At 69.7% G+C, this 57,671-nt stretch carries 50 protein-coding genes and 1 other RNA gene (1 of these 51 running past the window's edge); 29 read left to right on the top strand and 22 right to left on the bottom strand.

Features of this window, described 5'->3' with window-relative positions; genetic code table 11:
• The 4 genes from A5673_RS00250 to A5673_RS00235 form a co-directional block, all read left to right on the top strand.
• Window positions 1–1,130 carry the 3' portion of a Nif3-like dinuclear metal center hexameric protein gene (locus A5673_RS00250; RefSeq protein WP_068226498.1) on the top strand. It extends 10 nt beyond the left edge of the window, so the window shows 1,130 of its 1,140 coding nt (coding positions 11–1,140); its start codon lies off the left edge, out of view; its stop codon occupies window positions 1,128–1,130.
• A complete protein-coding gene (locus A5673_RS00245; protein ID WP_068226497.1) occupies window positions 1,127–1,864 on the top strand; it encodes a zinc ribbon domain-containing protein in 738 nt (245 codons plus the stop codon). Before A5673_RS00250 ends, A5673_RS00245 begins: the two co-directional genes overlap by 4 nt.
• Window positions 1,861–2,976, top strand: a complete 1,116-nt coding sequence (locus tag A5673_RS00240; RefSeq protein WP_068226496.1) for a bifunctional RNase H/acid phosphatase — start codon at window positions 1,861–1,863, stop codon at window positions 2,974–2,976. The genes A5673_RS00245 and A5673_RS00240 overlap by 4 nt, the downstream gene beginning before the upstream one ends.
• A 78-nt stretch (window positions 2,977–3,054) precedes the next feature.
• On the top strand, window positions 3,055–3,579 hold the full coding sequence (locus A5673_RS00235; protein WP_231970761.1) for a TetR-like C-terminal domain-containing protein: 525 nt from the start codon (window positions 3,055–3,057) through the stop codon (window positions 3,577–3,579).
• A gap of 6 nt (window positions 3,580–3,585) precedes the next feature.
• Here A5673_RS00235 and A5673_RS00230 read toward each other — a convergent pair whose 3' ends face one another.
• The 4 genes from A5673_RS00230 to A5673_RS00215 all read right to left on the bottom strand — a co-directional run bounded on the left by A5673_RS00230 (window position 3,586) and on the right by A5673_RS00215 (window position 9,251).
• Window positions 3,586–4,848: a cytochrome P450 gene (locus A5673_RS00230; RefSeq protein ID WP_231970760.1), complete on the bottom strand. Its 1,263-nt coding sequence runs from the start codon at window positions 4,846–4,848 to the stop codon at window positions 3,586–3,588.
• Complete coding sequence (locus A5673_RS00225) at window positions 4,845–6,566, bottom strand: amidohydrolase family protein (RefSeq protein ID WP_068226494.1); 1,722 nt, start codon at window positions 6,564–6,566, stop codon at window positions 4,845–4,847. Before A5673_RS00225 ends, A5673_RS00230 begins: the two co-directional genes overlap by 4 nt.
• Window positions 6,567–6,574: 8 nt before the next feature.
• On the bottom strand, window positions 6,575–7,765 hold the full coding sequence (locus A5673_RS00220; protein ID WP_068226493.1) for an amidohydrolase family protein: 1,191 nt from the start codon (window positions 7,763–7,765) through the stop codon (window positions 6,575–6,577).
• A gap of 193 nt (window positions 7,766–7,958) precedes the next feature.
• A complete protein-coding gene (locus A5673_RS00215; RefSeq protein ID WP_082958467.1) occupies window positions 7,959–9,251 on the bottom strand; it encodes a cytochrome P450 in 1,293 nt (430 codons plus the stop codon).
• 227 nt (window positions 9,252–9,478) lie between these two features.
• Here A5673_RS00215 and A5673_RS00210 point away from each other — a divergent pair, with 227 nt between their 5' ends.
• Window positions 9,479–10,105 carry an FHA domain-containing protein gene (locus A5673_RS00210; RefSeq protein WP_068226492.1) on the top strand — a complete coding sequence of 209 codons (627 nt, stop codon included), beginning with the start codon at window positions 9,479–9,481 and terminating at the stop codon, window positions 10,103–10,105.
• 12 nt (window positions 10,106–10,117) lie between these two features.
• On the opposite strand, the gene A5673_RS00205 is transcribed toward A5673_RS00210, so the two are convergent.
• Entirely contained in the window at window positions 10,118–10,879 is a 762-nt protein-coding gene (locus A5673_RS00205; protein ID WP_068226491.1) for an RNA polymerase sigma factor, read from the bottom strand.
• Between the two features lie 226 nt (window positions 10,880–11,105).
• Here A5673_RS00205 and A5673_RS00200 point away from each other — a divergent pair, with 226 nt between their 5' ends.
• The 3 genes from A5673_RS00200 to A5673_RS00190 all read left to right on the top strand — a co-directional run bounded on the left by A5673_RS00200 (window position 11,106) and on the right by A5673_RS00190 (window position 14,283).
• Window positions 11,106–13,712 (top strand): FAD-dependent oxidoreductase, encoded by a 2,607-nt coding sequence (locus A5673_RS00200; protein ID WP_068226639.1) that lies wholly within the window; start codon window positions 11,106–11,108, stop codon window positions 13,710–13,712.
• A 99-nt stretch (window positions 13,713–13,811) separates the two neighbouring features.
• Window positions 13,812–14,060 (top strand): hypothetical protein, encoded by a 249-nt coding sequence (locus A5673_RS00195; protein ID WP_068226490.1) that lies wholly within the window; start codon window positions 13,812–13,814, stop codon window positions 14,058–14,060.
• A 22-nt stretch (window positions 14,061–14,082) separates the two neighbouring features.
• Window positions 14,083–14,283 carry a hypothetical protein gene (locus A5673_RS00190; RefSeq protein WP_068226489.1) on the top strand — a complete coding sequence of 67 codons (201 nt, stop codon included), beginning with the start codon at window positions 14,083–14,085 and terminating at the stop codon, window positions 14,281–14,283.
• Window positions 14,284–14,293: 10 nt separating this feature from the next.
• Here the strand turns inward: A5673_RS00190 and A5673_RS00185 are convergent, their stop codons facing one another.
• Complete coding sequence (locus tag A5673_RS00185) at window positions 14,294–15,820, bottom strand: molybdopterin-dependent oxidoreductase (RefSeq protein WP_068226488.1); 1,527 nt, start codon at window positions 15,818–15,820, stop codon at window positions 14,294–14,296.
• 121 nt (window positions 15,821–15,941) lie between these two features.
• Here A5673_RS00185 and A5673_RS30375 point away from each other — a divergent pair, with 121 nt between their 5' ends.
• Complete coding sequence (locus tag A5673_RS30375) at window positions 15,942–16,715, top strand: PE family protein (RefSeq protein ID WP_082958465.1); 774 nt, start codon at window positions 15,942–15,944, stop codon at window positions 16,713–16,715.
• Window positions 16,716–16,789: 74 nt separating this feature from the next.
• Here A5673_RS30375 and A5673_RS00175 read toward each other — a convergent pair whose 3' ends face one another.
• Entirely contained in the window at window positions 16,790–18,289 is a 1,500-nt protein-coding gene (locus tag A5673_RS00175; RefSeq protein ID WP_068226486.1) for an aldehyde dehydrogenase family protein, read from the bottom strand.
• Window positions 18,290–18,363: 74 nt separating this feature from the next.
• Here A5673_RS00175 and A5673_RS00170 point away from each other — a divergent pair, with 74 nt between their 5' ends.
• On the top strand, window positions 18,364–19,446 hold the full coding sequence (locus A5673_RS00170) for a Zn-dependent alcohol dehydrogenase (RefSeq protein WP_068226638.1): 1,083 nt from the start codon (window positions 18,364–18,366) through the stop codon (window positions 19,444–19,446).
• A 3-nt stretch (window positions 19,447–19,449) separates the two neighbouring features.
• On the opposite strand, the gene A5673_RS00165 is transcribed toward A5673_RS00170, so the two are convergent.
• Window positions 19,450–19,644: a ferredoxin gene (locus tag A5673_RS00165; RefSeq protein ID WP_068226485.1), complete on the bottom strand. Its 195-nt coding sequence runs from the start codon at window positions 19,642–19,644 to the stop codon at window positions 19,450–19,452.
• A complete protein-coding gene (locus A5673_RS00160) occupies window positions 19,641–20,810 on the bottom strand; it encodes a cytochrome P450 (RefSeq protein ID WP_068226484.1) in 1,170 nt (389 codons plus the stop codon). Before A5673_RS00160 ends, A5673_RS00165 begins: the two co-directional genes overlap by 4 nt.
• A gap of 120 nt (window positions 20,811–20,930) precedes the next feature.
• Between A5673_RS00160 and rnpB the strand changes: the two genes are divergently transcribed.
• Window positions 20,931–21,342, top strand: an RNA gene (rnpB, locus tag A5673_RS00155) — RNase P RNA component class A.
• A 64-nt stretch (window positions 21,343–21,406) separates the two neighbouring features.
• Complete coding sequence (locus tag A5673_RS00150) at window positions 21,407–21,973, top strand: dihydrofolate reductase family protein (RefSeq protein WP_068226483.1); 567 nt, start codon at window positions 21,407–21,409, stop codon at window positions 21,971–21,973.
• A 19-nt stretch (window positions 21,974–21,992) separates the two neighbouring features.
• Here A5673_RS00150 and A5673_RS00145 read toward each other — a convergent pair whose 3' ends face one another.
• From A5673_RS00145 to panB, 3 genes are all read right to left on the bottom strand, one after another.
• On the bottom strand, window positions 21,993–23,492 hold the full coding sequence (locus A5673_RS00145; RefSeq protein WP_068226482.1) for a CYTH and CHAD domain-containing protein: 1,500 nt from the start codon (window positions 23,490–23,492) through the stop codon (window positions 21,993–21,995).
• An 83-nt stretch (window positions 23,493–23,575) separates the two neighbouring features.
• Window positions 23,576–24,742 (bottom strand): cellulase family glycosylhydrolase, encoded by a 1,167-nt coding sequence (locus A5673_RS00140; RefSeq protein ID WP_068226481.1) that lies wholly within the window; start codon window positions 24,740–24,742, stop codon window positions 23,576–23,578.
• A 189-nt stretch (window positions 24,743–24,931) separates the two neighbouring features.
• Window positions 24,932–25,777 (bottom strand): 3-methyl-2-oxobutanoate hydroxymethyltransferase, encoded by an 846-nt coding sequence (panB, locus tag A5673_RS00135; RefSeq protein WP_068226637.1) that lies wholly within the window; start codon window positions 25,775–25,777, stop codon window positions 24,932–24,934.
• 133 nt (window positions 25,778–25,910) lie between these two features.
• On the opposite strand from panB, the gene A5673_RS00130 reads away from it, so the two are divergent.
• The 8 genes from A5673_RS00130 to A5673_RS00095 all read left to right on the top strand — a co-directional run bounded on the left by A5673_RS00130 (window position 25,911) and on the right by A5673_RS00095 (window position 36,818).
• Window positions 25,911–27,302 (top strand): wax ester/triacylglycerol synthase family O-acyltransferase, encoded by a 1,392-nt coding sequence (locus A5673_RS00130; RefSeq protein ID WP_068226480.1) that lies wholly within the window; start codon window positions 25,911–25,913, stop codon window positions 27,300–27,302.
• A gap of 52 nt (window positions 27,303–27,354) precedes the next feature.
• The gene (locus tag A5673_RS00125; protein WP_156747736.1) at window positions 27,355–28,917 is read left to right on the top strand and encodes an alpha/beta hydrolase; all 1,563 of its coding nucleotides are present in this window, start codon (window positions 27,355–27,357) and stop codon (window positions 28,915–28,917) included.
• Between the two features lie 152 nt (window positions 28,918–29,069).
• On the top strand, window positions 29,070–30,629 hold the full coding sequence (locus A5673_RS00120; RefSeq protein ID WP_156747735.1) for an alpha/beta hydrolase: 1,560 nt from the start codon (window positions 29,070–29,072) through the stop codon (window positions 30,627–30,629).
• 80 nt (window positions 30,630–30,709) lie between these two features.
• Window positions 30,710–32,050, top strand: a complete 1,341-nt coding sequence (gene glnA, locus A5673_RS00115; protein WP_068226477.1) for a type I glutamate--ammonia ligase — start codon at window positions 30,710–30,712, stop codon at window positions 32,048–32,050.
• A 51-nt stretch (window positions 32,051–32,101) separates the two neighbouring features.
• Window positions 32,102–35,089, top strand: coding sequence for a bifunctional [glutamine synthetase] adenylyltransferase/[glutamine synthetase]-adenylyl-L-tyrosine phosphorylase (locus A5673_RS00110; RefSeq protein ID WP_068226476.1), 2,988 nt, complete (start codon window positions 32,102–32,104; stop codon window positions 35,087–35,089).
• Window positions 35,086–35,733: a PaaI family thioesterase gene (locus A5673_RS00105; protein ID WP_082958464.1), complete on the top strand. Its 648-nt coding sequence runs from the start codon at window positions 35,086–35,088 to the stop codon at window positions 35,731–35,733. Before A5673_RS00110 ends, A5673_RS00105 begins: the two co-directional genes overlap by 4 nt.
• Complete coding sequence (locus tag A5673_RS00100) at window positions 35,730–36,590, top strand: TIGR03619 family F420-dependent LLM class oxidoreductase (protein ID WP_068226475.1); 861 nt, start codon at window positions 35,730–35,732, stop codon at window positions 36,588–36,590. Before A5673_RS00105 ends, A5673_RS00100 begins: the two co-directional genes overlap by 4 nt.
• Window positions 36,591–36,599: 9 nt before the next feature.
• Complete coding sequence (locus A5673_RS00095; protein ID WP_066972535.1) at window positions 36,600–36,818, top strand: hypothetical protein; 219 nt, start codon at window positions 36,600–36,602, stop codon at window positions 36,816–36,818.
• Here A5673_RS00095 and A5673_RS28055 read toward each other — a convergent pair.
• Both A5673_RS28055 and glnA (A5673_RS00090) read right to left on the bottom strand, forming a co-directional pair.
• The gene (locus tag A5673_RS28055) at window positions 36,815–37,042 is read right to left on the bottom strand and encodes a hypothetical protein (protein ID WP_082958463.1); all 228 of its coding nucleotides are present in this window, start codon (window positions 37,040–37,042) and stop codon (window positions 36,815–36,817) included. The genes A5673_RS00095 and A5673_RS28055 overlap by 4 nt on opposite strands.
• Before the next feature lie 187 nt (window positions 37,043–37,229).
• A complete protein-coding gene (gene glnA, locus A5673_RS00090; RefSeq protein WP_068226474.1) occupies window positions 37,230–38,666 on the bottom strand; it encodes a type I glutamate--ammonia ligase in 1,437 nt (478 codons plus the stop codon).
• 202 nt (window positions 38,667–38,868) lie between these two features.
• Here glnA (A5673_RS00090) and A5673_RS00085 point away from each other — a divergent pair, with 202 nt between their 5' ends.
• The gene (locus tag A5673_RS00085; RefSeq protein WP_231970755.1) at window positions 38,869–39,300 is read left to right on the top strand and encodes an RDD family protein; all 432 of its coding nucleotides are present in this window, start codon (window positions 38,869–38,871) and stop codon (window positions 39,298–39,300) included.
• 91 nt (window positions 39,301–39,391) lie between these two features.
• Here A5673_RS00085 and A5673_RS00080 read toward each other — a convergent pair whose 3' ends face one another.
• From A5673_RS00080 to sucB, 5 genes are all read right to left on the bottom strand, one after another.
• Window positions 39,392–40,144, bottom strand: coding sequence for a DUF4191 domain-containing protein (locus tag A5673_RS00080; protein ID WP_068226473.1), 753 nt, complete (start codon window positions 40,142–40,144; stop codon window positions 39,392–39,394).
• 27 nt (window positions 40,145–40,171) lie between these two features.
• Entirely contained in the window at window positions 40,172–41,098 is a 927-nt protein-coding gene (gene lipA, locus A5673_RS00075) for a lipoyl synthase (RefSeq protein ID WP_068226472.1), read from the bottom strand.
• Window positions 41,095–41,793: a lipoyl(octanoyl) transferase LipB gene (gene lipB, locus A5673_RS00070; RefSeq protein ID WP_068226471.1), complete on the bottom strand. Its 699-nt coding sequence runs from the start codon at window positions 41,791–41,793 to the stop codon at window positions 41,095–41,097. Before lipB ends, lipA begins: the two co-directional genes overlap by 4 nt.
• 99 nt (window positions 41,794–41,892) lie before the next feature.
• On the bottom strand, window positions 41,893–42,804 hold the full coding sequence (locus tag A5673_RS00065) for a TIGR01777 family oxidoreductase (RefSeq protein ID WP_068226470.1): 912 nt from the start codon (window positions 42,802–42,804) through the stop codon (window positions 41,893–41,895).
• A gap of 15 nt (window positions 42,805–42,819) precedes the next feature.
• The gene (sucB, locus tag A5673_RS00060; protein ID WP_068226469.1) at window positions 42,820–44,607 is read right to left on the bottom strand and encodes a 2-oxoglutarate dehydrogenase, E2 component, dihydrolipoamide succinyltransferase; all 1,788 of its coding nucleotides are present in this window, start codon (window positions 44,605–44,607) and stop codon (window positions 42,820–42,822) included.
• Window positions 44,608–44,801: 194 nt separating this feature from the next.
• Between sucB and A5673_RS00055 the strand changes: the two genes are divergently transcribed.
• Window positions 44,802–46,574 (top strand): SDR family oxidoreductase, encoded by a 1,773-nt coding sequence (locus tag A5673_RS00055; protein WP_068226468.1) that lies wholly within the window; start codon window positions 44,802–44,804, stop codon window positions 46,572–46,574.
• On the opposite strand, the gene A5673_RS00050 is transcribed toward A5673_RS00055, so the two are convergent.
• Entirely contained in the window at window positions 46,571–46,912 is a 342-nt protein-coding gene (locus tag A5673_RS00050; RefSeq protein ID WP_068226467.1) for an aminopeptidase, read from the bottom strand. The genes A5673_RS00055 and A5673_RS00050 overlap by 4 nt on opposite strands.
• Before the next feature lie 133 nt (window positions 46,913–47,045).
• Here A5673_RS00050 and A5673_RS00045 point away from each other — a divergent pair, with 133 nt between their 5' ends.
• Together A5673_RS00045 and A5673_RS00040 are read left to right on the top strand one after the other, a co-directional pair.
• Window positions 47,046–47,510, top strand: coding sequence for an SRPBCC family protein (locus A5673_RS00045; protein WP_231970753.1), 465 nt, complete (start codon window positions 47,046–47,048; stop codon window positions 47,508–47,510).
• A gap of 3 nt (window positions 47,511–47,513) precedes the next feature.
• Window positions 47,514–49,106 carry an NAD(P)/FAD-dependent oxidoreductase gene (locus A5673_RS00040; RefSeq protein WP_068226465.1) on the top strand — a complete coding sequence of 531 codons (1,593 nt, stop codon included), beginning with the start codon at window positions 47,514–47,516 and terminating at the stop codon, window positions 49,104–49,106.
• Window positions 49,107–49,195: 89 nt separating this feature from the next.
• On the opposite strand, the gene A5673_RS00035 is transcribed toward A5673_RS00040, so the two are convergent.
• On the bottom strand, window positions 49,196–50,746 hold the full coding sequence (locus A5673_RS00035; protein WP_068226464.1) for a leucyl aminopeptidase: 1,551 nt from the start codon (window positions 50,744–50,746) through the stop codon (window positions 49,196–49,198).
• A gap of 11 nt (window positions 50,747–50,757) precedes the next feature.
• Window positions 50,758–51,882, bottom strand: a complete 1,125-nt coding sequence (locus tag A5673_RS00030; protein WP_068226463.1) for an adenylate/guanylate cyclase domain-containing protein — start codon at window positions 51,880–51,882, stop codon at window positions 50,758–50,760.
• A 44-nt stretch (window positions 51,883–51,926) separates the two neighbouring features.
• Between A5673_RS00030 and gcvT the strand changes: the two genes are divergently transcribed.
• The 5 genes from gcvT (at window position 51,927) to A5673_RS00005 (ending at window position 57,548) form a co-directional block, all read left to right on the top strand.
• Window positions 51,927–53,021, top strand: coding sequence for a glycine cleavage system aminomethyltransferase GcvT (gene gcvT / locus A5673_RS00025; protein ID WP_068226462.1), 1,095 nt, complete (start codon window positions 51,927–51,929; stop codon window positions 53,019–53,021).
• A 56-nt stretch (window positions 53,022–53,077) separates the two neighbouring features.
• Window positions 53,078–54,184: a branched-chain amino acid aminotransferase gene (locus A5673_RS00020; RefSeq protein WP_068226461.1), complete on the top strand. Its 1,107-nt coding sequence runs from the start codon at window positions 53,078–53,080 to the stop codon at window positions 54,182–54,184.
• Between the two features lie 59 nt (window positions 54,185–54,243).
• Window positions 54,244–55,383: a YncE family protein gene (locus A5673_RS00015; protein WP_068226460.1), complete on the top strand. Its 1,140-nt coding sequence runs from the start codon at window positions 54,244–54,246 to the stop codon at window positions 55,381–55,383.
• Between the two features lie 105 nt (window positions 55,384–55,488).
• Window positions 55,489–55,986, top strand: a complete 498-nt coding sequence (locus A5673_RS00010; protein ID WP_156747733.1) for a hypothetical protein — start codon at window positions 55,489–55,491, stop codon at window positions 55,984–55,986.
• Window positions 55,987–56,255: 269 nt separating this feature from the next.
• Window positions 56,256–57,548: a neutral zinc metallopeptidase gene (locus A5673_RS00005; protein WP_369806444.1), complete on the top strand. Its 1,293-nt coding sequence runs from the start codon at window positions 56,256–56,258 to the stop codon at window positions 57,546–57,548.
• Window positions 57,549–57,671 lie beyond the last annotated feature (123 nt).

Below are 57,671 nucleotides of genomic sequence, written 5' to 3'. Positions count from 1 at the left end.
GCCTGGCCGACGTGATCGAGGCGCTGGACGAGGCGTATCCGCCGCGGCTTGCCCAGGCGTGGGATTCGGTCGGCCTGGTGTGCGGCGACCCCGACGACGCGCTGGACTCGGTGACCGTCGCCGTGGACGCGACGCCCGCTGTCGTCGACGAAGTTCCCGACGGCGGCCTGCTGCTGGCCCATCACCCGCTGCTGCTGCGCGGCGCGGACACGGTGGCGGCCAGCACCCCGAAGGGCGCGCTGGTGCACCGCCTGATCCGAACGGGGCGTTCGCTGTTCACCGCGCACACCAACGCCGACTCCGCGGCGCCGGGCGTGTCCGACGCGCTCGCCGACGCCCTCGGGCTGACCGTCGACGGGGTGCTCGAACCGCTCGCGGCGGCCGGCGATCTCGACAAGTGGGTCGTCTACGTGCCGCGCGAGAACGCGGAAGCGGTGCAGGAGGCCGTTTTCGGGGCCGGCGCCGGGCACATCGGCGACTACTCGCACTGCAGCTGGAGCGTCGAGGGCGTCGGGCAGTTCCTGCCGCACGAGGGGGCTTCGCCCGCGATCGGCAGCGTCGGCAGCGTCGAGCGGGTGGCCGAGGACCGGTTCGAGGTCGTCGCGCCCGCACGCGCCCGGGGCGCGGTGCTGGCGGCGATGCGCGCCGCCCATCCCTACGAGGAGCCCGCTTTCGACATCTTTGCGCTGGTGCCCCCGCCGAGCGGCGCCGGGCTGGGCCGCATCGGCCGGCTGGCGCGGCCGGAACCGCTGCGCGACTTCGTCTCCCGCGTCGGGGCCGCGTTGCCGCGGACTTCCTGGGGCGTGCGCGCGGCGGGCGACCCGGAGCTGCCGGTATCGCGGGTCGCGGTGTGCGGCGGCGCCGGGGACTCGCTGCTGGCGGCCGCGGCCGCCGCCGACGTGCAGGCCTACGTCACGGCCGACCTGCGGCACCACCCGGCCGACGAACACCGCCGGGCCTCGGGCGTGGCCCTGGTCGACGTCGCGCACTGGGCAAGCGAATTCCCCTGGTGCGAGCAGGCCGCCGGCGTGCTGCGGTCGCGCTTCGGGGCGGCGCTGGCCGTGCGGGTGTGCCCCATCCGCACCGACCCATGGGATCTGGGTTACGACGACGGGGGAGGACGGTCATGAAAGCCGAGGTGGCACAGCAGGTTTCGCTACTCGAATTGTCGAAGCTGGACGCGGAGCTGTCGCGCATCGCGCACCGGGCCGCGCACCTCCCGCAACGAGAGGCGCTGGAGCGGGTCCAGGCCGAGCACAACGCCGCCGGCGACCGGCTGGGCGCGGCGCGAATTGCCCTCGAGGACTTGGACGCCCAGGTGTCGCGATTCGAGGCGGAGATCGAGGCGGTGCGGCAGCGCGAGGACCGGGACCGCGCGATGCTCACATCGGGTGCCACGGATGCCAAGCAACTGTCGGACCTGCAGCACGAGCTGGAGACCCTGCTGCGGCGTCAAACCAGTCTCGAGGATTCCCTGCTCGAGGTGATGGAGCACCGTGAGGAGCTGCAGGCGCAGGTCACCTCCGACGAGGGTGCGGTCGAGGCGCTGCGGTCCGAGTTGGCCGCCGCGCAACAGGCTCTCGACGCCGCGCTCACCGAGATCGACGAGGCCCGCCAGGCGCATTCGTCGCGGCGCGACGCGCTCGCCGCGGCGCTGGATCCCGCCCTGTCCGCCCTCTACGAGCGCCAGCGGGCCGGCGGCGGCCCGGGTGCCGGGCCGTTGCTGGGGCATCGGTGCGGGGCCTGCCGGATCGAGATCGGCCGCGGTGAACTGTCCCGCATTTCGGCCGCCCCCGAGGACGAGCTCGTGCGTTGCCCGGAATGCGGTGCGATTCTGCTGCGGGTCAAGGGGTTCGAGAAATGAAAGTCGTCATCGAGGCCGACGGCGGATCGCGCGGCAACCCCGGCCCGGCCGGGTATGGCGCGGTGGTGCGCAGCGCGGACCGCTCCACCGTGCTGGCCGAGGCCAAGCAGGCCATCGGCGTCGCGACCAACAACGTCGCCGAATACCGTGGGCTGATCGCCGGTTTGGACGACGCGCTCAAAGTGGGCGCCACCGAAGCCGAGGTCTTCCTGGATTCGAAGCTGTTGGTGGAGCAGATGTCCGGCCGGTGGAAGGTCAAACACCCCGACCTCATCGAACTCCATTCCCAGGCGCGCAAGCTGGCTTCGCGTTTCGACCGGATCGGCTACACGTGGATTCCGCGGGACCGCAACTCGCACGCGGACCGGTTGGCCAACGAGGCGATGGATGCCGCGGCGGTCGCCGACGGCGGCGTCGAAAGCGCCGACCCGCCAGCCGCAGAGTCCGCGAAAAGCGCGGCGGTGCAGGCCAAGACGTCGCCCGGCTGGACGGGGGCGCGCGGCACCCCGACGCGGCTGCTGCTGCTGCGGCACGGGCAGACCGAATTGTCGGCGCAGCGCCGCTACTCGGGGCGCGGCAACCCGGCGCTCACCGACGCCGGGCGTCAGCAGGCCGAGGCGGCGGCGCAATACATGGCGCAGCGGGGCGGGATCGCCGCGGTGGTCTCCTCGCCGCTGCAGCGGGCCTACGACACCGCGGCCGCGGCCGCGAAGGCTTTGGGTTTGGACGTGGCCGTCGACGAGGACTTGATCGAGACCGATTTCGGGGCGTGGGAGGGACTGACGTTCGCCGAAGCGGCAGAGCGTGATCCGGAGTTGCATCGCCGCTGGCTGCGTGACACCAGGACGAAGCCGCCGGGCGGTGAAAGCTTCGACGCGGTGCTCGATCGGGTGCTGCGGGTGCGCGAGAGGATCGTCGCCGCGCATCAGGGCGCCACGGTGCTGGTCGTGTCGCACGTGACCCCGATCAAGATGCTGCTGCGGCTGGCGCTGGACGCCGGTCCGGGCATTCTGTACCGGCTGCATCTTGACCTGGCCTCGTTGAGCATCGCAGAGTTCTATTCGGATGGAGCGTCTTCGGTGCGGCTGGTGAACCAGACAGGCTATCTTTAGGCGGGCAAAAGGGGGCCATCGATGCAGCCGTCTCAACCACCCGACGAATCTGTTCCCGCCGACGTACGTGCGCGGGTGATGGCGGCGGCGCTCGACGAGCTGTCCCGCTGGGGTGTCGAGCGGTTCAGCATCGAGGCCTTGGCGGAGCGCCATCACCTCGATCCCGCGATGATCCACCGTTTTTGGGGCACCCGGCAGCGACTCATCGTTGCCGCGGCCCTGGCCGATGCGGAGGCCTACAGTTCGATAGCCGACACCGGCTCGCTGCGCGGGGACCTGCTGGCGCTCGCCCGCAAGCTGGCCGATCGGATCAACAGCCCGGCGGGCCGCGCGTTCATGCGGGCGCTGGTCATGGACCGTCGTGGCCCGCACGACGAAGAGACGCGAATGATGGTGTGGGAGGCCCGCTTTGCCGTGGTGCGCGAGGTCGTCGACCGCGCCAGGAGCCGTGGCGATCTGCGTGACGACGTCAACACCCTGGCCGCCGTGCAGATTGTCCTGGCGCCGTTGAACGTTCGCGCCCTCTACTCCGACGCCACGATCGACGATCGCTATTGCCAGGCGGTCGCCGACATGGCCTGGCACGCGCTCGCCCGGAAATAACCGAGCTCACACCGCGGTGAACTCGACCGGCAGCGCCGCCGGCGAGCGGAACGCCACGCCGACGACGTGCGGCGCCGGGGCGCTCGGGTCGAGCCTCAGGTCCGGCAGCCGGTCGAGCAGCGCGTTGATGGCCACCGTGCCCTCCATCCGCGCCAGGTGCATGCCCAGGCACAGGTGCGGGCCGCCCCCGAACGTCAGGTGCGCGATGTTCTTGCGGGTCGGGTCGAAACGATCCGGCTCCGGGTAGCGCGCCGGGTCCCGGTTCGCGGCCGCCACGCTGACGCTGACGGTGGTGCCGGCCGGGATCGCGACCCCGCCGAGCTCGCAATCGCGGGCCGCCCGTCGCACCACCGTGGTGATCGGCGGCTCCCAGCGCAGCGCCTCCTCGAAGGCGCCGCGCAGCATGCCGCGGTCCGCGCGCAGCTGGCCCAACAGCGGTGCAGTTGCGCCGCTCCTCCTCATCGCTTCGCTCTGCATCGTCGCCGGCGGCGCGGGCTCGGTGAGCAGGGCGACCAGGAGGTTGCCCGACGCGCGGTAGGTCGTCTCGACGCCGGCGGGCAGGATCAACAGCAGGAACGCGAAGATCTCGTCGTCGGTCAGGCGGGTGCCGTCGATCTCCGACTCGGCCAACATGCTGATCAGGTCGTCCTGCGGGCGGCGCCGCCGCTCGGCGAGGATCTCCGCCAGGTAGGCCTTCAGCTCCACCGACGCGGCGAGTCCCCGATCCCAGTCGTAGACCACGTTGAGCAGCTCGATCGACAGCCGCTGGAAGCGCGGATAGTCCTGCCGCGGCAGGCCCATGATCCGCGCGATGACCTGGACCGGAAATGCGAAGGTGAACTCGCGGGCCAGCTCGGCCCGCCCGCGCGGCGCGAACCGGTCGATGAGCTCGTGAACCACCACCTCGACCAGCTCGGCGCGCCAGCGCTCCAGCAGCGCGGTGCGGAACGACGGCGACACCAGCGCCCGGCCGGCCCGATGCTCGGCTCCTTCGAGCTCGAGCAGGGTGCGGCCCATGACCGGCCCCATGATCTGGTCGTAGATCGACGACGAGAACGTGTCCGGGTGGGTGAGCACGGTCTGGCACTCCTCGTAGCCGAGAACCGTGACGCCCAGCTCGCCGACCTGCGCGGCGCTGACCTCGGCGAAGGGATTGCCCACCATCACCCGGTGGCGGGCCTGCGCCTCGCGCAGCCGCTCGTGCACGTTCTCGACCTGCATGAGCAGGCCGCCCTGCAATTCGGCGGGGTCGAATTCGTCGATCGTCACGAGGCCGTGACCGTCTCGGTGTCGCGCCCGGACCGCAGCAGGGTGCCGGGCAGGGCGCCGGTGGCGGCGCCGTCGCGGCACACCTCGACACCGCCGACCCACACCGAGGCGATGCCGCGGGCGTCGGCGACCAACCGGGGCGCGCCGGACGGCAGGTCGTAGCGCGTGCGTTCCGGTCCGTGGTCGACGGTCGCCGGGTCGAACAGCACGAGGTCGGCATGCCAGCCCGGCTGGATGCGGCCGCGTTCGGTCAGGCCGTAGAAACGGGCCGGCGCGTCGGTGATCAGCCGGACGGCCTCCTCGAGCGGCACCACCCGGTGCTCGCGCACCCCCTTGCCCAGCAGCGACGTGGTGTAGATCGCGCCGCACATCATGTCGAGGTGCGCGCCCGCGTCGGAGCCGCCGATCACGGCACCCGGATGCCGCCACACCTCGGCGCGCATTTTCCAGTCGGCGGCGTCGTCGCCGGTCAGCGGCGGCGACAGGCCGGTGCGCAGCTCGTCGGCGATCACGACGTCCAGCAGCGTGTCGAAGGGCTCGCGGCCCCGGGCGGCGGCCACCTCGCCGACGCTGAGCCCGGTGGCGTCGGCGTTTTCGGGCGCGAAGGTCTCGACGAGGACCAGCCGGTCCCATTGCGCCAGACCGCGCAGCATGCCCGCCTCCCTCGAGGCGGCGCCCTCTGCCAGGCGCTGGCGCACCTGCGGATCGGCAAGGGCGACAAGCCGTTCCGGCACCGGCAGGTGCATCGTGTCGCGCCAGCCGGGCAGCCCGTCGAGCACGAAGCCGGAGAGGAACGACAGCCGGATCTTCATGGCCTGCGGCAGCGTGAGCGCCACCACCCGGCCACCGCGCCGCGCCGAGGCTTCGTATGCGCGCAGCTGCTTTTCGTGCCCGGCCGGGTTGGCCGCCGAGACGCCCAGCAGGTTCCAGTTCAGCGGGCGGTTGGCGGCCACCGACATGTCGGTGAGCAGCGCGATGTCGGCGTCGGTGAAGCCGGACAGGCAACCGGGAATGATCGCCTCGAGGGTGGTGCCCGGATGGTCGCGGAGAGCCCCCGCCAGCGCGACGAGTTCGTGCGTTGATGCGCTGCGCGACGGCACCGGCTGGCCGGACCCGTCGTTGTGGGTGGGCGACTGGCTCGTCGACAGCCCGAGCCCGCCGGCGGCCAGCGCGTCGTGCAGCACCGCGACCATCGTGTCGATTTGTTCCGGGGTGGCCTCGGCGCCGACGGCATCTCCGCCCATGGCGGCCAGCCGCAGCGCCGAATGGCCCACCAGGAAGCCGGCATTGACGGCGATGCGGCCCTCGAGGCGGCCCAGCCAGTCACCGAACGACGCCCAGCCCCAGTCGAGGCCGGCCTTGAGTGCGTCGAGCGGCATCCCCTCCACCCGCGCCAGCATCCGGGTGAGGTAGTCGTGTTGCTCGGCGTCCGCCGGTGCCAGCGTGAAACCGCAGTTGCCGCCGAACACGGTGGTGACGCCGTGCTGCACCGACGGACTCGCCGTCGGGTCCCAGAACAGCTGCGCGTCGTAGTGGGTGTGCAGGTCGACGAAGCCCGGCGCGAGCGTCTGGCCCTGGGCGTCAATGGTTTTCGTCGCCGTGTCGTCGACGTCACCGACGGCGACGATGCGGCCGTTGCTGACGCCGACGTCGCCGTGGCGGGCGGGCGCGCCGGTGCCGTCGACGATCTGGGCGTCACGGATGAGCAGGTCGAGCATGAGGACTCCTAGGCCGAGGCGAGCCACCCCTCGTCCGGCAGGGGGTGGCGGAACAGTTGAGCGGCGTTGCGGTGGGTGATGCGGGCCGCGTCCTCGGCCGGCAGGCCGGCGACGTTGCGCGCCACCACCTCTTGGGTGTCGGGCCAGGTCGAATCGGCGTGCGGGTAGTCGCTTTCGACGAGGATGCGCTCGGGCCCGATCGCGTCGAGCGCGCCGAACGCGTGCGGATCGTCGATCGAGCAGAACCAGAAGTTGCGCCGCAGCACCTCGCTGGGCAGCAGGTCGCCTTTCCACGCGCCGCCCTCGTGGCCCGAAGCCGAGTGCGCCAGCACGTAATCGGCGCGGTCGCCCAGCATGGCCGCCCAGCCCAGCCCGCCCTCGGCCAGCGTGATGTTGAGATTCGGGTGCCGGACCGGGATGCCCGACCACAGCATGTCGGCGCAGGCGACCAGGCCGTTGACCGGGAACAGGGTGGTGATGGTCTCAAAGGGTGTGTCCGGGGCGGGGATTGGCGCCCACTGCGCGGATCCGGTGTGCAGACACACCACCGTGCCGGTCTCCTCGCAGGCCGCGAAGAACGGCTCCCACGCGCCGCTGTGCAGGCTCGGCAGCCCGCATTGGGCGGGCAGCTCGGGAAAGCTCACCGCCTTGAAGCCACGCGCGGCGTTGCGCCGCACCTCGTCGGGCGCGAGCCGCGGGTCGGCGAGCCAGGGCAGCTGCAGCGGGATGATCCGCTCCGGGTAGCTGCCGGCCCACACTTCGAGGTGCCAGTCGTTCCAGGCCCGCAGGGTGGCCAAGCCCAGCTCCAGGTCGTCGCTCTTCCAGAAGACGGTCCCGGCGAACCCGGCGATCAGCGACGGGAAGTTGACCGAGGCCCAGATCCCGGCGAGGTCCATGTCGACGATGCGGGCGTCGATATCCCAACAGCCCGGTCGCATTTCGTCGAACCGGGCCGCCTCCATGCTCCATTCCTCGCGCGGCCGGCCGATCACCGCGTTGAGGCCGATGTTGGGGTATTCGCGGCCCTCGTAGCGCCACACCTGCCGTCCGTCGTCGGTCTCGACCACCTTCGGGGCGCGTTCGGCCAGCGCGGCGGGGAGCCGCCCCACGAACATGTCGGGCGGCTCGATGACGTGGTCGTCGACCGAGATCACGATGTGCTGTCGCCGCCGGGGATCGGGGTCTGGCAGCAGCGCCATACCTGACGACTATGGTCGCCGGTTTCCGGCCGTGTCAATGCTATCTATGCAATCAATATAAGGTTGGCCGCGATTGAGTGTGCAGCCTGGGCTTTCCGTGTGAGTCCAGGGCGCGGATCTCGCGGATCTTCCGCCCCCAGCGCACACGCGAAGCCGTCAATGCACATCCATCGAGACCGCTACCGCGAGATCGCTACCAGGCGAGGATTTCGTCGGCACATGAAGTCTGCTGAGTCGATGCCATGACCCGAGGCTCGGTGTCGAATTCGATTGGCAGCGTGATCGGTCCGGCGATTCCGGTCAGCGGCTTCCACGGGGCGGGGCCGGTGCGGCGGGCGTTGGGCATGCGCCGCGTCATGACCGCCAGGGCTTCGGCGAGCTCGAGTCGGGCCAGGTTCGCGCCGAGGCAGTAGTGCATGCCGGCGCCGAACGTCTGCATCGGCGGCGCGTCCTGTCGGGTGATGTCGAGGCGGTCGGGGTCGTCGAAAACGGCGGGGTCGCGGTTCGCGGACCCGGTGTGGGCGACGACCAGCGTGCCGGCCGGAATCATGACCCCGGCGATCTCGACGTCCTCGCGGGCGGTCCGCAGGGTCGCGGCGGCGATCGGCGAATGCCGCATCGTCTCCTCGACCGCGTTGGTCGCCAGCTCGGGGTGCTCGGCCAGCAGGGCCCACTGGTCGGGGTGGTCGACCAGCACGTGCACCGAGGCGGCCAGCTGATTGCGGGTGGTGTCGGTGCCCGCCATCAGCAGGCCCGCGGCCAGCATCCGCAGGTCGTCGGCGCTGAGGCGGTCGCCGTCGTCCTCGGCGCGGATCAGCTCGGAGATCAGGTCGTCGGTCAGCGTGTGCCGCCGCTGGGCCACCATCTCGTCGATATAAGCGTCGAGTTCATCCCACGCCGCCAGGATCGCCGGCTGGTGGGCCGCAACGTCCCAGCTGAAGGCCTTGAAGATGTCGTCGGTCCAGTTCGAGAACAGCTCCCAATCCCCGGCCGGGGCTCCCAACAGCGCGCAGATGATCGGGACGGGGAATTGGCGGGCGATGTCGGTGACCACCTCGCAGCGCCCCGTCGCGGCGTGGCGATCCACCAGCTCGGTGATCACCTCGACGATCGTCGTGCGCAGCCGCGCGGTGGCGCGCGGGGTGAAGGCTTGGGACACCAATCGGCGCAGCCGGTGGTGCTCGGGCCCGTCGAGGCTGATCAGGTTCGTCGCGACCCGCTCCCACAACGGGCCGCTCGTGATGCCTTGGGACGCAAGGAACATGCCTTGCGGCACGCGGAAGCGCGGGTCGCGCAGCACGGTCCGCACCAGTTCGTAGGTCAGCAACTCCGGCCCGTGCGGGCCGATGGCGATCGGCGCCTCGAGTCGCGCCGCGCTGATGATCTCGTGGGCCTCGTCAAGGCTCTGGCAGTGCTCATAGTCATACGTGGGCAGCCCGGCCGCGAAGACGTTCGGGCAGATCGGCGCGTCAACCGTGATGGTCATGGTGGCCCCCAGGCGTCGTCGGGCAACTACTTTCCTCACGAAGTCTTGGCGGTGCCAGGCCCGATCACACGCGTAGTCGACTACCTCATCTCGCGGGGCGGCGGCGCCGTCGACGCAGGTCGGTGGGGTGATGGTCAGGCGACGAGCGGTTCGGCGCCGGCCGACTTGCGATACTGGGGTGAGCTCTGAGCGGCAGGGTCAGAATTGGCCTGATAGGAGGGGTCAATATGTCTTCCCACTTGGAGGTGTGGAGACCGTCAGGGCGGGAGCTGATCGCGCTGAGTGGTGAACGAGTGACTCTCGGCAAGGCCTCGACCAATGCGGTGTCGCTCGAGCACGACACGACCGTGTCACGGGTACACGCCGTCTTGGAGAACTTCGGGCAAGCCTGGTCCGTACGGGATCTGGGTAGCCGCAATGGCACCTACGTCAACGGTGAAAAGATCGCCGCCGAACGGATCCTGCGGTCTGGGGACGAATTGCGGCTCGGCGGTTCGCGGTTGGTTTTCTGGATGACGAGGGCCGCTGACGAAGCACCGGCCGATCAAGAAACCGAAACTGGCAAGTCCATCTTGCGACCGCCCCGCATGACCCCGCGCGAACTCGACGTCCTCAAGGTCTTGTGCCGCCCCTTCGTCTCCGATGACCCGTTCCCCGAGCCCGCATCGGTTCGTCGGATGGCCCAGGAGCTATTCGTTACGGAGGCAGCCGTCAAGCAACATTTGCAACACCTGTATGACAAGTTCGGCATCAACACGGAGGGAGATCGCCGAGTCCGGCTGGCCAACGCGGCCATCCGGCTCGGGGCGGTCAACCGCTCCATGTTGCGTGACCGCCGCACGCAGCAAAAGTGAGCGCTCGTGTGACTATGACACCTTGTCGAGCACCCCGCCACCGAGCAGGGCTACGGCGTTGAGGACGTTGTGGCGGTATTCGTCGCATACGGTGCACGATTCGATATGGCGCGCAACGCGTTTACGCGTCAGGACAGTGAATTGCTCGTCCCAGCCGGACAGCTCCCCGGCGAGCCGGGGACATCCGTTGTCGCGAGCATGTCTGGCGACCAACAGCGCACCCAGCGAGCGTTCGACGGTGTCGCGCAGCCGCTGCAGCAGCTTATTGGTGGAGTCGTAGCTGATGCCCAGCCGTTGCGCGAGCTCGGTTCCGGTCACGCCGCGTCGGTAGGCAAGATCCAGCACGTGGCGGTCGCGCTCGGACAATCCGCCGGCCGCCTGGGCGATCAGTTGACGGAGTTCCTTTTGGGCCGTCAGCGTAAACGGCCCCGGACCGGTCGCCACGTGATCGGGCAGCTCGGCAAACGCGGCCTCACGGCGACGTTCGGACAGGGCCCGTAGCGCGCTGCGACGGGCAATGGCGTAGAGCCACGGCCTGAGCTTGTCCGCGTTGCGCAGCTTCGGCAACTCTGTCGTCGCGATGCAGAAGACCTCCTGCACGCAATCTGAGGCCGCGTGGCGATCGCGCATCAGGCCCAGACAATAGGCGTTCAACGGGGAGGCGTAGCGGTTGTAGATCGCGGCCAGCGCGGCGCGATCGCCGGCCGCCGCGGCGCGGGCGAGGTCCGTGTCGCTGACGATGCGGCTCTTCGGCAGTGTGGTCATGAAAGTCATGACTGAAATGCTCGGGGCGGGACGTTGACTGCGTAATTGCCGCGGAAGCCAGATTTCGCTCCCGTGAGGAAAGGGTTTCCTATCCGTTTGGTAAGTGACCGGGCGAGCCGGCCCGGGGTGGGGACCCCACATCGCCAGCGCGAGACGGTGACGGTTTTCGAGAATTTGCGTGATCGGGTAGTGCGGTACCCATGACAGCGGGCCGGCGCGGCGTGATCATCAGATGATGACCGACACAGCCAGCACGGATCCGTCGACGCCGGACGTCGACGTCATCGTCGTGGGCGCGGGAATCGCGGGCCTCTACCTTGCCTACCGCCTGAGCCGCGCCGGATACCGATTCCGCGTGTTCGAAGCGGGCGACGACCTCGGCGGCACCTGGTACTGGAACCGGTATCCGGGTGCCCGGGTTGACGTGCCCAGCGTCGACTACATGTACAGCTTCGACCCCGACTGGCAGCGGGACTGGCAATGGTCGGAGAAGTACGCCACCCAGCCGGAGATTTTGAGTTACCTGAACCATGTGGCCGACAAGCACGACCTGCGGCGCCACATCAGCTTCTCCACCCGCGTCGAGCGGGCACGCTGGGACGCCGACGCGTCGCGCTGGCACGTCACCACCGAACCCGGCGACGAGATCACCTGCCGTTTCGTCGTGATGGCCACCGGCTGCCTGTCCATGCCCAAGCCGGCCGAGGTGGACGGGCTCGAGCGGTTCGCCGGTGACGTCTACTTCACCAGCGCCTGGCCGCACGAGCCCGTCGATTTCACCGGCAAGCGGGTGGCCGTGATCGGCACGGGTTCCTCCGGGGTGCAATCGATTCCGATGATCGCCCGGGACGCGCGACAGCTGGTGGTGTTTCAGCGGACGCCGAATTTCTCGATCCCGGCGCGCAATGGCCCGCTACCGGCCGGGAAGCTCGCACAAGTGGTGAATGACGCCGAATACCGTGCGGCGGCAAAGGTTTCGCCCGCCGGCATTCCGATGGAGCGCGACATCACCCCGACGTTCGGCGTCTCGGAAACCGAACGCCAACGGCGTTATGAGCGCGCCTGGGAGGACGGCTTGCTGTTCGAGGCGATCAACGTCTTCGCCGATGTGCTGAGCAATCCCGCGGCCAACGAAGAATACGCCGAGTTCGTCCGGAACAAGATTCGCTCGATCGTCGACGATCCACAGACCGCCGACGAGCTGTGCCCCACCGATCACCCGCTGGCGGCGAAACGGCCGTGCCTCGACACCGACTACTACGCCACCTACAACCTGCCGCACGTGCGCCTGGTCAACGTCCGGAGGCATCCGATCCGCCAGGTGACCGAAACGGGCATCGACACCGCCGACGAGTCGTTCGCTTTTGACGCGATCGTCTTCGCCACCGGATTCGACGCCGTGACGGGCGCGATCACGGCCGTCGACATCAGGGGCCGTAATGGCCTGGCGCTCAAGGACAAATGGGCCGACGGACCGCAGACTTACCTCGGCCTAACCACGGTCGGCTTCCCGAACTTGTTTTTCATCACCGGTCCCGGCAGCCCGTCGGTGTTGACGAACATGGTCGTTTCGATCGAACAGCACGCCGACTGGGTGCTCGACTGCCTCGCCCACCTGAGCGCGGGCGGCTTCGAGGTCATCGAGCCCACCGAACTGGCCGAAGCCGGGTGGACGCAACACGTCAACGACTGCGCCGACATCACCCTCTACCCACAGGCGAACTCGTGGTACATGGGCGCCAACGTGCCGGGCAAGCCACGAGTCTTCCTGCCGTACTGCGCGGGCTTCGACTTCTACCGCGCCGGCTGCGACGAGGTGGTCGCCCGCGGTTATCTGGGCTTCACCTTGTCCGGTCCCCACGGCTCGCAGTGCAACGACGGGGTGGTGCGCCGGCTGCAGCCCGACGTCGAGATGGTCCTCGAGGCGATGGCGGCGCTGCAACTGCCGCCGATGGAATCGATGGCCGTGGCCGACGCCCGCGCCTTCTACGATCAGATGGCTGTGACCCGACAGCCGGGGCCGGACGTCGGCGAGATCGTCGACGGTGTGTTGCCCGGCGCCGCAGGCGATCTGGCGTACCGGCTCTACCGGCCGTCGAGCCCGGGCCCGCATCCGATCGTCGTGTACTTCCACGGCGGCGGCTACGTGCTGGGCGACGCGATCTCGGATGATCCGCTGTGCCGCGACCTTTGCGTGCGCAGCGACGCGATCGTCATCTCGGCGGACTACCGCCACGCGCCGGAGCACCGATTCCCGGCGGCGGTCGATGACGCCATGGCCGCGGTGCGGTGGGTCGCCGACAACGCCGAGGGGCTGGGTGGCAGACCGGGGCAACTCGCCGTGTGCGGCTGGAGCGCGGGCGGCGGGCTCGCGGCGGTGACATGCCGGCTGGCGCGGGACTCGGGCGGACCCACCATCGCCGGGCAGGTGTTGTTGGCGCCGTGCACGGCGGGTGACACCACGCGCGCATCCTTCATCGAGAATGCGGACGGCTTCGGCCTGACGACAGCGCTGCTCGAGTGGTTCTACGACCACTACATCGACGCGGTGGACCGCGGCGACCCACGCTTCGCGCCGTTGCGTGCCGACGATCTGTCCGGGCTCCCGCCGGCGATCGTGGTGACGGCCGAGTTCGATCCCCTGCGCGACGACGGCGCGGCCTACGCCGCTGCGCTGCAGGCGGCGGGAGTCCCGACGGAGTACATCTGCGCCCGCGGCCACACCCACCAGTCGCCGGCGATGGTCGACGTAGTCATCTCGGGTGCACCGATACGCGCACGGATGGCGGACGCGCTGCGGCGGATGTTTGTCGCGACGCGCACGCCCGAGCCGGCCTCCTGAGCAGTTTCACGAGAGTGCCTGGCGCAGGCCCGCTTCCCGAGGGTCGCCCGATCTCGGAGATACTGCGCTGCAAGGAAAGCATTGGAAAGGAACCCAGCGATGGCCATCACACGCGCGGAAGCGGCGCAATACGTCAAGCAAGCCGGAGGCCTGAAACTGGTCGTCTTCGGCGCCGACGGGCACGAGGTCGCGGCGATGTTCGTCCAGGGCTCGGTGACCTACGACCAGGAGGAGGCGCGGTTCATCGCGGTTGCCGGGGATGGCCGCGCGGTGGGGGAGCTGTTCGTCGACGAAACGGTCGGCTACGACGAGAGCACCGACGCCTTCGTCATCCGTACCGCGCGATAGCCGGTTCGCCTAGCATCGCCCTATGCGAAGGACTTTCGTCGTGACGCTGGCGTTGGGTCTGCTCGTCGCGCTGTTCGGCCTGATCTGGGCGCTCCAGGGATTCGGGGTGCTGCTCGGTAGCCCGATGAGCAACACCACCACCTGGTCGATCATCGGCCCGATCACCGTGCTGATCGGCCTGGCGATCGCGGTATTCAGCTGGCGCAAACTCTCGTCGAAGTAGCGCTGCAGGCCTACGCCACGGTGAAGTCCACCGTGTGCCAGCCGGTGGCGCCGTCCGGGACGCTACCCACCTGATCCGCGGTTTGGACGGCGCCGGTGTTGTCGGTGGCGCGCACGGTGATGGTGTGTTTTCCGGGGGCTGTCGCCTGCCAGGGAAAGCTCCACAGGCGCCACGTGTCGTTGGAATAGCTCGCGCCCTGTTGCGCGGGCTGCCAGCCGCCGTCGTCGACGCGGACCTCCACCGCGCGCACGCCACGGTTCTGTGCCCACGCCACGCCCCCGAACACCACGGGTCCGATCGGAATCTGCTGACCGTTCTTCGGCACGTCAATCCGCGACTCCGTCTTGATGGGTGCGCGCGCCGCCCAACCCTGCCGAGTCCAGTACGCCTTCGCTTTGTCGAAGCGGGTCAGCTCCAGCTCGACGACCCATTTGGTGGCCGACACGTACCCGTACAGCCCGGGCACCACCAGCCGGGCCGGGTAGCCGTGCTCGATCGGCAGCGGCTGGCCGTTGAGGCCGACGGCCAGGAGCGCGGCGCGGCCGTCGGTGAGCGCCTGTACCGGTGTGCCGGCGGTGAACCCGTCGGTCGACGTCGACAGCACCATGTCGGCATCCCCGTGCACACCGGCCGTGGCCAGCAGATCGGCCACCCGGTAGCCCGTCCAGACGCCGGTCGAAATCAGGTTTCCCCCAACGGGATTCGATACGCAGGTTAGGGTGGTCACCGTTTCGACGACGTCGAAGTGGGCGAGATCGTCGAAGCTGTAGGTGGCTTCGTGGTCCACCATCCCGTGGATGCGCAGCCGCCAGTCGCCGCGGCTGAGTTGGGGAACGACCAGCGCGGTGTCCACCCGGTAAAAGTCGCCGCTGGGCGTGACGAACCTCGGTAGCGCAACGCCGTTGGGTTGCACATCGGCGGGGATCGGCGGAGCCGGCGTGCGCGGCCGCGGCAGCGCGAAGGTGGTGCGGTCGGCGGCCACCGAGTGGACCAAGCGTGTGATGACCGCACCCGCCACGCCGCTGATCACGCCGAAGCCGAGCAGTCCGTAGCCGAGCAACCGGCGCCTGCCGGCGTCCGGCTCGTCATCCGAGGCCGCCGCGCCGGGTCGGACGCGACGGGTCAGCACGCGCAGGGCCGCAACGCCGCAGGCCGCGCCCGCGAGGGTGGGGACGGTGTCGAGCGCGGCCGCGCCCGGCCGCGACAGCACTGCGAGGCAGCCGAGGACGCCCGCCGCGGCGATCACGGCGCTGCCCAGCGGGCGGCGCGGGGTTTCCAGGGTCCCGGCGATGGCGGCGATGCTGGCGATGACCACGAGCACCACGACCGCGAGGAAGGGTTTGTCCAGGGAGCCCAGTGTCTGAATCGCCCATTCTTTGACGGGCCCCGGCGTCAGGTCGACGACCACGGTGGAGACGGCGGTACGCGCGTTGGCGCGCGCCCCGAACGGGATACCCACGAGCTCGGCCACGCCGAGGGAGACGGACGCCGCGGCGACGCCGGCGATCATCCGCTCATTCGACGGGGCAGCGGCCATCGGGCTTACTGTACTCGCGTTGCGCGCGTTCCCTTCTGCGGAAGTCGGGACCGAAAGGCCGCCCGGCGGTACGCTTTTGCTTTGGATCACCGGGTGATCGCTGTCGGGCTAGGAGGCGGCCATGTCCTTTATGGCGGTGGTGCCGGAGGTTGTCGGCCAGGCGGCCGGTCAGCTGGAGAACATCGGCTCGGCGCTGAGTGCGGCCCATGCCTCGGCGGCGGGCCCGACGACCAGCGTGGTGGCCGCCGCGGGTGACGAGGTGTCGGTGGCGATCGCCGCATTCTTTTCCAGCCACGCCGAGCAGTATCAGGCGCTCAATGCGCAGGCGGCGGCCTTTCATTCCCAGTTCATGACCTTGCTGAACGCCGGCGCGGCTTCCTATCTGGGCACCGAGCTCGCCAATGCGCAGGCCGCCGCCGCGCCCCCCGGCTTCCAGGCCATCGGCGCCGAAATCCTGTCCGTGCTGCAGGGCAGCAGCGCGCAGCAAATCGAGCTCCCCCTTGACTTGGTAGGTCCGTTGGTGGTCGCGACGGGCCCGTTGGCACAGGGCGGGACCGCGTTTGTCAGCGCCTTGCAGGCCGGGAACCCGGCCGGCGCCATGGCAGCACTCTCCAGTGCCGGCCCGAGCGTCGGGACCGCGTTGCTCTACGGCCAGGACACGGTGTCCATCCCGCTGCCCGGGTCGGTACCGAGTGTGCAGACCGTAGCGCTCAACATTCCCTTCGGCGGGCTCCTGGCACCCCTGCAGCCGGTCACGGTGGCCGTGACGACCACCGGGAACCCGCCGATCATCGCCCCGACGGGGTTCGAGGTGGGCGGCTTCGTGACCAACCTGCAGGAGAACGGACCCGAAGTGGCTCTCGCACTGCTCCTGTTGGGTGTCTCGTTCGTATAGCGCGTGTGCGGCCAGGGCTTTCGGTGTGAGCCCGCACGGCACACGCGAAGTCGTCAGCCACACTCGACGACGGGCTAGCCCGGGACGGGATGCCGCACGAACGTCCGCGGCTGGGTGAACGCGCGGATCCCGTCCACGCCGAGCTCGCGGCCGAGGCCGGACTGGCCGCAGCCACCGAAGGGCAGCCGCGGATCCTGGGCGGCCAGGCCGTGGCAGTTGACGCTGACCGTGCCCGCGACGAGCTGGCCGGTGACCCGATCGGCCAGCTCGTCGTCGCCGGTCCAGACCGATGCGGTGAGGCCGAATTCCGTTGCGTTGGCGGCGGTTACGGCGTCCTGGACGGCGTCGTACCCGAACAGGGGCAGCACCGGGCCGAACTGCTCCTCGGTGGCCAGCCGCGAGTCCGGCGCCACGCCGGTGACCACGGTCGGCAGCACGAAATACCCACCCGAGGCGGCGTCCTCCTCGCGGATCCGCCCGCCGGTGCGCACCTTTGCGCCCCTGGCCTCGGCGTCACCGACGAGCGCGGCGATCCGGTCACGGCCGGCGGCCGTGTGCAGGGGGCCGAGCGTGGTCTCGTCGGCGAGGCCGTCGCCGATCACCTCGCGTTCGCAGCGGGCGAGGACCGCCTCGGCCAGCTCGCCGACCCGCTCCGCGGGCGCATACAGCCGCTTGATCGCCATGCAGACCTGGCCGCCGGTGGTGTAGGTCGCCGTCACCAGCCGCTCGACCAGCTCTTCGGTGACCTCGATGTCGGGGGCGATGATCGCGGCGTCGTTGCCGCCGAGTTCGAGCAGCACCGGGGTGAGGCGCGCGGCCGCCGCCGCCATGACGGCGCGTCCGGTGGCCACCCCGCCCGTCAGCGAGATGAGGTCGATGCCCGGGTGTGTGACCAGCGCCTGGGCGAGCTCGCTGCCGGGGCCGGCCAGCACGTTGACCACGCCCGGCGGCAGCGCCGCGGCCAGCGCCCCGGCCAGCCGCAGCGCCGCCAGCGGGCAACTGGGCGGCACCTTGACGACGACGGTATTACCCGCGCTCAGCGCCGACGCCAGCTTCGTCATCGCCAGCGCGAGTGGCCAGTTGAACGGCAGCACCAGCGCGGCCACGCCGTACGGCTCCCGGTGCAGGCGCGGGAAGGGGGCGTTCGGGTCGATGAGTTCGGGCGCGACCGCGGCCTCGGCCATCGACCCGATCAGCGCCGCCAGGCTGGGTCCGGTGCTGATCTCGAAGTTGGCCTCGCTCAGCACCTTTCCGTGCTCGCGGGTGTACAGCGTCGCGCCGTCGCCGGCGATTAGCTGTTCGGCGGCGGTGGCCGCCGCGGCCGTCAGGGCGGCGACCCGCTCGGCGACGCCCAGCGCCCGCCACCCGGACGCCGCCCGCCGTGCCGCGGCCACCGCGGCGTCGAGTTGGGCGCGGTCGGCGGCGGGGGCGTGGCCGACGACCTCGGCCGGCCGCGCGGGGTTGCGCACCGCGTAGCTTCCGGCGGCTCCGGCCTGTCCCTGGCCGCCGATCGTCAAAAACGGCTCGTCACCTGCCGTTTGGCTGTCGCGCGTGATCGTCGTTGATCCCGTCATGCCCGTCTCCCTTGACCCGGTGCGGTTGTCCAGCCATCGTAGGTCGCTATGACCTGCATCACAGTGTGGACCCCGTGAAAGCCATCGTGCTGCGCGAGGTCGGGCAGCCCACCGCGGTGGAGGAGCTCGCGCTACGGCCCCTCGCGCCGACCGAGGTACGGGTGCAACTGCGCGCCAGCGGCGTGTGCCACAGCGACCTGTCGCTGCGCGACGGCGCGATACCGACGCTGCTGCCGTCGACGCTCGGGCATGAGGGCGCGGGTGTCGTCGCCGAGGTCGGCGCCGGCGTCACCACGGTCAGCCCGGGTGACCACGTCGTGCTGACCTGGAATGTGCCGTGCCGCTCCTGCCCGCACTGTCTGCGCGGCGAGGCCCAGCTGTGCGCGCACGGCTACGACCACGCCTACGGCGGTCCGTACGCGGAAAGCGCCGGCGGCCCGGTGTGGCCCGGCATGGGCGTCGGGTCGCTGGCCGAGGAGACGCTGCTGCCGGCCGCGGCGGTGGTGCCGGTCGACGAGTCGCTGCCGTTCGACCACGCCGCCCTGCTGGGTTGCGGCGTCACCACCGGGGTCGGCGCGGTGATGCGCACGGCGGCCGTCCGGCCGGGCGATAGTGTGCTCGTGATCGGCTGCGGCGGCGTGGGTTTGGCCGCCATCCAGGGGGCGCGGCTGGCCGGCGCCGGGCGGATCATCGCCGCCGACCGGGTGGCCGGCCAGCTTCCCGCCGCGGTGGCCAACGGGGCGACCGACACCATCGACGCGGGCGAGGTCGACCTCGTCGCCGCGGTGCGCGATCTCACCGGGGGCGCCGGCGTCGATCACGGGATCGAGGTGGTGGGCAAGCCCGCCACCATGCGCCTGGCCTACGAGGCCACCCGCCGCGGCGGCAAGGTCACCTTGGTCGGCGCCGCCGGGATCGCCGAGGAGGTGACGTTTCCAGCGTTGTCGTTGATGGCCGACGGCAAGACGGTGCAGGGCAGCGTCTACGGGGCCAGCGATCCGGCGCGCGACATCCCGGTGCTCGCCGAGCTCGCCCAGCGCGGCCGGCTGGACCTCGAGGCGTTGGTGACCCGGCGGATCGGCATCGACGACGTCGAGACCGCGTTCACCGACATGACCGCGGGCCGGGGCGCGCGCAGCGTGGTCTGTTTCGCCTAAAACCTACCGGGACAGCGTGATCGCCTGCTCCGGGCAGTTCTGCTCGCCGGCGACGGCCTGCGCCTCGAGGTCCCCCGAGACGTCGGCCACGAGCACGACGCAGTGACCGACCTCGTCGGCGTCGAACACGTCGGGCGCCAGCGTGTAGCAGCGCCCGTGCCCGGTGCAGCGGTCGGGATCGACGCTAACGTGGGTCATGCCGCCGGGAAGACCAGCGGCAGCGACTCCACCGAGCGCAGCGCCGCGGTGTACATCAACTGCGTGCCCGGCTTGATCTCGTAATCCGGTATGCGGCGGTGGAATTCGCGCAGCGCCACCCGCAGTTCCATGCGCGCCAGGTGGGACCCGAGGCAGCGGTGCGGCCCACCGCCGAACGCGCGGTGCCGGTTCGGGTTGCGGCTGAAATCCACCAGGTCGGGATCTGCGAACTCCGCGGGATCGGTGTTGGCCGCGCCGAGCAACGGGCTGACCCGCTCGCCCTTGCTGATCGGGCAGCCGCCCACCTCGGTGTCCTGCATGGCCACCCGGGCCACCCCGGGAACCGGTGTCTCCCAACGCAACAGCTCCTCGATGGCGCTCGGCAGGATGTCGGGCTGCTCGACGAGCTGGTGGCGGTGGTCGGGATGGCGGGCCAGGTACACGAAGAAGCAGTCGAGCGAGTCGGTGACCGTGTCCAGCCCCGCGATGAGGAAGAGGAAGCAGATGTCGAGCAGCTCCTCGCGAGACAGTGGCTGGCCCTCGATGGTGGCCGCGATCATCGCGGACAGCACGTCGTCGCGGGGGTTGGCGATGTGGTCGTCGATCGCGCGGTCGAAGTAGTCGTAGATTTGTTGCGCTGTGGGGGCGCCGGTCTCGTGGCGGCGGTCGAAGCCCGAGTCGCCCTCCGGCCGGATGATGTGGTCCTTCCACACCAGGAATTGGTCGAGATCCCCCAGCGGCAGGCCGAGCAACTGCAAAAAGACGGTGCAGGGCAGGGGGACCGCGAACTCCTCGTGGAAGTCGCACTCGCCGCGGCCGGCGAAGCGGTCGATCATCTGGTTCACCAGCTCGGTGACGCCGGGCTCGCGCCGGGCCATCTCGCGCGGGGTGAACAGCGGGTCGAGGATGCGGCGGTACTTGGCGTGCTCGGGCGGGTCGATCTGCAACGGGATCATCGGCCGGATGTTGCCGAGGTCGACGGCGTCCATGTTCGACGAAAACAGTTCGGTGTGCTTGAGCGCCATCTCGATATCGGCGAGGCGGCTGAGGACCACCGCCTGCGGGGAGCGGAACACCGGGGTCGTTTCGCGCAGCGCCTTGTACATCGGTTGTGGCTCAGCCAGACCCGTCACCGACTGATCGACGAATCCTTCGGTATCTGTCATGCGGTCAGCGTGGCACCAATACACTTATTTAGCAATGATTGATAAATTGCTCAATCGTCAAAGCCGCTCGTGAGATGCTGGTCAGCAGGTTGCGCAGCGGGTACCGTGGAGCGTCGCGGACGAGTTGGCCGGGCGACCGCGGCTCGCGTCGGTGAAAGCCGGTGTCGAGTCGAGGAAAGTCCGGACTTCACAGAGCAGGGTGATTGCTAACGGCAATCCGAGGCGACTCGCGGGAAAGTGCCACAGAAATCAAACCGCCACCCTCGCGGTGGTAAGGGTGAAACGGTGCGGTAAGAGCGCACCAGCATTCCGGGTGACCGGAGTGGCTAGGCAAACCCCACCCGAAGCAAGGCCAAGAAGGCCGCACCTGGTGCGGCCTCGCAGGCGTTCGAGGGTTGCTCGCCCGAGCCTGCGGGTAGGCCGCTCGAGGCACCCGGCGACGGTGTGTCCAGATGGATGGTCGCCGCCGCGCCGCCGTTGCTTATGCCGCGGCGGCGGGGAACAGAATCCGGCTTACAGGCCAACTCGTCCGCCCCGCCTCTACGACCGGGTGTGGCGTCGCGATGAGTTTTGCCCTCCGGTGCAGTCTGATCTGCATGGGCAAACTCATCTATGGCTTCAACGTGTCCGTGGACGGATACATCGCCGACGCACGAGGCAACATCGACTGGGCCGACCCGAGCGAAGAACTGCATCAGTACTGGAACGACTTCGAGCGGGAGACCGCCCTGTCGTGCTACGGGCGGCGCCTCTACGAACTGATGTCCGCGTATTGGCCGACCGCCGACACGGCCCCGGACGCCACCCCTCTGATCGTCGAGTTCGCCCGCACCTGGCGCGACATGCCGAAGGTCGTGTTCTCGCGCACCCTGGACTCCGTCGACTGGAACTCCCGCCTGGAACGCGGCGACCCGGTCGAGGTGGTAACGAAGCTGAAGGCCGAAACCGACGGCAGGCTGGAGGTGGCCGGCGCGACGCTGGCCGCACCGATCGTGCGGGCCGGGCTGGTGGACGAGTACCGGATCGTGGTCACACCCACCGCCGTGGGTGGCGGCACTCCGTTCTTCCCGACGCTGCCGTCATGGATCTCGCTGCGACTGTTGGAGAACCGCACCTTCCCGGGCGGCACGGTCCTGCTGCGCTACGAGGCCGAGCACGACTGATCGGGGCGCCCCACCAGACTCAGCGCACCGCCTTCGAGAGCCTGCGCAGCGCCTCGTCGAGCTGTTGGCGGCACCGCTCGGCCAGGTCGGCCTCCTGCTGATACAGCAGACCGTAGGTGAAGGTGTCCTCGCCGGCGGTGTGTGCGGCCTCGGCCTGGTGACCCAGGTGTTCGCGGCTGACCACGCTGTCCTGATGGTCGCCCAGCAGCGTCTGGATGACCTTCGCCTGCTCGGACACCCGCGCGGCGCCGGTGGCCGCCGCGGTGTAGCGAAGCCGCTTGGCGCGCTTGCGGATTCGGTGCAGCGCCAGGTCGAGTTCGGCTTCGGCGCCCGGTTCCACCGCCGCCGCGGCCTTGGCGGCCTTGCGGACCTTCTGGTAGGCCGCCTCGAGGGTCACAGGGGCCCCCTCGTCGCCCGGCGCGGCGGCGGGGATTTCCGCGACCCACGCGTCGAGGGCGTCGAGCAGGCGGAAGTATCGCTGCGAGCGCATCGCGATCAGCGACCGCCGCAGCCCGGTCTGGTAGCGGCGACGGGCACCCTCCACGAGGCGTTCGCGGATGCGGCCCCGCACCAGCTCCGGCGGCAGCTTGTCCAGCGCCCGTTGGTAGCGCTCGGCGAGCACCTCGGCGTCGCGGGCCACGCCCAGCACGTTGGCGAGTTCGCGCAATTCGTCCTGAATCCAGGCGATTCCGGACGATTCGGCCGCGCCCTGGGAGTCGGCCAGCAGGCTGCGGATCTTGCGGATGGTCACCCGCATCTGGTGCACGGCGTCGTAGGCGTCGGCACGCACCGCACGATCCCACACGAGCAGCTCGGCGACCTGCTCGGCCACCGCCCGGTGCACCGGGTCGGCAGGCTGCTGCGTCTCGTCGGGCCGCGCCGTTTCGCCGAGCACGCGGGCCAGCTTGGACCCGTGACCGGCGGGCGCGGCTCCGGCGTCGAGCAGCCGGTTGCTCAGCCGAGCCAACAGCTCGGTGTCGGCCGCCCCGTTGTTTTCGACCAACTCGAGTTCCCACTCGCGCCATTCCTGTTCGGCGGGGGGAGCCTCGGAGTTGCCGGCCGCCCACGCGGTGACGTGGTCGTTGCTGAATTCCGCCAGCGCCGCCCCGTCCGAGCCGTACAGCACCTGGGTTTCGCGTTCGGTGCTGATGCGTGCGACGGGTTCGAGCGGCCGTTCGCGGACGATCGCGAGCACGATGTCCCGCAACTCGCCGGGCACCTCCTGCTCCGACGCGTCCAGCGGCGCGCGAACCTCGGTGCGGGCTTCCGGGCCGGCCGGCAACTTCAAATGCCAGCCCGCGTCGTGACCGCCGGTGCGACGCCGCAGCGTGATCTTGTTGCGCGCCAGATCATGCGTCGGGGTGTCGAAATACGTCGCGTCCAGCGACTCGATCGGCGACTTGTCGACGTGATCGACGGCGGCGATGCCTTCGAACGACGGCGACACCGTGGACTCCACGACGTCGAACTTGCGCTCCACCTCCAGATGGCGCGAGGTGTTGGGCGCTTTGGCGGGCATTCTCGACTCCGATTGAGGCGGGAGGACGGGCACCCATAGGGTGCCATACCGCGGGGCGCGCGTGAGCGGCCGTTCCCCATCCGCTACGGGCTGAGGTGCATCGCCAGGCCCGCCAGGTGACGGATCGTTTGGCTTTCGCTGTTCCGGTAGGCCCGCCCGTCGGCGCCGAGGAGGTCGTGGAACCAGACGTCGGGGGGCTCCGAATAGGGGTGCTCCCACGAGTCCCAGGGGAAGTAGGTCTGGGTCTTGCCGGCGACCAGTCCCCAGTTGATCGCACCGACGTTATGCCCCTTGGCAATTGGCAGGATGCCCTCTACGGTGCTGCCGAGCGACCGGGCCAGGTACTCGGTGCACAGGATCGGCCTTCCGTGCGGTTCGAGCTCCGCGATGCGCGCCTCGAAGTCGGCCGGCTCGTCGTAGCTGTGGAACGTGACGACGTCGGAGTTGTCGAGCTGAATGCCGCGGATGGTGTCGCGCAGGTCCGCGTCCTCTTCGGGTTCGCCGTGCCACACGCCGCTCGTCAACGGTTGGCAGGGATCGGCCGAGCGTGCCCACGCGAACACCTGCGGAAGCAGGTCGGCGACGAGGTTCAGCTTGTCGTCCCGCTCGACCGCGCGGTAGTAGCGGGAGGGATTGTCGGGCTCGTTCCACAGGTCCCAGCCCAAAACCCGGTCGTCATTGCGGAATTGGGTCAGCACCGACGTGACGTAGCCGCGCAGGACGCGGGCGTAGCCGCGATCGCCCAGGCGGTCGGCGCCGGGACTCTGCACCCAGCCGGAGTTGTGCACGCCCGGCCTCGGTTCGGGTTGCCTGCCCGCATGCGGGAAGGGATCCCAGCAGGAGTCGAACAGCACGAACAGCGGTTTGATGCCGTGCCGCGCGGCGAGGTCGACGAACTGGGCGAGGCGGCCTTGGAATCCGCGGGCATCCTGGGTCCAGAGCTGATCGTGCAGGAAGACCCGGACGGTGTTGAACCCGTGGAGCTGGGCCCAGCCCAGCTCGGTGTCGATGCGTCCCGGGTCGTAGGTGTCGGCCTGAAACATCTCGAGTTGATTGATGGCGTTCGACGTCACGAAATTCGCGCCGACGAGCCAGCCCTGCGCCTGGTACCAGCGGTTGGCGCGGTCGGTGGACCAGCGGCTTGCATCCGGGGCGCCGCGGGGAGGTTGCGCGGTGGCGCGAGGTGCTCGGGCCAGGGCGGCGCCTCCTGCCAATAGCAGCGGCAACTTCAGGACCGTTCGGCGGTGCACGAAGCCACCACGAGTGCCGGTTATGTGGTCAACCCCCCGCCCGCGGAGTCGTGAATGTGTACATAAGAAATCGTACGCTCGCTGTCAGACAAGGGATTTCAGCAAATCCTTGTCTGGACAGGATCGACTTAACGAGCGGTCACAAGCCCGTCACGGCGAGCTCGTGGCAACTTCGAGCGGGGGTGAGGGTCAGAAGCAGTGCTCGTCGGCGGGGAACACGCCGCCGGCCACTTCCTCCGCGTATTGCGCTGCGGCGCCGCGCAACTCGCCGCCGATGTCGGCGAACCGCTTGACGAACCGGGCGGGCTTGCCGGTGCTCAGGCCCGCCATGTCCTGCCACACCAGGACCTGGGCGTCGCAGTTGGGCCCGGCGCCGATCCCGATGGTCGGGATGGTGAGCTTGCCGGTGATCTGGGTGGCCAATTCCGCCGGCACCATCTCCATCACGACCGAGAACGCCCCGGCCTCGGCGACGGCGATCGCGTCGTGCACGGTCTGTTCGGCGGCGTCGCCGCGGCCCTGCACCCGGAACCCGCCGAGGCTGTTCACGCTTTGCGGCGTGAAGCCGATGTGCGCCATGACCGGGATGCCCGCCGCGGTCAGGCAGGCGATCTGGTCGGCCACCCGCTCACCGCCCTCGAGCTTGACGGCGTGCGCGCCGCCCTCCTTCAAGAACCGGGTGGCGGCGGCCAGCGCGGCGGCCGGGCCCGCTTCGTAGCTGCCGAACGGTAGGTCGGCGACGACCATCGCGTGCTGGGCCCCGCGAGCCACGCCGCGAACCAGCGGGATGAGTTCGTCGACCGACACGGGCACCGTGGTGTCGTAGCCGTAGACGACGTTGGCGGCCGAATCGCCGACCAGCAACACCGGGATGCCGGCGTCGTCGAAGATCCTGGCGGTCGAATAGTCGTAGGCCGTGAGCATCGCCCACTTGTGGCCCTCGGCCTTCATTTTCTGCAGGTGGTGCGTGCGAATCTTGGTCGGCATCTTGGCGGGCGCGGACGAGTTTGCGCCGTAAACGTTCTGCTCAGACATCATTGTCCCTGGTAGTGGTCTGGTCGATCCTCGTGGCCCTTCAGGTCCCCGGGTTCGTCGGACTCGCACCATTCTGCCATTTGTTCAGGTCAATTGCACCGCCCGAGTGGTGTGAGACATACCATTGGCGGCCATGCAGCGGCTCAGCGGACTCGACGCCAGTTTCCTCTACCTGGAGACCCCCTCGCAGCCCATGCACGTTTGCTCGATCGTGGAGGTGGACACCTCCACGATGCCGGGCGGCTACACCTTCGAGCGGCTGCGCGACGCGTTGACCCTGCGCCTGCGGGCGATGCCGCAGTTCCGGGAGAAGCTCGCCGACAGCCCGCTGAACCTCGACCACCCGGTGTGGGTGGACGACGAGGACTTCGACGTCGACCGCCACCTGCACCGCATCGGGTTGCCGCCGCCGGGCGGCCGCAGCGAGTTGTCGGAGATCTGCGGCCACATCGCGTCGCTGCCGCTGGATCGGGGGCGGCCACTGTGGGAGATGTGGGTCATCGAAGGGGTGGCGGGCACCGATTGCCACGCCGACGGACGCGTGGCGGTGATGACCAAGGTGCACCACTCCGGGGTGGACGGTGTCACCGGCGCCAACCTGATGTCGCAGCTGTGCGCGACCGAGGCCGACGCGCCCGCGCCGGAGCCGGTGGAGGGCGTCGGCGGCGGCACCGGCTGGCAGATCGCGGCGGGCGGGCTGGTCCGGTTCGCCCGCCGCCCACTGCACCTGGCCAACGTCGTGCCCCAGACCGTGTCCTCGGTTGTCGCCACGGTGCGCAAGGCCGTCGAGGGCCAGGCGATGGCGCGTCCGTTCGCCGCGCCGCGGACGGCCTTCAACGCCAGCATCACCGGGCGCCGCAACATCGCCTACGCCCAGCTGGACCTCGAGGACGTCAAGAAGGTGAAGAACCACTTCGGCGTCAAGGTCAACGACGTGGTGATGGCCCTGGTGTCCGGGGTGCTGCGCCAGTACCTGGCCGAGCGCAATACCCTGCCCGAGGCGCCGCTGGTGGCGTCGGTGCCGGTTTCGGTCCACGGCAAGACCGATCGCCCCGGCCGCAACCAGGTTTCGGCGATGTTCTCCAGCCTGCACACCGACATCGCCGACCCGGTCGAGCGCCTGAGGGCCATCGCCGAAGCGAATTCTGTTGCCAAGCAGCATAGTTCGGCCATCGGGGCGTCACTGCTGCAGGACTGGTCGCAGTTCGCCGCGCCCGCGGTGTACGGGATCGCGATGCGGCTGTATGCGAGCTCGCGGTTGACCCAGAGCGCGCCGGTGCACAATCTGGTGGTCTCCAACGTCCCGGGCCCTCAGGTTCCGCTGTATCTGCTGGGGTGTGAGGTCAAGGCGATGTATCCGCTCGGGCCGATCTTTCACGGTTCGGGCCTCAACATCACGGTGATGTCGCTGTGCGGCACCCTGGACGTCGGGCTGATCTCGTGCCCGGAGTTGCTGCCGGACCTGTGGGAGATGGCCGACGACTTCGCGGTCGCGATGGAAGAACTGCTCACGGCGGCCGGGTAGTCAGGCGCACCGAACCGCTCATCAGAATCTCAGGTTGGCTCTGGCAGCATAGGTGAGCATGAGAGTGTCTCGCCGCGACAGGATCGCGCGCACGCTGCTGATCTGGACGGCGATCGCTGCCGTGGCGCTGACGGTCGCGGGCTGCCTGCGCGTGGTCAACGGACGCGCCCTCATGAAGTCACCGAAGCTGGGCCAGGCGGTGGAATGGACCCCGTGCCGCTCGTCCAACCCGAAAGCCAAGATCCCCAGCGGCGCGATGTGCGGCCGGCTCGCCGTGCCCGTCGACTACGACCACCTCGACGGCGACGTCGCGACCCTGGCAATGATTCGGTTTCCGGCGACGGGGGACAAGATCGGCTCGCTGGTGATCAATCCCGGCGGCCCCGGCGAGTCCGGCATCGAGGCCGCGTTGAGCGTCGTCCAGTCGCTCCCCAAACGGATCCGGGAACGGTTCGACCTGGTCGGCTTCGACCCGCGCGGGGTGGGCAACTCGCGGCCGGCGATCTGGTGCAACTCCGACGCCGACAACGACCGGCTGCGCACCGAGCCGAACGTCGACTACAGCCCCGCCGGGGTGGCCCACATCGAGGACGAGACCAAGCAGTTCGTCGCCCGTTGCGTCGACAAGATGGGCAAGAACTTCCTGGCCAACGCGGGCACCGTCAACGTCGCCCGCGACCTGGACGCCATCCGCGCGGCCCTGGGGGATGACAAGCTGACCTACCTCGGCTACTCGTACGGCACCCGGATCGGCTCCGCCTACGCCGAGGCGTACCCCACCAAGGTGCGGGCCATGATCCTCGACGGTGCCGTCGACCCCAACGCCGACCAGGTCGAGGCAGACCTGCGTCAGGCCAAGGGATTTCAGGACGCGTTCAACGACTACGCGGCGGACTGCGCCAAGCAGCCGACCTGCCCGCTGGGCACCGACCCGGCCAAGGCCGTCGCCGTCTATCACAGCCTGGTCGACCCGATGGTCGACCCGAACAACCCGATGGTGGGCAGGCCGATCCCGACGAAGGACCCCCGCGGGCTGAGCTACGCTGACGCCATCGTGGGCACCATCATGGCGCTGTACTCGCCGTCGCTGTGGCACCACCTGACCGACGGCCTGTCCGAGCTGGTGGACCACCGCGGCGACACCATGCTGGCGCTGGCGGACATGTACATGCGCCGCGACCCGAAGGGGCATTACACGAACGCCACCGACGCGCGGGTGGCGATCAATTGCGTTGACCAGCCGCCGATTACGGACCGCGCCAAGGTCATCGACGAAGACCGCCGGTCGCGGGAGATCGCCCCCTTCATGAGCTACGGCCAGTTCACCGGCGACGCCCCGCTGGGCACCTGCGCGTTCTGGCCGGTGCCGCCCACCAGCAAGCCGCACGAGATCTCGGCGCCCGGCCTGGCGCCGACGGTGGTTGTGTCGACGACGCACGACCCGGCGACCCCGTACAAGGCCGGGGTCGACCTGGCGAACGAGCTGCGTGGGTCGCTGCTGACCTTCAACGGAACCCAGCACACGGTGGTCTTCCAGGGAGACAGCTGCATCGACGACTACGTGACGGAGTATCTGCTCGGCGGCGGTACGCCACCCAGCGGCGCCAAGTGCTAGAAGCGGTGAGACTTCGCCGAGACTGCGCCCAGCGCGTGAATCCGGCGAATTTCTAGCGCTGAGTGCAGTCTCGATGCACTGGTGGCGACGCGCCGACGCGAGACCAAGCCGTGACCTTTTCGCGCTGTGACGGGTATTCGCGGCTGCAAATATTGACAGCCATGTCGCGCCGCAGACCGTTGAGCTCGGCGCTGCTGTCGTTTGGATTGTTGGTTGCGGGATCGCAGTTGCCGGTGGCGGCCGCGACTCCCGAGCCCGGTGCCGGCCAGACGCCGAGCCCGGCCCCGGCCGCCGCGGTGCGCCCACAGAACTGGGGCAGCTGCAACCAATTCCTGACCGACACCAGCGACCTTCCGACCGCCCAGTGCACCACCGTGTCCGTCCCGATCGACTACGCGAATCCGGGTGGCGCGCAAGCCAAGCTGGCCGTGATCAGGGTTCCCGCGACGGGCCGGCGGGCCGGAGCGCTGTTCATCAACCCGGGCGGACCGGGCGCGTCCGCGGTGGACATGGTCGCCGGCATGGCGTCGGACCTGGAGAACAGCGACATCACCCGCAATTTCGACCTGGTGGGGTTCGACCCGCGCGGGGTGGGCCACTCGACGCCACAGTTGCGCTGCCGCAGCGACGCCGACTTCGACGCGTTCCGGCGCGACCCGATGGTCGACTACAGCCCGGCCGGCGTGGCGCACATCGAGCAGGTCTACCGCCAGCTGGCCCAGCAGTGCGCGAACCGGATGGGCAATGCCTTCCTCGCCAACGCCGGCACCGCCTCCGTCGCGCGCGACATGGACGCGGTCCGCCAGGCGCTGGGCGACGACCAGATCAACTACCTCGGGTTCAGCTACGGCACCGAGATCGGCACCGCCTACCTCGAGGGCTTCGGCGGCCACGTCCGATCGATGGTGCTCGACGGCGCCATCGACCCGACGGTGGACCCGGTGACCGAAAACATCAACCAAATGGCCGGATTCCAAACGGCTTTCAACGACTACGCCACCGACTGCGCCCGCGCCGCGGGCTGCCCGCTGGGCACCGATCCGGCCCAGTTCGTCAGCCGCTACCACGCCCTGGTCGACCCCTTGGTCGCCCGGCCGGGCCGAACGTCGGATCCGCGTGGGCTGAGCTATGCCGACGCGACCACCGGCACCATCAACGCGCTGTATACCCCGCAGCACTGGAAGTACCTGACCAGCGGCCTGCTGGGGCTGGCTCGCGGCACCGACGCCGGTGACTTGCTGTTGCTGGCCGACGATTACGAGGGCCGGGACAAAAGCGGGCACTACACCAACGACCAGGACGCGTTCAACGGCGTGCGGTGCGTCGACGCGCCGACGCCGACGGACTCGGCGACGTGGGTGGCCGCCGACCAGAAGATGCGCCAGGTCGCCCCGTTCCTGAGCTATGGGCAGTTCACCGGCAGCGCCCCCCGCGACCTGTGCGCGTTGTGGCCGGTGCCCGCCACCTCACGGCCGCACGCCGCGCCGCCCGCCGCGCCGGGCAAGGTCGTCGTCGTCTCCACGACGCACGACCCGGCCACCCCGTATCAGGCCGGCGTGAACCTGGCCCGCCAATTGGGCGCCCCGCTGATCACCTACGACGGAACCCAGCACACCGCGGTGTTCAACGGTGACCAGTGCGTGGACACCGCGGTGGTGCGCTACTTCGTCGCCGGGGTGCTGCCGCCCGCGTCGCTGCACTGCCGGTCCTGAGCCGCCGCCGCGACGGTCCGCAACGGTTCTGAGCGGCCGTCGGTAACACGGATTTAACAGGCGTTGCCTACTGTCGGGTCATGGATCGACAGAAGGAATTCGTCCTCCGCACGCTAGAAGAACGGGACATCCGCTTCGTTCGGCTCTGGTTCACCGATGTGCTCGGCACGCTCAAGTCCGTTGCCATCGCGCCCGCCGAACTCGAAGGGGCCTTCGAGGAGGGCATCGGCTTCGACGGTTCCTCCATCGAGGGCTTCGCGCGCGTCTCGGAATCCGACACCGTGGCGAATCCGGACCCGTCGACGTTCCAGGTGCTGCCGTGGGCCACGTCGTCCGGCCACCACCACTCCGCGCGGATGTTCTGCGACATCACCATGCCCGACGGCTCCCCGTCGTGGGCGGACCCGCGCCACGTGCTGCGCCGCCAGCTGCAGAAGGCCAACGACCTGGGCTTTTCCTGCTACGTGCACCCCGAGATCGAGTTCTTCCTGCTCAAGCCCGGCCCCGACGACGGGTCGCGGCCCCTCCCGGTCGACACCGCCGGCTACTTCGACCAGGCCGTGCACGACTCCGCGTCCAACTTCCGCCGGCACGCCATCGAGGCACTGGAATTCATGGGCATCTCGGTCGAGTTCAGCCACCACGAGGGCGCGCCGGGCCAGCAGGAGATCGACCTGCGCTTCGCCGATGCGTTGTCGATGGCCGACAACGTGATGACGTTCCGCTACGTCATCAAGGAGGTCGCGATCGAGAACGGCGCGCGGGCGTCGTTCATGCCCAAGCCGTTCGCCGAGCACCCGGGCTCGGCCATGCACACCCACATGAGCCTGTTCGAGGGTGACGTCAACGCATTCCACAGCACCGACGACCCGCTGCAGCTGTCGGACGTCGGCAAGTCGTTCATCGCCGGGATCCTCGAGCACGCCTCGGAGATCAGCGCGGTTACCAACCAATGGGTCAACTCCTACAAGCGGCTGGTGCAGGGCGGCGAGGCGCCCACCGCGGCGTCGTGGGGGGCGGCCAACCGATCGGCGTTGGTGCGGGTGCCGATGTACACGCCGCACAAGACGTCCTCGCGGCGGGTCGAGGTCCGCAGCCCCGACTCGGCGTGCAACCCCTACCTGGCGTTCGCGGTGCTGCTGGCCGCCGGGCTCCGCGGGGTGGAGAAGGGCTACGTGCTGGGACCGCAGGCCGAGGACAACGTCTGGGACCTGACGCCCGAGGAACGGCTCACGATGGGCTACCGCGAGCTGCCCACCAGCCTCGACGCCGCGCTCAAGGCGATGGAGGCCTCCGAGCTCGTCGCGGAAACGTTGGGGGAGCACGTGTTTGACTTCTTCCTGCGCAACAAGCGCACGGAGTGGGCGAACTACCGCAGCCACGTCACGCCCTACGAGCTGAGCACCTACCTATCGCTGTAGCTCGCCGGCGGCGCCGATCCGGCTGAGAGAGCGGTCGGTTGCGCTACGGTCGTGGTCGTGACCAAACCCGCGACCGAGCGCCCCAGGCTGCCCAGCGTGGGCCGGCTCGGGTTGGTCGACCCGCCGGCGGGGGACCGCCTGGCGCAGCTGGGTTGGTACCAGCGCGACGACCAGGACTACGTCGACCGGTTGTGGTCGTTGTCGCGCGCCCCGGATCCCGACGCCGTCCTGCGGGTCCTGATCCGGCTGGCGGAGAACCCCGACAGCGACTGGGACGAGCTCAGCGCGGCGTTGCTCACCGAGCGCGGGCTGCGCGGGCGGCTGTTCGCGGTGCTCGGCTCGTCGCTCGCGCTGGGCGATCACCTCGCCGCCAATCCGCAGTCCTGGAAGCTGTTGCGCGGCAAGGCCCACCTGCCGACGCGCGATGAGTTGCTCGCGACGTTCACCACGCGCGTCGAGGAGGCGTTGGCCGGCCCCGGCTCCGCGCTGGCGCGCCTGCGGGTGGAGTACCGCGACCAATTGCTGGTGCTGGCGGCGCTGGACCTGGCCCCGACCGTCGAGGACGAGCCGGTGCTGCCGTTCAAGGTGGTGGCCGCGCAGTTGTCGGACCTGGCCGACGCCGCGCTGGCGGCCGCGCTGCGGGTGGCCGAGGTCGGCGTGTGCGGCGACCGCACGCCGCCACGGCTGGCCGTCATCGCCATGGGCAAATGCGGTGCCCGCGAACTGAACTACGTCAGCGACGTCGACGTCATCTTCGTCGCCGAACGGGCCGACGCGCAGAGCGCGCGGGTGGCCGGCGAGATGATGAAAGTGGCCTCGGAGGCCTTCTTCCAGGTGGACGCGGGCCTGCGCCCCGAGGGCCGCAGCGGTGAGCTGGTGCGCACCATCGAGTCGCACGTCGCCTACTACCAGCGCTGGGCCAAGACGTGGGAGTTCCAGGCGCTGCTGAAGGCCCGGCCGGCCGCCGGCGACGCCGAGCTCGGCGAGCGCTACCTCGCCGCACTGATGCCCATGGTCTGGATCGCCTGCGAGCGTGAGGATTTCGTCGTCGAGGTGCAGGCGATGCGGCGCCGGGTGGAGCAGCTGGTGCCCGCGGAGGTTCGCGGTCGGGAACTCAAACTCGGCAGCGGCGGGCTGCGGGACGTCGAGTTCGCGGTGCAGCTGCTGCAGCTGGTGCACGGCCGCAGCGACGACTCGCTGCACGTCGCCTCCACGGTCGACGCGCTGGACGCGCTGGGCCAGGGCGGCTACATCGGGCGCGAGGACGCGGCGAACCTGACCGCCTCCTACGAGTTCCTCCGGTTGCTCGAGCACCGACTGCAGCTGCAGCGGCTCAAGCGCACCCACCTGTTGCCCGAGGCGGACGACGAGGAGGCGGTCCGCTGGCTGGCGCGCGCGGCGCACATCCGCCCCGACGGCCGGCACGACGCGGCGGGCGTGCTGCGCGAAGAGCTGCGCCACCAGAACGTGCGGGTCTCCGAGCTGCACGCCAAGCTCTTCTATCAGCCGCTGCTGGAGTCCATCGGGCCGGCCGGGCTGGAGATCGCGCACGGCATGACCTCCGAGGGGGCGGAGCGCCAGCTGGCCGCGCTCGGCTACGAGGGCCCGCAGACCGCGTTGAAGCACATGTCGGCGCTGGTCAACCAGAGCGGCCGCCGCGGCCGGGTGCAGTCGGTGCTGCTGCCGCGGCTGCTCAACTGGATGTCGTACGCGCCCGACCCCGACGGCGGCCTGCTGGCCTACCGGCGGCTGTCCGAGGCGCTGGCGGGGGAGACCTGGTACCTGTCCACGCTGCGGGACAAGCCCGCGGTGGCCAGGCGGCTCATGCACGTGCTGGGGACCTCCGCCTACGTGCCGGACCTGTTGATGCGCGCGCCCCGCGTGATCCAGGACTACAGCGACGGCGCGGCCGGCCCGAAACTGCTCGAGACCCAACCCGCCGCCGTGGCTCGCGCGCTGGTCGCCTCGGCGTGCCGCCACGCCGACCCGGTGCGCGCCATCGCCGCGGCGCGCACGCTGCGGCGCCGCGAGCTGGCCCGCATCGGCTCCGCCGATCTGCTCGGGTTTCTCGAGGTCACCGACGTGTGCCGGGCCCTCACCTCGGTGTGGGTGGCCGTGCTGCAGGCCGCGCTGGACGTGCTGGTCCGGGCCAACCTGCCCGACGACGGCCGCGCCGCGCCCGCGCGTATCGCAGTCATCGGCATGGGCCGGCTGGGTGGGGCGGAGCTGGGCTACGGGTCCGACGCCGACGTGATGTTCGTCTGCGAGCCGGCCGTCGGCGTCGAGGATTCGCAGGCGGTGCGGTGGGCGACGTCGATCGCCGAGCAGATCCGGGCGCTGCTGGGCACCCCGAGCGTCGACCCGCCGCTGGAGGTCGACGCCAACCTGCGGCCCGAGGGCCGCAGCGGCCCGCTGGTGCGCACGCTGAGCTCCTACACCGCCTACTACGAACAGTGGGCGCAGCCGTGGGAGGTTCAGGCGCTGCTGCGCGCGCACGCGGTCGCCGGCGACGCCGAGCTGGGCCAGCGGTTCCTGCTGATGGCCGACCAGACGCGCTACCCGCCCGACGGCGTCTCGGCCGAGGCCGTGCAGGAAATCCGCCGCATCAAGGCCCGCGTCGAGGCCGAGCGGTTGCCGCGGGGCGCCGACCCCAACACCCACACCAAGCTGGGTCGCGGGGGGCTGGCCGACATCGAATGGACCGTGCAGCTCATGCAGCTGCGGCACGCGCACGAGATCCCGGCTCTGCACAACACCTCGACGCTGCAATCCCTGGACGCTATCGCCGCGGCCAACCTGGTGCCGGCCGACGACGTGGACCTGCTGCGCCAAGCCTGGCTGACGGCGACGCGGGCGCGCAACGCGCTGGTGCTGGTCCGCGGCAAGCCCACTGACCAGCTGCCGGGGCCCGGGCGGCAGCTCAATGCGGTCGCCGTGGCCGCCGGCTGGCCGACCGACGACGGCGGCGAATTCCTGGACAACTATCTTCGGGTGACGCGGCGCGCGAAGGCGTTCGTGCGGAAGGTGTTTGGGAGTTGAGTCAGGAGGCCGGCGCGTTGGATGCCATTTTCGAGGTGCTCAGCGCGGAGGAGGCGCAACGGGTGACGGCCCGGTACACGCCGCTGGCCGACGCCGTCCGGGAGCTCATCGACGCCACCATCCACACCGCGGCCGACGACGACGTCGTCGCCGACGCGCGCTCCACGATCGAGGCCGTCACCAAGTCGTTGCGGCAACGGACCCGGCCGATCGGGGTGAGCTACCGCGTCGACGGCGCGCGACCGCTGACGCTCGGAAACGCCGCGATCGGCCTGGGCAATCCGATCGCGCCGCCCCTGATCATCCACCACGACGGCGGTGGCCGGTGCTGGAGCGAGTTCGTCCTCGGGGCGGCCTACGAGGGCCCGCCCGCGTTGGTGCACGGCGGGGTGAGCGCCCTGGTGCTCGACCACATGCTGGGCGAGGTGGCCAGCGAGGGCCTGTCCAAACCGCGGTTCACCGGCACCATCACCGTGAAGTACCTGCGCGGCACCCCGCTGGGCCCGCTCCGGTCCGAGGCCTGGATCGAGGGCAAGGAGGGCGTGAAAGTCTTTGCGCGCGGCACCATTTCGGACGCCGCCGGGGTGACCGTCGAGGCCGACGGCGTGTTCATCGAGCCGTCCTGGGTGCGGGCAGCGCAATGAAGTTCTACGTCAGCAGCGCCTTCCTGAACACCCGCGAGATCATCGAGATCGCCAAGGCCGCCGACGAACTCGGCTACGACGGCGTCGGCATCCCGGACCACGTCGTCAACCTGGAGACGCTGGACACCCCGTACCCGTACACCAAGGACGGCCAGCGGCGCTGGCAGCCGTTCACCGACTGGCCCGACCCGTGGGTCCTCGTCGGCGCGCTGGCGCAGGTCACCACGCGGCTGCGCTTCGTCACCACCGTCTACATCCCGGCGATGCGCAACCCCTACTCGGCGGCGAAAGCCATTGGCACCGCCGCCGTTTTGGCGTCGGGACGGGTGGAGCTCGGCATCGGCGTCGGCTGGTGCCGCGAGGAATTCGCGCTGATGGGCGAGCAGTTCGCCGCGCGCGGCAAACGCACCGACGAGATCATCGATTTGATGCGGGCGCTGTGGCGGCCGGGCTGGACGGAATTCGAGGGGGAGTTCTACCGGGCGCCACGGCTGGAGATGGAGCCGACGCCGCCGCCGGTCCCGGTGTACGTCGGTGGACTCAGCGACGTGGCGCTGCGCCGCGCGGCCCGCAACGACGGCTGGATCGGTGACCTGATCAAGACCGACCGGGCCATCGAGGCGGTGGGCCGGCTGCGCGAACTGCGGGCCGAAAACGGGCTTTCAATGGACGATTTCACCATCCTGACGCCCCTGACCGACGCCTTCACCACCGCCGACTACCAGCGCGCCGCCGACGCCGGAATCACCGGCATCATCACCATGCCGTGGATGTTCTACTCGGGACCCGACGCCACCCTGGCCGACAAGATCGACGGCATGCAGCGCTTTCGCAAGGACCTGGCGCTCGACGGTTAAACTTTGCTCGTGGCCTTCACGGTGGTGTTCAGCAACGGCGAACCGCGAGACTACGGTGCCTTCGACAGCTATGAGGTCACCGATGCGGGTGTGCTGATCATCAACATGCACCGCGAGGACGTCGAGCGGCACTACATCGCCCCCGGGGGCTGGCTGGAGGTCGTCGAGATGGCCGAGGGGCAACCCGTCAGGATGACCCGCGGGATCATGGGCCGACGACCCAATTAGCGTGGTCGCGCGAAGCTACGCAGAGGGCCAAGCGGGTCAATAACTCTCAGCGCCAGGACGCGCCGTGCGGCCATCAACATGACCAGGTTGACCGCCAGCCGGCCCAGCGCGATCCGGCTGGTTCGCCTCTTCCAGGTCTTCGGCGGGGAGCCCGCGCGCCGCCCGAGCCAGTAGCCGAGGCACAGGGCTGTTCCGAGCGCGGCGACAAGGGCGAGCGCAGTCATGAGATGAGCGTGCTCGGTCGCTGTCGCGGACAGGTCACATCCGAGTCGAGATCGCGACACATAACCAGTTTGCGAAGACTCGCCGGGAAGCCTCGCAAGGGATGATGTTTCGGCGCGGGAGCCGACATAGAACCGCCCGCGCGGCAAGCGAACCCGCGCGGGCGGCGTCGTCTAACGCCGAGACGGCCTAGACGTCGTAGTACAGCGCGAACTCGTAGGGGTGCGGCCGGATCTGGACCGGCATGATCTCGTTCTCCCGCTTGAAGCTGATCCACGTCTCGATGAGGTCGGGCGTGAAAACGCCTCCCTCGGTGAGGTATTCGTGGTCGGCTTCCAGCCGGTCGATCACCGCGGACAGCTGGGTGGGCGCCTGCGGGATGTTCGCGGCCTCCTCGGGCGGCAGCTCGTAGAGGTCCTTGTCGACCGGCGCCTGCGGCTCGATCTTGTTCTTGATGCCGTCCAGCCCGGCCATCAGCATGGCCGAGAACGCCAGGTACGGGTTGCCCGACGAGTCGGGGCAACGGAACTCCAGCCGCTTGGCCTTCGGGTTGCTGCCGGTGATCGGGATGCGCACGCACGCCGAGCGGTTGCGCTGGCTGTACACCAGGTTGATCGGCGCCTCGAAGCCGGGAACCAGGCGCTTGTAGGAGTTCACCGTCGGGTTGGTGAAGGCCAGCAGCGACGGCGCGTGGTGCAGCAGGCCGCCGATGTAGTGGCGCGCGGTGTCCGACAGGCCGGCGTAGCCGGTCTCGTCGTACATCAGTGGGCTGCCGTCCTTCCACAGCGACTGGTGGGTGTGCATGCCGGAACCGTTGTCGCCGAACAGCGGCTTGGGCATAAAGGTGACGGTCTTGCCCGCCTGCCACGCGGTGTTCTTGACGATGTACTTGTACAGTTGCATGTCGTCGGCCGCGTGCAGCAGCGTGTTGAACTTGTAGTTGATCTCGGCCTGCCCGCCGCTGCCCACCTCGTGGTGGCCCTTCTCCAGGCTGAAGCCCGACGTGATCAGGTTGTGCAGCATCCTGCTGCGCAGGTCGACGTAGTGGTCGACGGGGGCGACGGGGAAGTACCCGCCCTTGGGGCGGACCTTGTAGCCGCGGTTGGGGCTGCCGTCGTTCTCGTTGGGCTCGCCGGTGTTCCACCAGCCGGAGATCGCGTCCACCTCATAGAAGGAGCCGTTGGTCCGCGAGTCGAAGCTGACCGAGTCGAAGATGTAGAACTCGGCCTCGGCGCCGAAGTATGCGGTGTCGGCGACCCCGGTGCTGATCAGGTAGTTCTCCGCCTTGCGAGCGATGTTGCGCGGGTCGCGCGAGTACGGCTCGAGGGTGAAGGGGTCGTGCACGAAGAAGTTCATGTTCAGCGTCTTGGCTTCGGTGAACAGGTCGATGCGCGCGGTCTGGGGGTCGGGCAGGAGCAGCATGTCGGACTCGTGGATGGACTGGAACCCGCGAATCGACGAGCCGTCGAAGGCCAGGCCGTCCTCAAAAACGCTCTCGTCGAAGAACGAAATCGGAATCGTGAAGTGCTGCATGATGCCTGGCAGGTCACAGAACCGGACGTCGACAAATTCGACGTTCTCGTCCTTGGCGAGTTTGAAGACGTCGTCGGGCGTCATTTCCGTCACAGATTGCTCCTTTACTTGGTGATCCGCGGCCTGACGCTATGGAGCGCATGTTGCCCGTCAGTCAACTCGATGTTGCGCAGAGGTTACGTGACCATGCTCCCCGCAGCAGAATCCGGGTCGCCGGCGGGTTCTATTGTGGGGCCATGACCCGCAAGATCGTATCTGGTCGGCTGCACGGGCGCACTAGTTCCCGGAGGCCCCGGTGACCGAGGGTTTGCCGGGGGCGCGATCGGCCTATCCCGGGGAGCGGCTCGGCCTGCCGGAGCGCGGGCCGGGATCGCTGGCGCCGATGGGCCGCCGGCTCGCCGCGCTGATGATCGACTGGCTGATCGCCTACGGTTTGGCGGCGCTGGCGATGGCCCTCGGCCTGCTCAGCCAACGGGCGCTGTCGACGGCGGTGCTGGTCGTGTGGCTCGTGCTCGGCCTGGCGGCGGTGCGCCTGTTCAGTTTCACGCCGGGGCAGTTGGTGCTGGGCCTGCAGGTGGCGTCGGTGGACGGGCGGGTGCCGGTCGGGCTCGGCCGGTTGGCGGTGCGCGGGGTGCTCGTCGCGATGGTCATCCCGGCGCTGTTCACCGACGTCGACGGCCGCGGGCTGCACGATCGCCTGAGCGGCACCGCGGTGGTTCGCCGCTGACGTAGAAGGTGGCGGCGACCCGCAGCGCCCGGTCCCCCAGCTTCGCGGGGGTACCCCCAGCGCCGCGCTTGCGATCGCCGCTGACCGGCGGCTACCGGCGGCGCACGGTGCGCTGCACGCCGCGCATCTTGCCGGCGTTGGGCAGCGGGCCCTTGGGCATGACTGCGGCGCCGGCCCGCGATCCCAGGGCGGCCAACCGCGACTCGAGCGAGTCGATCTGTTTGGCGTTGATGTTGTTCGGCAGGCGCGTGAGGTGGCGCTCCAGCTTGCCCAACGGAACCTCGCCCTCGCCGTTGCCGACGACGATGTCGTAGATCGGCACCTCGCCGACCAGCCGGGCGGTGCGCTTCTTCTCCTGGGCCAGCAGCGGTTTGACCCGGGCTGCGGATCCCTCGCCGACCAGGATGACGCCGGGCCGGCCGAGCACCCGGTGCACAGCGTCGAAGTGACCGGTCGCGGCGACGCCGGGGGTCACCCGCCACTTGCCGCGCAGGTTGTCGAGCACCCACGCCGCGGCGCCGGTTTGACCTTCGGCCTTGCTGTAGATCGAGCGCTGGGCCCGGCGGCTGAAGATGATGAACATCACCAGGGCGCCCAGCAGCACGCCGAGCGGGATGAGCGTGATCATGGTCAACCCGCCGGCCCACACGCCGGCGGCCACCGAGACGCCGACGATCAGCACGAAGGCGCCGATCATGTACGGCAGCAGCCGCTTGTCCTCCTTGCGCTGCATGTTGAACGCCTGCCACAGCTGGCCGCGGCGCTCCTTGGCGGCGGCCTTGCGGGCGGCGGCCGCCTGAGCCCTGGCGGCCTTGTTCTCGGCGGCAGTGCGGGGTTTAGCCATAGTCACCAAGGATACGTAGGTGGCTGATCAGGAGGCGCGGCTGGCGACGGCTTGCGCGTAGAGCCGCCCGGCCCGGTACGACGACCGCACCAGCGGGCCGGCCAGCACCCCCGAAAAGCCCAGCGCCTCGGCGTCGCGGCCGAATTCGGCGAACTCCTCGGGCGTCACCCAGCGCTCGACCGGGTGGTGGCGCGCTGTCGGGCGCAGGTATTGGGTGATCGTCACGATGTCGCAGCCGGCGTCGCGCAGGTCGGCCAGCGCGCCGCGCACCTCCTCGGCGGTTTCGCCCAGCCCCAGGATCAGGTTGCTCTTGGTGACCAGGCCGGCGTCGCGGGCCGCGTTGATCACGTCCAGGCTGCGCCGGTAGGTGAACGCGGGCCGGATCCGCTTGAAGATCCGTGGCACGGTTTCGACGTTGTGCGCCAACACTTCCGGGCGCGACGCGAACACCTCCGCCAGGCGCGCGGGCTCGCCGTTGAAGTCGGGGATCAGCACCTCGACGCCGGTGGACGGGTTGAACTCCTTGATGGCGCGGACCGTCTCCGCGTACAGCCAGGCCCCGCCGTCGGGCAGGTCGTCGCGGGCGACCCCCGTGACCGTCGCATAGCGCAGCCCCATCGCCCGCACGCTGTCGGCGACCCGCCGGGGTTCGTCGCGATCCAGCTCGGCGGGCTTGCCGGTGTCGATCTGGCAGAAGTCGCAGCGGCGGGTGCACTGGTCGCCGCCGATCAGGAAGGTGGCTTCCCGGTCCTCCCAGCATTCGAAGATGTTGGGGCAGCCGGCCTCCTCGCAGACCGTGTGCAGGCCCTCGCGGCGGACCAGGCCCTTGAGCTGGGTGTATTCCGGTCCCATCCGGGCCCGGACCTTGATCCACGGCGGCTTGCGCTCGATCGGCGTCTGGGCGTTGCGCACCTCCAGGCGCAGCAGTTTGCGTCCTTCGGGAGCGACAGTCACATGCCTGATGCTACGCGGGCGACGGGGTGTTCCCGCGCGGGAAGGACGCCGTCCAGTGCGTCGCAGACCGCGGCGGCGACCGCCGCCCGCACCTCGTCGACCGCGACGGTCCGCCCCAATTCGGCGGTCAGGGACGTCACCCCGGCGTCGCTGATGCCGCACGGAACGATCGCGGCGAACGCGCCCAGATCGCAGTCGCAGTTGAGCGCGAACCCGTGCAACGTGGTGGCGCGGGCCACCCGCACGCCGATGGCGGCGACCTTGCGCGCGGGCCGGCCGCCGCCGGCCGGCACCCATACCCCCGACCGCCCGTCCACCCGCACGGTGTCCAGGCCCAGGTCGGCGCACACCTTCATCAGCGAATCCTCAAGGCGCCGAACGTATTTGACCACGTCGAGCGGTTCGGCCAACCCGATGACCGGGTAGCCGACCAGCTGCCCGGGACCGTGCCAGGTGATCTTGCCGCCGCGATCGGTGTCTACCACCGGGGTGCCATCCACCGGCCGCTCGTGCGGTTCGGTGCGCCGGCCGGCCGTGTAGACCGGCGGGTGCTGCAAGAGCAGCAGCGTGTCGGGCCCGCCGGCGACCCTAGTGTCGGCCAGGTCGCGCTGCAGCTGCCAGGCGGTGCGGTAGTCGACCGTCCCCAGCTGGCGGACGTCGATCGCGGCCGCGCTCGACCGCAGGGAAGGACTCACGTTGGTGACGGTACTCCCCCCGCGAGGGTGCGTGTTTGTACGGCGACACGCCGCATTGGGCGTACAACTGCGCACCCTCGCGGCAAAAAGGGCAAAAAGCTAGTCGTGATCCCGCCGGGCGGTGGCGTAGGCGAGCGCCTCCCCAATGGTGTTGTGGTGGAACTGGAAACCGGCGCGCTCCAGCGCCGACGGTATCGCGCGCTGGCCGATGAGCAGTCCCTCGTCGGCGAACTCGCCGAGCGCGGCCCGCACCGCGAAACCGGGCAGCATCAGCGGGGTGGGCCGGTTGACGGCCCGGCCGAAGGCGGTGGTGAACTCGGCGTTGGTCACCGGCGCCGGTCCGGTCATGTTCACCGGACCCGACAGCGACGGGTGTGAGATCGCGAACAGCAGCGCGCGGACCTCGTCTTCGAGGGTGATCCACGACATGTATTGGCGGCCGCTGCCCAGCCTGGCGCCGAGGCCCGTCGCAAACAGCGGCCGCAACCGGCGCAGCGCGCCGCCCGACCGGGTCAGCACCAGGCCGGTGCGGGCCAGCACCACCCGGGTGCCCGCGTATTGGGCCGGCAGCGTGGCGGCCTCCCAGTCCTGGCACAGCTGGGCCAGGAAGCCCGTTCCCGCCCTTGCAGTTTCGTCGACGACGCGGTCTTTGGTGTTGCCGTAGTAGCCCACGGCGCTGGCGTTGATCAGGGTTTCGACGCCCGCGTCGGCGACGGCGTTGGCCAGCACCTCGGTGGGAGCGATGCGGCTGTCGCGCAGGCTCTGCTTGAAGGCGCCCGACCAGCGGCGCTGGCCGATGTTGACGCCGCACAGGTTGACGACGGCGTCGATGTCGACCAGCGCGTCCGCGTCGAAATCGCCGCTCTCGGGGTTCCAGTGCAGTTCGTCGGAGTTCGCCGGCGTCCGGCGCACGATGCGCAGCACCGGGTGGTCGGCGGCGCGCAACGCCGCAGCCAGAGCCGAGCCGATCAGACCGGACGAACCCGCTATCGCGATGACGGGCTTGGCCACAGTTCCCCAAGCCTCCTAAAGACCCAGATCGGCCTCGAACGCGCCCTCTTCGAGCCGGTGCTTGATCGTGGTGAGGAAACGCCCGGCATCGGCCCCGTCGATCAGCCGATGGTCGTAGGTCAGCGGGAGGTAGCACACGGAGCGGACACCGATCGACTCGTTGCCGAACTCGTCGACGATCACCCGCGGCCGCTTGACGATCGCGCCGGTGCCCAGCATGGCGGCCTGCGGCGGAACCAGGATCGGGGTGTCGAACAGGGCCCCCTGGCTGCCGATGTTGGTGATCGTGAACGTGCCCCCCGACAGCTCGTCCGGCTTCAGGTTGCCCGAGCGGGCGCGCTCGGCGATGTCGGCGATCGCCCGGGCCAGCCCCGCCAGCGACAGGTCGCCGGCGTTGTGGACGACGGGGGAGAGCAGCCCCTGCTCGGTGTCGACGGCGAAGCCGAGGTGTTCGGCGTCGTAGTAGGTGATCTCCTTGGTGTCCTCGTTGTAGCTGGCGTTGATGTTCGGGTGGATCTTGAGGGCGTCGATCACGGCCCGGGCGATGAACGGCAGGAACGTCAGGTTCACGCCCTCACGCTCGGCGAACGCGGACTTGGCCTTGGCGCGCAGCCCCACGATCTTGGTCATGTCGACCTCGTGGGTCTGGGTCAGCTGGGCCGTGGCCTGCAGCGATTCCCGGGTTTTGGCCGCGGTGATCTGCCGGATGCGGCTGGCCTTCTGCGTGGTGCCGCGCAGGTGCGCCAGCGCGGGCGCCGGGGTGGCCGCGGCGGCCGGAGCCGCCTTCGCGGGCTGCGCGGCCGGCGCGGCGGCGGGTGCCGGAGCCGGCGGGGGCGCCTTCTTCTTCTCCGCGGCGGCAAGCACGTCCTGCTTGCGGATGCGACCGCCCACCCCGGTGCCCGTGACCTCGGACAGGTCGATGTTGTTCTCGTTGGCCAACTTTCGCACCAGCGGGGTCACGTACGGCGACCCGTCGCTACTCGGGCCGCCGGATTCCGCCGCGGGCGCCGGTGCCGGCTGCGGTTTCGGCGCCGGTTCGGGCTGGGCCGCGGGGGCGGGCGCGGGCGCCGGTGTGGCCGCAGGCTCGGGCTTGGGTTCGGGCTTCGGCTCCGGCTTGGGCGCGGGCGGGGCCGGCGGGGCGGACGGGGCGCTCGCGGCGGGTGCGTCGGCGCTCGAGCCGATCCGCGCCAGCTCGCCGCCCACCGGCACGGTCGCGTCCTCCTCGGCGGTGATGCTGACCAGCACGCCGGCCACCGGGGAGGGGATTTCGGTGTCCACCTTGTCGGTGGACACCTCCACCAGCGGCTCGTCGACCTGAACAGAATCACCGACCTTCTTCAGCCAGCGGGTCACGGTGCCCTCGGCCACCGACTCGCCGAGCTCGGGCATCAGCACCGGCTTGGAGTCGCCGGACGCGCCGCCCTGGGCCGGCGGGGCCGGCGCGGCGGGCTCGGGCTCGGGCTGGCGCTGGGGTTGGGCCTCGGCCTGGGGCTGCGGCTCCGGTTCGGGCTCGGGCTCCGGTTCCGGTTGGCTGGGCGCCGCGGGCTGAGCCTGGGGCTGCTCGCCGGCGTCGCCGATGACGGCCAGTTCGCCACCGACCTCGACGGTGTCGTCCTCTTGGGCGACGATCTTGGTCAGCACGCCCGCGGCCGGCGAGGGAATCTCGGTGTCGACCTTGTCCGTCGACACCTCAACGAGCGGCTCGTCGAGTTCGACCGTGTCGCCTTCCTGCTTGAGCCAGCGCGTGACCGTCCCCTCGGTGACGCTCTCACCGAGTGCCGGCATCTGGACGGAGAAGGCCATCGTTTCTGACTCCTCGATCGCTCGTGGGTCGGGGCTGGTCGTGCATCTCGCTTGGAAGGACCGAAGTCGCTATCAAAACTATCCTGTCATTGCGCCTGCCTCGGCACACATCCAGGGCGGAGGCCGCGCGGTTGCCCGGGCGCCCCGAACACCCTTGCTACGGTGTGGCGACGTAGTCACAGCGGGGAGGTCCGGTGCCGGCAATACAACAGGTGCCTCAGCGGTTCGTCGACAGCGCGGACGGCGCACGGATCGCCGTCTACGAGGAGGGCAACCGGGAGGGCCCGACCGTCGTGCTGGTGCACGGCTTCCCCGACTCCCACGTGCTGTGGGACGGTGTGGTGCCGCTGCTGGCCGAGCGGTTCCGGGTGATCCGTTACGACAACCGTGGCGTCGGCATGTCGGCGGCGCCCAAGCCGGTGTCCGCCTACACGATGGCCCGGTTCGCCGACGACTTCGCCGCGGTGATCGGCGAGCTCGGCCCCGGCGGTCCGGTGCACGTCCTGGCCCACGACTGGGGATCGGTCGGCATCTGGGAGTACCTGAAACGCCCGGGCGCCGCCGACCGGGTCGCCTCGTTCACCTCGGTGTCCGGCCCCAGCCAGGACCAGCTGGTCGAGTACATCTTCGGCGGACTGCGGCGACCCTGGCGCCCGCGCAGGTTTGCGCGGGCCATCAGCCAGGCGCTGCGGCTGACCTACATGCTGTTCTTCTCGATCCCGGTGCTGGCGCCGCTGTGCCTGCGGCTGGCGCTGTCGGTTCCCGCCCTGCGGCGCAACGCCGTCGACAACATTCCCGAGGACAAGATCCATCACTCGCCCAAGCTGGCCGGCGACGCCGCACGTTCGGTAAAAACCTATCCCGCCAACTACTTTCGGTCATTCGCCCGGAAGCGGGAGTTGCGCATCATCGACGTGCCGGTGCAGCTCATCGTCAACACGCGGGACAAGTACGTCCGGCCCTACGGGTTCGACGACACGGCGCGCTGGGTGCCGCGGCTGTGGCGCCGCGACATCAGGGCGGGCCACTTCTCGCCGATGTCGCACCCGCAGGTGATGGCGGCCGCGGTGCACGACTTCGCCGACCTGGCCGACGGCAAAGAGCCGAGCCGCGCGATGCTGCGCGCGCAGGTCGGGCGCCCCCGCGGCCGCTTCGGCGACACCCTGGTGGCGGTCACCGGCGCGGGCAGCGGCATCGGGCGCGAGACCGCGTTCGCGTTCGCCCGTGCGGGCGCCGAGCTGGTGGTCAGCGACATCGACGAGGCCACCGTCAAGGAGACCGCCGCCGAGATCGCCGCGCGCGGCGGCGTGGCGCACGCCTATGTCCTCGACGTGTCCGACGCCGGCGCGGTCGAGGCGTTCGCCGAGCGGGTCAGCGCCGAGCACGGCGTTCCCGACATCGTCGTCAACAACGCCGGCATCGGGCAGGCGGGCTGTTTCCTGGACACCCCGGTCGAGGAGTTCGACCGGGTGCTCGAGATCAACCTGGGCGGCGTGGTCAACGGCTGCCGCTCGTTCGGCCGGCGCCTGGTCGAGCGCGGCACGGGCGGCTACCTCGTCAACGTGGCGTCGATGGCCGCCTACGCCCCGCAGCAGTCGTTGATCGCCTACTGCACCTCGAAGGCCGCGAACTTCATGTTCTCCGACTGCCTGCGCGCCGAACTCGACGCGGCCGGGGTCGGGGTGACGACGATCTGCCCCGGCGTCATCAACACCAACATCATCAGCACCACCCGCTTCAGCGTCCCGGTCGGTAAGGACGACGGCGTCGACGGCCGGCGGGGCCAGATCGGCCGGCTCTTCGCGCTGCGCCACTACGGGCCGGAAAAGGTCGCCAAGGCGATCCTGTCGTCGGTCGAAAAGAAAAAACCGATCCGGCCGGTCGCGCCGGAAGCCTATGCGGTCTATGGCCTTTCCCGCGTGGCGCCGCAGGCGTTGCGTAACGCCGCGCGGGTGCGGGTGATCTAGACCGTTTTGGACCCGGCCGGTCGCCGCACCAGCAGCGCACCGCCGATCGCGAGGGCCCCGACGACGGCCAACGGGATCGTCCAGCTCCGCCGGGTGTTCACCGACGACTGGCACTGAGCCACGTAGTCGGTGTGCGGGAGGACCTGGTTCAGGATGGGGATGTTGGCGCCGTTCTTGTCGTTGGCATTCCGGGCGCTGGACATGTCCGCGGCGATCCCGTTCCCGCAGGAGACGGAATTGCCATTGCCGTCCGACACGGACACCGGGACCAGCAACCCGATGAATCCGGCCAGCAAAAGCACGGCGCCCACTGCGATGATGATCCGTCGCACAGTCACTATTAGCCTCCTGTCGAACGCGAGTGTCGTAACGGCGTAGTAACCACTGGCCGCCGCGCCTAAACCGATCCGCCGGTGTCGGGGGTGGATCGATCCGGCGCATGGTTCGCGCCGGCCGGGGTATCCATGGGCGATGACGGCGACTCGACAGATGGCGACCACCCGCGAAGTGCGGGCGTCGCGCCAGCAGCTATGGGATGCGATGACCGACGGGTGGACGTATGCGCAGTGGGTGGTGGGCAACAGCCGCACCCGCGCGGTGGACCCGCATTGGCCGCAGCCCGGTTCCGCGATCAAGCACTCGGTCGGGGTGTGGCCCCTGGTGATCAGCGACCAGACGGTGGTCGAAAGCTGCACGCCGGGTGAGGAACTCGTGCTGCGCGCTGGTCTGGGTGCACTGGGGTCCGCGCGAATAACGTTGCGGCTCATAGACATTCCCGACGGCTGCCGCATCGAGATGATCGAGACGCCGGCCTCGGGGCCGCTGAGGCTGATCCCGGACCGACTGGTGCTGGCCGCCGTCTATCCGCGCAACCGGGAATGCCTGTGGCGGCTGGCGGCGCTTGCCAAACGCCTCGAGCCCAGCGAGGTCAAATAACGCATGGCCGACGAGACGGCCGATGCGGTCGTCATCGGCGCCGGGCACCACGGGCTGGTGGCGGCGTCGATGCTGGCCGATGCCGGCTGGGACGTGCTGGTGCTCGAGGCCCAGCCCGAGCCGGGCGGCGCGGTGCGCAGCGCCGAACTCACGCCGGGCTACATCACCGACCTGTTCAGCTCGTTTTACCCCATGACGGTGGCCTCGCCCGCGATGGCGGCGTTGCGGCTCGAAGACCACGGCCTGCGCTGGTCCCGCGCGCCCGCGGTCGTGGGCCATCCGCGCAGCGGGACCGACGACGACCCGCCCATCATTTACCCCGACCCCGCCCGCACCGCAACGGAATTGGCCCGGCGGGAGCCCACGGACGGCGACAACTGGTGGCGTGCCGTGCAGTTGTGGCAGAAAATCAAATCGCCACTGCTGGACGGGATGCTGGCGCCCTTCCCGCCGGTACGCCCGATGCTGCGGCTGCTGCTGAAATTGGGCACCGCCGACGCGGTGCGGCTCGCCCGCCTGCTGATCGAGCCGGCCAACACCATGGCGGGTCACCTGTTCGACGGCGACGCACCGCGGGTCCTGTTGTTGGGCAACGCGATGCACGCAGACGTCCCACCCGACGCACCGGTCAGCGGTGCGATGGGTTTCCTGATGACGATGCTCGCCCAGGACGGCGGCTGGCCGGTGCCCGTCGGCGGTTCGGGCCAGCTGACGGCGGCGCTGGTGAGGCGGGCCGGCTCGGCCGGCGCGCGAATCGAGTGCAACCAGAACGTTTCCCGCATCCAGGTGCGCGGCGGGCGGGCGGTGGGAGTGACCACCGCCGGAGGGCGGACGGTTCGGGCCCGCCGGGCGGTCGTGGCCGACGTGACCGCGCCGCGGCTGTTTTGCGACATGCTGCCCGCGGACGCGGTGCCGGCCGGGCTGCGCCGCGAGCTCGAGCACTACGCCTGGGATCCGCCGGTGGTGAAGGTCAACTACGCGCTCGACGGCCCCATTCCGTGGCGGGCGAAGGGCTTGCGGGGCGTGGGCACCGTCCATCTCGGGGCCGACGGCGACGGGCTGGTGCGCTGGATGGCCGACCTCAATACCCGGGTGGTGCCCGAGCGTCCCTTCATGCTGCTGGGGCAGACCACCACCGCGGATCCGAGCCGATCGCCGGCGGGTACCGAAAGCGTCTGGGCCTATTCGCATTTGCCGCGCAACATGCCCGACGACGCCGCGGCCGAGCGGCTGGCCACATCAATGGATCAGGTCATCGAGGAGCACGCCCCCGGCTTCGGTGCCGCGGTGATCGACCGCTTCGTGCAACGCCCGTCGGACCTGGAGGCCAGCGACGCCAACCTGCATCTGGGCGCCCTGAACGGCGGCACCGCGCAGCTGCAGCAGATGCTGATCTTTCGTCCCGCGCCGGGGATGGGGCGCGCCGAAACCCCGGTCGAGGGCCTGTATCTGGGCAGCGCGTCGGCCACCCCGGGCGGCTCCGTGCACGGCGCCTGCGGGCGCAACGCGGCGAACGCCGCGCTGGCCGCCGGGGGCGTGACGGGCTGGCCGCGCCGCCAGCTGAGGCGGGCCGTCGTCTCGTTGCTGACGAATTAGGGTCCGACTGCCGTGAGCGTCACGCTGGCGTGACGCTCGGCGGTCAGGGTCACGCCAGCGTGACGCTCGGCGGTGCCGGGGTCGACGAACTAGCCGTTCTCGGCGATGTCCTCCAGCACGGCGAACATGGTGCGGGTCGGCACGCCGGTGCCGCCCTTGGGCGTGTACCCCCAGGGGCTGCCGGTGTTGTAGGCCGGGCCGGCCACGTCGATGTGCGCCCAGCCCACGCCGTCGGCGACGAACTCGCGCAGGAACACCCCCGCCACCAGCATGCCGGCGAAGCGCTGCCCGCTGATGTTGGACAGGTCGGCCACCGTGGACTTCAGGTCGTCCTTGAGTTCGTCGGGCAGCGGCATCGGCCAGCCGTTCTCGCCCACCCGCTGCGAAATCGCGGCCACCCGGTCGCGGAACTCGTCGCTGCCCATCACGCCCGGGATGCGGGCGCCGAGCGCCACCGTCTGCGCGCCGGTCAACGTGGACGTCTCGATCAGGTAGTCCGGGTTGTCCTCACACGCGCGCACGATGGCGTCGGCCAGGATGAGCCGGCCCTCGGCGTCGGTGTTTTGCACCTCGACGGTGGTTCCGCCGTACTGGGTCAGCACGTCGCCGGGGCGCTGCGCCGTCGCCGACGGCATGTTCTCGGCCATCGGCACCGTGGCGATCACGTCGATCGGCAACTGCCGCTGCGCGGCCAGCGCGACGGTCGCGATGACCGCGGCCGCACCGCCCATGTCCGAGGTCATGTAGTGCATCGACGCAGCCGGCTTGATCGAGATGCCGCCGGTGTCGAACGTGACGCCCTTGCCCACCAGCGCCACCTTTTTGGCCTGCTTGGGTTTCTTGGCGAGCTTCGACCCCTTATGGATCAGGCGCACCAGCCGCGGCGGGCGCGACGAGCCCTGCCCGACACCGATCACCCCGCCGTATCCGGCCTTCTGCAGCGCCTTGTCGTCGAGCAGCTCCACCTCGAGGCCGACGGATTCGCCCAAAGCCTTTGCGCGCTTGGCGAATTCGGCGGGGAACAGGTGGCTCGGCGGGGTGTTGACCAGATCCCGGGCGGTGGCGACCGCGGTCGCGACGGCGGCCCCGTGCGCGCTGTCCTTGCCGGCGTCCGTGGCGGTGGACAACACGGTGACCTTGCGCAGCCCCTTGTCCTTCGGTGCGGTCTTGTCGCTGCGGAACTCGGTGAACCGATAGCTGCCCAGGATCAACCCCTCCACGGCGGCCGAGCACACGTCGTCGCCGGGCAACTGGGTCAGCGTGGTGAGCACCGCCTCGGCCCCGCCCAGTGAGCGCGCCGCCACGCCCGCGGCGCGGCGGATCACGTCGGCCGGCCATTCGGGGCGGGGCTTGCCCAACCCGACGGTCAGCACGCTGGCCACGGGCAGCGACGCCACCACCAGCCGGTGCACCTGCTCGCTGCCGCCGGTGGCCTCGAGCGCCCGCAGGCCGGCCTCGATTTCGGCGACGGCGTCGGCCGACAGGAACGGCCCGGCCGCCGAGACGACCGCGCCCGGCTTGTCCTCGTCGCCGGTCGAGACGACGGGCACCACCAATACGGCGGCACCCACGTTGCGCTTGGGCAGCGAGGTGGCGACGGTGACGGTGGGTGCTTGGTAGCCAGGTTCTGTGGTGGTCACGGCCAACCACCCTAATCACCGACGCCGGGGGTTTCCTGGGCAGTGCCCCGGCCGTGCAGTTCGAAGGCGGCCACCGGGCGGTCAAAACCCTTGAGCGTCAACGGTCCGAGGGGGACCGCCGGCCAGTCGGGCAACTCGTCGTACAGCTCGGCCGCGGCGAGGATCTGCCCGGGCGCCGCCGCAGCCACCAGGCGGGCGGCCAGGTTCACCGGGATGCCGAAGTAGTCGCCGTTGATGGCCAGCACCGCGCCGTACGCCAGGCCGGCGCGCACGCCCAGGCCCGTCTCGCGCGCCCGCGGGTGGTCGACGAGATCGACCGCCGCCCGCGCGAGCCGCTCGGGCGACGAGGACACCCACATCACGGCGTCGCCGATGAACTTCACCACCCGGCCGCCGTCGGCGTGCACCAGATCAGCGACGGTGGCCCCGAACTCGGTGAGCAGGTCCGACAGTTGCGCGGGCGTCAGCGCCTGTGTCAACGCGGTGAAGCTGGACAGGTCCGCGAAACCGATGCCGCACACCACGTTCGCCGTTGTGTCGCGCAGCACGCCCTCGAAGTGGGCGCGCGCGCTGGTCAGGTGATGGCGGTGGACGACGTCGATCAGGGCCCCGATGCGGGGCACGAACTCGGCGACCGAGCGGTACGCCTGCGCCGTCGCCAGCTCGTCGTGGGTGTAGTTCATCTGGATGTCCGGAGTGCCGGCGCGGATCACCGACGACTCCGCCTCCGCCAGCCGGGCCATGGCGGCGCCGAGCGCCCGCAGCATGCCGAGCGCCCCGTCCTCACCCACCACCGCCTTGAGTCCCACCCAGGTCGACAGGGCGTCGACGTCGGCCTGGCTCAGGGCGGGGACGTCGGGACCGGCGACGGTCAGGCCGAGCGAAGCCCACGCGTGCGCCACGTCCTCGGCGGTCAGGCCGAGTTGGTCGGCGGCGGATTGCAGCGTATGGATCGGGCGGCCCGTCCAGGCCAGGACGTCGCCGGCCAGCCCGAACAGCCGCCCGCGGCGTTCGGCCTCCGCCATGTCGCCGACGGTGAAGCCGAGCCCGCCCAGGTACTTGATCAGGTCGGCCCGCTCGCGCGGGTTCGCGATACCCGCGGCCTCCAGCTGCTCGAAATCGAGCGGACCCGACACCTGCCCAAGTGTGCCAGCAGCGGAGCCGATTAGGGTAAGGCGTCGTGACCGAGCTGCAGCACGGACCGCTGGACGACCGCCATCGCGACCTGGGCGCCAATTTCGCCGAGTTCAGCGGGTGGTCGATGCCGGTGTCCTACGCCGGCACGGTCAGCGAACACAACGCCACCCGCAACGCGGTCGGCCTCTTCGACGTCAGCCACCTCGGAAAGGCGCTGGTGCGCGGGCCGGGCGCGGCGGAATTCGTCAACTCCGCGCTCACCAACGACCTGCGCCGCATCGGCCCGGGCCAGGCGCAATACACGCTGTGCTGCACCGAATCCGGCGGCGTCATCGACGACCTGATCGCCTACTACGTCAGCGACGACGAGATCTTCCTGGTGCCCAACGCCGCCAACACCGCCGCGGTGGTCGAGGCGCTGCGGGCCGCGGCCCCGGCCGGTCTGACCATCACCAACGAGCATCGCTCCTATGCGGTGCTGGCCGTGCAGGGCCCGCGATCGGCGGACGTGCTTTCCGAGCTGAGCCTGCCGGCCGAAATGGATTACATGGGCTACGCCGACGCCACCTATTCGGGCGTGCCGGTGCGCGTCTGTCGCACCGGGTACACCGGCGAGCACGGCTACGAGTTGCTGCCACCGTGGGATTCCGCGGGTGTGGTGTTCGACGGGCTGATCGCGGCGGTGCGGGCCGCCGGGGGATCCCCGGCCGGCCTGGGCGCCCGCGACACGCTGCGCACCGAGATGGGCTATCCGCTGCACGGGCACGAACTTTCGCTCGACATTTCGCCGCTGCAGGCCCGCTGCGGCTGGGCGGTCGGCTGGAAGAAGGACGCGTTCTTCGGCCGCGACGCGCTGCTGGCCGAGAAGGAAGCCGGACCGCGGCGGCTGCTGCGCGGGCTGCGGATGGTAGGCCGGGGGGTGCTCCGCCCCGGGCTGACCGTCCTGGCCGGGGACGCCCCCGTCGGCGTCACCACCTCCGGGACGTTTTCGCCGACGCTGCAGGCCGGCATCGGGCTGGCGTTGATCGACACCGACGCCGGCGTCGACGACGGCCGGCACATCACCGTCGACGTCCGCGGCCGCGCGGTCGAGTGCGAGGTCGTGCGGCCGCCCTTCGTCGCCGTGAAAACGCGTTAGGCGACAGGGCTTCACGTGAGAAAAACTCGTTGCCCCACGGATATAGAATCGGCCCCATGACCAGCGGCTCGCTCGAGTTCACGGTTCTACGCGCGTCCAATCCGGCGACCGAGGCGCTACGCGAATCGATCCTGGCGGACCCGGGCTTCGGCAGATACTTCACCGACCACATGGTGTCGATCGACTACGACGAGGGCCGGGGCTGGCACAACGCGCGGGTCATCCCGTACGGCCCGATCGAGCTGGACCCGTCGGCGATCGTGCTGCACTACGCGCAGGAGGTGTTCGAGGGCCTCAAGGCGTACCGCTGGGCGGACAACTCGATCGTGTCGTTTCGCGCGGAGGCCAACGCGGCCAGGATGCGTTCGTCGGCGCGGCGGCTGGCGATCCCCGAGCTGCCCGAGAGCCTGTTCGTCGAATCCCTTTGCCAGCTCGTCGCTGTCGACAAGGCGTGGGTGCCGCCAAGCGGCGGCGAGGAGGCGCTGTACCTGCGGCCGTTCATCTTCGCGACCGAGCCGGGGCTGGGCGTGCGGCCAGCCAAGCAGTACCGCTACCTGCTGATCGCCTCGCCGGCCGGCGCCTACTTCAAGGGCGGCATCAGCCCCGTCACCGTGTGGGTGTCGACGGAATACGTGCGCGCCAGCCCCGGCGGCACGGGGGCGGCCAAGTTCGGCGGGAACTACGCCGCCTCGCTGCTGGCCCAGGCGGAGGCCGCCGCAAACGACTGCGACCAAGTGGTCTGGCTGGACGCGGTCGAGCGCCGCTTCATCGAAGAAATGGGCGGGATGAACCTGTTCTTCGTGTTCGGCAGCGGCGGCTCGGCGCGGCTGGTCACACCGGAACTGTCCGGCTCGCTGCTGCCCGGCATCACCCGGGACTCGTTGCTGCAGTTGGCCATTGACGCCGGGTTCTCAGTCGAGGAGCGCAGGATCGACATCGACGAGTGGCAGAAGAAGGCCGCCGCCGGGGAGATCACTGAGGTGTTCGCCTGCGGCACCGCCGCCGTCATCACCCCGGTGTCGCGGGTGCGCCACGGCGACACCGAGTTCACCATCGCCGACGGGGAACCGGGCGAGGTGACGATGGCCCTGCGCGACACGCTGACCGGGATCCAGCGCGGCACCTTCGCCGACACGCACGGCTGGATGGCCCGGCTGGGCTGAGGGCCGATTGTCGGCAAACCGTTGATCGGCGCGCGCGGCGGGTGCGATGATCGCCGTTTATGCGTGCCAGCTTTGCCGGTGTGACGGTCGGTGCGGGCTTCGGTCGGCTGCGCCGATCGGGTTCGGCGTTGGTGACCTTGCTCGTCATGACCGCCGCCGGCTGTTCGCACGCCCCGGCGCCGCAATCGCAATCGCAGTCGCAATCGCCCCCGTCCTCGGCGCCGGCGAAAGACCAAGGTGTCACCTTCATCGAGTTGCCGTTTCATCCCACCGAATTGGCGTACAGCTCGGGGTCGGCGAAGTTGTATGTGTTCCAAACGTTTCCGAGCTGGGGCACGATTTTCGTGGCCTCGACATCCTCGCCCGCTGCCAAACCGGTGCTGCTGGACAACTCCATCTCCCAGCGAGACGTCCACCACATCGCGATCAACAACACGCTCAAGCGTGGTTACGCCCTACTGGATTCGGGCGATGTGCGGGTGTTCAACACCGATACGGACACGCTGATCTCGACAACCCCGCACCGGTCCTGCACGGCGGAGGTGCTCGCGGTCGACGAGGCGGCGGGGCTCGTGTACGGCGGCGGCCTCTCGTCGACCGGGCAATGCCTTGTTCAGTTCGACTCGGCCGGAAAACTGGTGCGCGAGCATGACGTCGCACCCCTCGTCAAGACCGAGAACAGGCTGATTCAGTTCATCGCTGCCGACCCCGTCCGCGGGGGAGTGGTGTACACCGACCCGCGCCACGTGGCGCGCGCCGACCAGAGCCTCAACGAGACGTGGCGGACGCCGGTCAGCGGGCCCAGCGAAGCCAACGACCTGGGCTTCGAACCCAAGACCAACACGGTATACGTCTCGGCGGGGGGCCCACCGGTGGTCGCGCCGGCCAAGATTTCGGTGTACGACGGGGCCAACGGCGCATCGGTCGCGCAGTTCACCGGGCCGGGGTCGGCTCAGGACATGGTGCCCGACGGGGACGGGCGCCTGTTCGCGCTGTTCTTCAATTCCGCTGATGTGTACGAGCTACCGGGTCGGGCGAGTGGGCTCAAGACGTTCACGTCGCTGGGTCACGTTCCGGGATGGTCGCCCAGCGATGCCCAGTGGCTGGCGGTCGACCGGTCCGGGCATCGGCTGTTCGTGTCGCCGGGCGGCAACGACAGGCGCGTGTACGTCTACCCGTACTCAACCGGACCGTCCTGATCGAAATTGTGAAAGCATCCCGCGCCGGCACGGCGGACAGCTAACCTCTCAGGTGATTTTCGGCGCATGCGGGCGGCGGCCCGCATGGGGAGACGCGGGAGTCCGGTGACGGTGACTTTCCTGAGGAGCGGGTCGATACCCCCGCAGCGGCGGAATCTCGCCGCGGTCGGCTTTGGCGTCGTTGCCGCAGTCGCCATGACGGTAGCCGGCTCGGTACCGATCGCCAGTGCCCAAGTTGCCGTTGCGGATTGGCTTTCCCGCGTCGCCGCCCCCATTGGCGACATCCACAAGGCGGAGAACGCCGCGTTCGCCGTCATAGAAGCCCCCAGCACGATCGACGCCGATAAGCTGCTCGCGAGTTGCAGGCAGCTCCGCGATAGCAACGAACGGTTGCGGAACGGCATGCCCACCCCGGACCCCAAACTGACCGTCGAGGTCCAGCAGGCGATCGACAACTTCGAGAGCGCCGCGCAATCCTGCATTGAGTCCGTCTTGATCCATAGCGTCCCGAAACTCACCGATTTTGTGTCGTTTCTGGCAACCGCGGAACAACACTTGTCTCGCGCCGACACCATTCTGGTCACGCTGGCACCGGCCGGGTGAGAGCGATGCCAGCCGAAAGCCCTGGGAGACAGCGATTGATGGATGCCGTGGTCGCCGCGGCATCGGTGATCGTGTTGATTGCCGGCTGTTCGCATCCACCACCCCCGAAACCGCCCGAGTTCCAACCACCCATTCCGGAGGTCCCCAACCCGTCGCAGGTCGCGGGCGCACCCGTAGCGAACGGAACGTCCGGCCTACGGCCAGGGGCTCCCGGACCGACACGACCGATTCAAGACGGTGACGGCGGCGAGATCGACAACTTGGCCGCCATGGCGGTCTCGGACATCGAGCAATTCTGGGCGGGGGCATACGGCTCGCCGCTGAAGGGCAAATTCGTGCCCGTCAACGCCGTGTTTTCGTGGGACTCGCGGTACAAGAACGGCTCCTTCTGCGGGGGGCCGACGAACGGGACCGTCAACGCCATGTGGTGCGGCGACTCCGAAGGACGAGACCAAAACTGCCCCGATGACCGGCCAAGCCCACCGGCGGTGTGCACGCCGTCGGATAACACGATCGGTTGGGATCGAGGCGTGTTGATGCCCCAGGAGCGCGACACGGGCGGCGACATGGGCCCCGTGGTGGTGCTCGCGCACGAGTACGGTCACGCCATCCAGCACATGGCCGCGCTGGTCGACGTCAAAAATGCCGCCACCGCGACCGTGGCCGAACAGCAGGCCGACTGTTTCGCCGGCGTGTACATGCGCTGGGTGGCCGACGGCAAATCCCCCCGCTTCACGCTGAGTACCGGAGACGGCCTGGCGAAGCTGCTGATGGTCATGATCGGCATCCGCGATCCACTGCTGACCGCAGGCGACCCGCACGAGCAAAAATTGGTGCACGGCTCGGCGTTCGAACGTGTCACGGCCTTCCAATTCGGATTCGACGGCGGCGTTTCGACGTGCGCTGGTATCGACGAAACGGAGATCACTCAGCGCCGCAGCAACCTCCCGAAGGAATTGCTCGAACACGGCAACACCGGCGAAACGCCGATCACCAACGAGCTGGCGACCGCGGTGATAGAGGCGATGAACAAGACGTTTGCGCTGGCGACGCCCCCTCGACTTGCGTTCGACCAGCAGCCCTGTCCCGACGCCCGCCCGAGCCCGCCGGCCTGGTACTGCCCGTCGAGCAACACCATCTCGGTCGACATGCCGCGGCTCGTCCTGATGGGCACCAGCCTGGCCCGCGGCTCTCCCCTGGACATGATGGGGCCGCTGTTCGGTGACTACACGGCGTTTTCGGTGTTGGTGTCGCGCTTCATGCTGGCCGTGGAGAAGCAGCACGGCGGATTGGCTCTCGACAACATCAACGCGGGGCTGCGAACCGCGTGCCTGACCGGTGTCGCGACGGCGAAGCTGTCCAAGCCCGTGACCGTGTCGAACGGAGCGACGATCGCGCTGAGCGGCGGTGACGTCGACGAAGCCGTGTCCGGCCTGCTGACCAACGGCCGCGTCGCCGGCAACGTCAACGGCGAATCGGCGCCATCGGTGTTCGCTCGCGTTGCGGCGTTCCGTGTCGGAGTGCTCGGCGACGAAAACGGTTGCCTCAAGCGCTGGCCATGACGCCACCCCCGACAAGACACCTGTCGCGGCCACCTGCGCGTCGATATCCTTTGCCGATGAGCCGATGGCGATGCACGCGGCGCGTGCCGGCACGACCGGCAATGGCGGCCGCCGGATCACCGA

The sequence above is a fragment of the Mycobacterium sp. E3198 genome (assembly GCF_001667015.1).
Classification (GTDB): domain Bacteria; phylum Actinomycetota; class Actinomycetes; order Mycobacteriales; family Mycobacteriaceae; genus Mycobacterium.
Note: the sequence above shows the minus strand (reverse complement) of the source record. Positions and strands in the feature narration are given on the sequence as shown.

Excerpts from the sequence above, each read along its gene's own strand:
- A5673_RS00245 (WP_068226497.1), top strand. The coding sequence starts at position 1,127 with ATGAAAGCCGAGGTGGCACAGCAGGTTTCGCTACTCGAATTGTCGAAG.
- A5673_RS00240 (WP_068226496.1), top strand. The coding sequence starts at position 1,861 with ATGAAAGTCGTCATCGAGGCCGACGGCGGATCGCGCGGCAACCCCGGC.
- A5673_RS00235 (WP_231970761.1), top strand. The coding sequence starts at position 3,055 with ATGGCGGCGGCGCTCGACGAGCTGTCCCGCTGGGGTGTCGAGCGGTTC.
- A5673_RS00225 (WP_068226494.1), bottom strand. The coding sequence starts at position 6,566 with ATGCTCGACCTGCTCATCCGTGACGCCCAGATCGTCGACGGCACCGGC.
- A5673_RS00220 (WP_068226493.1), bottom strand. The coding sequence starts at position 7,765 with ATGGCGCTGCTGCCAGACCCCGATCCCCGGCGGCGACAGCACATCGTG.
- A5673_RS00215 (WP_082958467.1), bottom strand. The coding sequence starts at position 9,251 with ATGACCATCACGGTTGACGCGCCGATCTGCCCGAACGTCTTCGCGGCC.
- A5673_RS00210 (WP_068226492.1), top strand. The coding sequence starts at position 9,479 with ATGTCTTCCCACTTGGAGGTGTGGAGACCGTCAGGGCGGGAGCTGATC.
- A5673_RS00205 (WP_068226491.1), bottom strand. The coding sequence starts at position 10,879 with ATGACTTTCATGACCACACTGCCGAAGAGCCGCATCGTCAGCGACACG.
- A5673_RS00200 (WP_068226639.1), top strand. The coding sequence starts at position 11,106 with ATGACCGACACAGCCAGCACGGATCCGTCGACGCCGGACGTCGACGTC.
- A5673_RS00195 (WP_068226490.1), top strand. The coding sequence starts at position 13,812 with ATGGCCATCACACGCGCGGAAGCGGCGCAATACGTCAAGCAAGCCGGA.
- A5673_RS00190 (WP_068226489.1), top strand. The coding sequence starts at position 14,083 with ATGCGAAGGACTTTCGTCGTGACGCTGGCGTTGGGTCTGCTCGTCGCG.
- A5673_RS00185 (WP_068226488.1), bottom strand. The coding sequence starts at position 15,820 with ATGGCCGCTGCCCCGTCGAATGAGCGGATGATCGCCGGCGTCGCCGCG.
- A5673_RS30375 (WP_082958465.1), top strand. The coding sequence starts at position 15,942 with ATGTCCTTTATGGCGGTGGTGCCGGAGGTTGTCGGCCAGGCGGCCGGT.
- A5673_RS00175 (WP_068226486.1), bottom strand. The coding sequence starts at position 18,289 with ATGACGGGATCAACGACGATCACGCGCGACAGCCAAACGGCAGGTGAC.
- A5673_RS00165 (WP_068226485.1), bottom strand. The coding sequence starts at position 19,644 with ATGACCCACGTTAGCGTCGATCCCGACCGCTGCACCGGGCACGGGCGC.
- A5673_RS00160 (WP_068226484.1), bottom strand. The coding sequence starts at position 20,810 with ATGACAGATACCGAAGGATTCGTCGATCAGTCGGTGACGGGTCTGGCT.
- A5673_RS00150 (WP_068226483.1), top strand. The coding sequence starts at position 21,407 with ATGGGCAAACTCATCTATGGCTTCAACGTGTCCGTGGACGGATACATC.
- A5673_RS00145 (WP_068226482.1), bottom strand. The coding sequence starts at position 23,492 with ATGCCCGCCAAAGCGCCCAACACCTCGCGCCATCTGGAGGTGGAGCGC.
- panB (WP_068226637.1), bottom strand. The coding sequence starts at position 25,777 with ATGTCTGAGCAGAACGTTTACGGCGCAAACTCGTCCGCGCCCGCCAAG.
- A5673_RS00130 (WP_068226480.1), top strand. The coding sequence starts at position 25,911 with ATGCAGCGGCTCAGCGGACTCGACGCCAGTTTCCTCTACCTGGAGACC.
- glnA (WP_068226477.1), top strand. The coding sequence starts at position 30,710 with ATGGATCGACAGAAGGAATTCGTCCTCCGCACGCTAGAAGAACGGGAC.
- A5673_RS00100 (WP_068226475.1), top strand. The coding sequence starts at position 35,730 with ATGAAGTTCTACGTCAGCAGCGCCTTCCTGAACACCCGCGAGATCATC.
- A5673_RS28055 (WP_082958463.1), bottom strand. The coding sequence starts at position 37,042 with ATGACTGCGCTCGCCCTTGTCGCCGCGCTCGGAACAGCCCTGTGCCTC.
- A5673_RS00080 (WP_068226473.1), bottom strand. The coding sequence starts at position 40,144 with ATGGCTAAACCCCGCACTGCCGCCGAGAACAAGGCCGCCAGGGCTCAG.
- sucB (WP_068226469.1), bottom strand. The coding sequence starts at position 44,607 with ATGGCCTTCTCCGTCCAGATGCCGGCACTCGGTGAGAGCGTCACCGAG.
- A5673_RS00045 (WP_231970753.1), top strand. The coding sequence starts at position 47,046 with ATGACGGCGACTCGACAGATGGCGACCACCCGCGAAGTGCGGGCGTCG.
- A5673_RS00040 (WP_068226465.1), top strand. The coding sequence starts at position 47,514 with ATGGCCGACGAGACGGCCGATGCGGTCGTCATCGGCGCCGGGCACCAC.
- A5673_RS00020 (WP_068226461.1), top strand. The coding sequence starts at position 53,078 with ATGACCAGCGGCTCGCTCGAGTTCACGGTTCTACGCGCGTCCAATCCG.
- A5673_RS00015 (WP_068226460.1), top strand. The coding sequence starts at position 54,244 with ATGCGTGCCAGCTTTGCCGGTGTGACGGTCGGTGCGGGCTTCGGTCGG.
- A5673_RS00005 (WP_369806444.1), top strand. The coding sequence starts at position 56,256 with ATGGCGGTCTCGGACATCGAGCAATTCTGGGCGGGGGCATACGGCTCG.